Raw genomic sequence first — 56,716 nt, 5'->3', positions numbered from 1 at the left:
GAGTTGCAAAACCCCAAAGTCGAACTCTCGAGCGTGGACCCGGCGACGGGCCAAGGCCCCATCTTGAGCGCTCAGAGTCACGACAAAATCAAGCGCGTGGCCGAGATCACGGGCCTGGACTTTGGGCGCTTTACACGGTCCATGCTTTTGGCCCAAGGCGGCTTTGCGGCCTTTTTGAACGCCAGTACCAACGACCGCGCCGAATTGCTTGAAGAGCTGACGGGCACAGACATTTATGGCCGCATTTCGAGCCGCGTGTATGAGCAAGCGCGTCAAGCCAAGCAACAACTGGAGCAGCTTCAGGCCCGCGCCGACGGCGTGACCTTGCTGCCCGCCGACACGCGTGAGGCCATGCAGGCCGACTTGGACCAGTGGTCAGCGGCTTTGGCCAGCTTGCAAACGGCGTGGGACTCGGCCCAAGCCCAGCGCCAATGGCACCACGAACTGGCGCAAAGCAGCCAAGAGGTGCAGGCCGCACAAACCGCGCACAGCAGCGCTCACGCAGCGTGGCAAAACGCGGGGCCAGACCTGCTGCGCTTGGCCCAAAGCGAACCGGCCCAAGCGCTCCAAGGGCCACACACCGCGCGTGAACAAGCCCGCAAGGCCCTTGAACAGACCCAAACCCTGCTGGTGCAATTGCAAGCGCAACGTGACAGCGACTTCAAAGCGCAGCTGCACCAACAACACCGCGCCAAAACCTTGTCCGCCACCCTGGCTTCGGTGGCGCAAAAGCGCTTGACGGACCTGCAAGCCGAGCACCAGCGCCTTGTGGACAACTGCGCACAGCACCCCCAACACGCCCAACTCGGCGAGCAGCTGGGCAGTTGGCGTCAGCAGTTTGAACAACTGCACTCGCGCCACAGCCAAGCCCAAGCCCAGCAAAGCAAGCTCAAAGCCCTGCAAGCTGACGCCGACAAGTTGCGGCAAGACATCACACAGCAAACCGACCGGGTCCAGCAGGCAAGGCAGGCGCAAAACGCATCGGCCCAGGCGCAAGACGAGGCCCAAACGGCCCAGAACCAGCGTTTGCGTGGCTTGACGCTGTCGGTTCTGCGTGATCACTGGAAAAGCGCACATGCCCAAGAGGGTGCCGCCCGGCACATCGTGCAGCTGGCGCAACAAGGCCGCGAGATGACACTGCGGCAAACCGAGCTGGCACAGCAGCTGCACACCACAGCCGATGCCATCTTGTCGCAAGAAGCCCAGCGCCGCGTGTTGCTGGACCGTCACAGCGACCTGAAAGAACAAGTGGCGGACAAACGAACCTTGCTGACGCAAGAGCGCCTGATCCGAAGCCTGGACCAGCACCGCCAGGCCTTGCAAGCCGGTGACGCCTGCCCGCTTTGTGGGTCGGTGGAGCACCCGGCTGTCGCCGCCTACACAGCCTTGGACATCTCGGCCGCAGAAGCAGCCTTGCTGGAAAAGCAAACCGCGCTGGACCAGCTGGTGGCCCAGGGCCAAGCCCTGGCGACCCAGCTGGAGGGCGACAAAGCCCTTCATCAGAATCAGCTGCGCCAGCAACAAGACACAGCAAAGCACCTGGCGCAGTGGCAATCGGCTTGGGATGCAGCCCTGGCACAGACCCGCGCTGCGCCCCTGGCCAGCCCACCCCTGGACCCGAAGGCCTGGCAAGACCCCACCTCACTGGCGGCTCGGCAACAAAGCGCCGCCGCTCTTTTGGCGCAATCGGGTGCGGACCTGCAAGCCGCTGAAGCGGGTGAAGAAGGTCTGCAACGGGCCATGGCCCTGCACGCCCAAAACGTTCAAGCCCTGCAGGCGGCCGAGCACCAACTCAACTTGCGCCATCAAGCCGCAGACACTGCGCAAACCCACCAAAACCAGCTGCACGCCGACCTGGCCACCACACAAGCCGACATCCACCGGACCAGGGCACAGCTGCAAGCCGAGCTGAGCGCTGCCGGCCACACCATGCCCGCAGATCCTGCCCCATGGCTGAGCGAACGCAGTGCCGAATGGCAGCACTGGCAGGACACGCAACAACGCATCCAGCGGCTGCGCCCCAGCATCACCTGGCAACAAGCCCAAAGTGACATCGCACACGAGCAAGCCTTGGCCTGGGCGCAGCGCTGGGACGCACTGCACAGCCAGGCCGCAGGTTTTGGGGGGATGCTGACAGAAGACTTGGCATCGCCCCTGCCCGCCCTGCCCGAAGCGGCCTTGCCCGCTGCCTTGGCCGCGAGCACACAAGCCATTGCAGGGCTTGCTCAAGCCCTGGCCGAAACAGAAGGTCGCCAATCCCAGACACAAGCCACAAGGCACCAACAAAACCTGGCACTTGAAGCGGCCGCGCACAACTGGCAGACCGCCTTGCAAGCCAGCCCTTTTGCCGATCAGGCCGCATTCGAGGCCGCTCTGCTGCCCGACGCCCTGCGGCAAAGTCTGTTGGCCCAGAAAGACCAACTGAGCCAAGCACGGCAAAGCGCAGATGCTTTGTTGCAAGCGGCCTTGGCCAAGCAAGCCGAGCTGCAAGCCCAAACGCCCACCTTGCAAAGCGCACAAGAGGTCGAGGCTCAACTGAGCGCACTGCAGGCAGAACGCAACCGGCACAACGAAATGATCGGTGCCCACCGCGCACTGTTGGCCCAAGACCAACAACTGCGCAGCAGCCAAGAAGCTTTGTGGGCGCAAATCCAGCAACACACCAGCGATTCAGACCTGTGGCAACGCCTGGACGGGCTGATCGGCTCGGCCAAGGGCGACAAATTCCGCAAATTTGCCCAAGGCCTGACCCTGGACCACTTGCTGCAACTGGCCAATCAACATCTCGCTCGCCTGCACGGGCGCTACCTGCTGCGCCGCAAAAAACTGGGCGAACTGGAGCTGGACATCGTGGATGCGTGGCAAGGCGATGTGGCTCGTGACACGCGCACCCTGTCCGGTGGTGAGAGTTTTCTGGTCAGTCTGGCCCTTGCTTTGGCCCTGTCGGACCTGGTGAGCCACAAAACATCCATCGACTCGCTGTTCCTGGACGAAGGGTTTGGCACCCTGGATGGCGACACCCTGGAAATCGCCCTGAGCGCCTTGGACACCCTGAATGCCAGCGGCAAGATGATTGGCATCATCAGCCATGTGGAAGCCCTGAAAGAACGCATTCCAGCCCAGATCAGGGTGGAAAAAGGCGGCGGTGTGGGGCATTCGCGTTTGTCGCAAACCCTCACCACTTTCAGACCGAGCTGAAAACGATCTTCAGAAATTCCTTATTTAAAGGAATAAAAATCAGTTTTACTCTGATTTTTAAGAAGTGTTGTTGTGTTTAAAGTCCGAACACGGCTGACCCGTGCACACCGTGTGAACAGGTCCAAGCCCGACTTTGAAAGGTCCATGACATGCGCTCTTACACCCCCAACAGCCCACAAGCAGCGGCACGCGTCGTGGCCATGGCCTTGCTGGCTGACGGCCACCTGTCCATGACCGAACTGCACGCCGTGGACCCCCTCAAGGTCACACGATGTCTCGGCTTGGATGCCAGCCATTTCGCCGATGTGCTGGAAGGCTTTTGCCAAGACCTGCTGGTGTCACACCGTGGCCCCTGGACCGGCTCATCACAATTGGACGAACACATTCGCCTAGAACTCTTGCACGAAATCACCCACCCTGAAATCCAGCAACAAGTGATGAATATGTGCGCAGCCCTCATCCAATCAGACGGTCATGTGGCCGACAACGAAATGCTCATGCTCGATGCATTGGCTGGTGCATGGCCCCACCGGATGGCCACAAAGGACTTGCGCACAACAGCGCCCGCCAGCCTTGGCGTTCACTGAAAGGGCACCATGAAAATCGTGTTGTGGGTGGTTTTGGCAGCGCTGCTGGCCCTGTGGACCGGTTTTGCAGCCATGTCTGCGGGACTGGTCGCTTGGCTCTTGTCGTCAGTGGCTGAAGGGCAAATCAGCAGCGCTGCGCAGGCGCTGGGGCAGTGGCCCATCCCCGCCTGGCTCAGCCCTTGGGTGGACCGGGCTCTGGTGGCCGACATGCAGGCGACTTGGTTGGCTGCGGTGCAGGGGTTGAACACCATGATGCCCTCTGCCAGCAGTTTGACGGGCTGGATCGTGCCGCTGGTGTGGGTGTTGTGGGGCGTGGTCAGCCTGGCCCTGGTGGTCGCGGCCCTTGTGGCGCACTGGTTTTTGGCCCGCATGGCCCGAATGACCCGCTGACACGCGGGTTTTATGGATCCGGCCCTGTAAATTTTGAAGTGAAAGGCTTGTCTTGGGCACGGCGATCAGTTTGCGAGCCCCGTGCCTGGGTGAGGGTCTTTGTGTGGGAGCCCCGCCCTCGGGGCGATGGGTGGTGGTCTGCGTAGCTCTATCGCGGCGAGGGCGCCGCTCCCACAACAAAGCGTTCATGCAAACTTCATAGGTCCGGATTAATCATGACCATGCAAACTCACAATACATCCTGAACTTGCGTCAAAACATGCACCCAAGCCCTTCAGATCGGCGTCTTATTTGTTTGCAGCGCCAAAGGTTTGATCTTTTACGTATTTCCAAAGAATGCCCACTTGCCTCGAAAGTGACAGCTGTGCAGCCAGCACATGCATAGAGTGCAGCTCAGTTCAAACCATCGAAAGAGCCTCCATGTCGTCCGCCTCAAGCATCACACAAGCCCCTGCCAACGCCCAAGATGACCCTATTTGGCAAGCCAAGGTGCACTTGGCCGCCGCCTTGCGTTTGGCCGTGATGCACGACTTTGACGAGGGCATCGACAACCACTTCACCGTGGCGGTGCCGGGTCGTGAAGACCAGTACCTGATTTCACCGTTTGGCGTGCACTGGTCCGAGGCCCGCGCCAGCACCATGATGGTTTTCAACGAAGCGGGTGAAACCCTGGAGGGCGAAGGCGTGGTGGAGTTGTCAGCGCAATCCATCCACGCACCGGTGCACCGCCTCACGGGTGCCAAAGTCGTGCTGCACACCCACCAGCCTTGGGCCACGGCTTTGAACATGCTCAAAGCCAACCGCTTGTTGCCGGCCACCCAAACAGCCGCCTTCTTTGATGGTGCCATCGCCTACGATGACCATTACACCGGGCTGGCGGCAGACCTGTCTGAGGGCGAACGCTTGTCGCAGCTCATGAGCGGCGGCAAGACCGTGCTCTTCATGAAAAACCATGGCGTGATGACGATTGGCGACACCGTGGCACAAGCCTACCGCAGGCTCTACAAACTCGAAAAAGCCTGCCGCACCCAAGTGCTGGCCATGGGCACAGGCCAGCCCCTGAACGTGCTGACCGAATCGGTCATCCAGCGCATCAAAAACCCCAGCCCCCAAGACCGCCACCCCCGCAGCGAACGCGAGCGACTGTTTTTTGAAGCCATGATGCGGGTGATTGACCGGGTGAACCCGGGTTATGCCGATTGAGTCTGGCTGGGGCTTGTGAGATCCAACAAGCCCGTCAACCGCCAGTCAAGGTGCGCATGCGCTCACGCCACAAAGTGTACAAACCCGCGCCGACCACAAACAACGCGCCCCACCAGACATGCGGCCCAGGCCACTCCTGCCAAAACACCCACCCGAACAAGGCCGCCCACAGCAGCTCGCTGTAATGGAAAGGCGCGACCACACCGACCGGTGCCAGCCGAAAGGCCCGGAAGGTGCAACGCTGGCCCAGCAACACCAAAACGGCCATCAAAGCCATGATTGGCCACATGCCCGGCGCGACCTCGAGGGACACAAAGAACAAGCCCACCGCACCGGCCAGACCCATCGTCATGTTCTGCCAAACCAACATCGACAAATCGCTTTCGGTGGGGGAAAGCCAGCGCACACAGGTCATCGAAGCGGCATAAAAAAATGCCGCCACCAAGGCCAGCCCGGCCCCCCAACCCAGCTCGCCCTCCATCGCCTGCGGCCCAACAATCAGGCCCACGCCCACAAAGCCGGCCAACAACGCGCCCCAGCGGTGCACGCCTACACGCTCTTTGAGCAAAGGCACTGACAACAGGGTCATGAACAGTGGTGCGGCAAAACTGATGGCGATCACCGTCGCCAGCGGCAACAAACGCAGGCTTTCAAAAAAAGCCAGCATCGAACACACTGCCAACAAGCCGCGCAAGAGCTGCGCCCCAGGTCGGCGCGTGCGCAAAGCCGACCAGCCCCCACTGCGCAACACCCAGGGCACCAGCAAAACCAGCACCATCGCTGAACGCGCCGCAATCAACACCGGAATCGACAACTGGGACACCGCGTGTTTGGACAAAGCATCCATGACCGACAACAAGAGCACCCCCGCCACCATCCAGGCAATGCCTTTCAGCGGGTGGTCGGCCCGCATAGGTGCAGCAGATGGAGGATTCATGGGTTCAGATGGCTGGGGCTGCATAGTAGGCAAAACCGCGCCCTTTGATAGACATGGGCATGGCATTGGGCTCAATTTACAGCATCCGCTACGCTCAGGCAGTCACCTGCATAGACCGGATACACACAAGCGTAAAGGTTTCGGGAAAGGTTGGCACAACGCAGAGGCCAACGAACAACAAGCCCATGAATCTGCAGCAATGGCCCACGGTTCAGCGGGCATTCACGGTCAGGCTTTTGATCCGACCATCCTGTGCCATAGTGGCTTTGATGCCGTTGAAATTCACGGCATCTGTTGGCGGATGCTGGTCAACCATGATCGTGAAAGTTGTCTGTGGAAATAACGTTGCTGTGGGTGTTGTGTGTCGTTTTGATGGTGTTGGGCTTGGCCGGCACGGTGCTGCCTGTGCTGCCGGGCACCTTGCTGGTGTGGGCTGGCATCGTGCTGGGCGCATGGATTGACGACTTTGCCCGGATCAGCATGACCACACTGGCGGTGATCACCGTGCTGGCGGTGTTGGCCTGGGCCTTGGATTACGCAGCGGGATGGATGGGCGCACAAAGAGCGGGGGCCAGCAAACAGGCCCTGATTGGCGCAGCGGTGGGCACCGTGTTGGGTCTGTTTATGGGCGTCGTGGGCGTTCTGTTCTTACCCCTCGTAGGTGCTGCACTGGGAGAGTACTTGGCTCGCAAAGACCACGGCCGCGCGGCCAAAGTCGGCATGGCCACTTGGGTGGGCATCGTGGTGGGCTTGGTCGCCAAAGTGGTGATTTCTTTCATCATGGTGGGAATTTTTATCGCTGCTTTACTGATCTGATGCCCATGTCCATTTTTGAACGCTTGGCCGCCTGGATTCCCGGGCAGTGGGAAAAGGTCATCATCACCGCTGTGCTGATTGGCCTGGCCTTCTTGGTGTCGAACCTTTGGACACGCTACCTCGCTCGCATGGAGATCTCGGCAGAAAAGCGCCGCATGCAGCTGGTGTGGGTGCGCAACGTGATCTGGTTTGTGGCCATGCTCATCATCGTGTCGGTCTGGGCGTCCACCATTGCAGGCTTTGCGCTGTCGTTGGCTGCGGTGGCGGGGGCCATTCTGATTGTCAGCAAAGAGCTTGTGATGTGCATCCACGGCTACTTTTATGCCACCCTGGTGCAGCCTTACAAGATTGGCGACGTGATCGAATTCAACCAACTGCGCGGACGGGTGGTGGATATCGACATGTTTGCCACCACGCTGGTGGAGCTGGACAAGGCAGGCCAACGCACTGGCAAAGTGGCCGAGTTTCCCAATGGGTTGCTGCTGACCCACCCGTTGGTCAACGCGTCTCCCAACGGAGCCTTTGCGCTGCACGCCATCCGGATTCCGATGCCTGAACGCTTTTCTCATGATCTGGACGGCATCGAAGCGGCCGCCTTGGCCGCTGCCGATCACGCCACCGCTGCTTGGCAAGAAGAGGCCATGACCCACTTTCGCAAGGCATCAGAAGAAAATTTCATTGCCCTGCCCTCCGGTAAAACCAAGGTGTCGTGGGACTTTTCTGACCCCGAACACCTGGTGCTGGTGATTCGGGTGGCCTGCCCGATCGAACAGCGTGCCAAAGTGGAACAAGCGGTGTTTCGCGACACCTGGCGTGCGCTTTCACCTGAGCCACCCACTTTGTCGGCAAACCGTTGAGTCGGCCGCCAGTGCACCTGTTTCAGTCAGGGGAGTTGCCCCGCTCGGGCTGCACCGCCGTGACCGCTGTCAGCGCAAACGCCTGCTGGTGTGCGCAAAAGTCCCACCGTTCGATCAGGCAGATGGGGCCCGTGACGGGGGCTGCGGGTGTGGCGGTTGCCAGCGCAGTGGCAGCATCACCCCAGCGCAGAAGATTCACCGAATTGGGCACTCCTGGTCGCGTGCGCGTTGAGACAGCCGTGCCCGCCTGAACCACCCACAGTCGCCGCGCGAGTCCGTCTACGCGCAGGGTGAAAGGCAGGTGAATGTGGCCGCCCAGCACCAGATCTGCGCCGGCCTCTGCCCAAACCTGTGTGGCAGCCTCATGGCCACGCAGCAGGTTGGCTCGTTCGCCAGCCACGGGCACCGCTGCCGGTTGGTGGACCACCACCACACACAACTGCTGCGGCTTGGCGGCTGCCAGCAAGCTGACCACCCGCGCCATTTGAGATGCCGAGACCTCGCCGTGCTTGTGTCGCCCTGCGCGAGTGGTGTTGACGCCCACCACCAGACAGTCTGGCGATTGGTAAACGGGCTCCAGATCGGGCCCAAACGCGGCGGAAAAACGCCCATAAGGCTGGGTCATCCTTGTCCACAGGTCGAACAACGCAATGTCGTGGTTGTCTGGAATGACCACTGCCGGCGCAACCATTCGGTCCATGAAGGCTTTGGCCGCCTTGAACTGGGTGGGCCTGGCTCGCTGTGTGATGTCACCCGAAAGCACCACCACATCGGGTTGTTGCTGCGCTGCCAACGTTGCCAATGCCTCCAGCACCAGCGGCTGCTCGGTGCCGAAATGCGTGTCGGACAGGTGCAGCACGACGCTCATGCGCCCATCCCTGACCCGCTGTCCCTGTTTGCAGCGCCGCGCGCTTGAAGCAAGAACAGGGGCTTGTCGAGGACACGAATGTCGATGGGCCAGCGCATCCGCGCCACCTCGCCGTCAAGCGCGACCACCACCTCCTTGCGGGGGCTGGACAGTCTGGGTTTGACCACCATGCGATGGAACTCGAAACTTTCCACGCCGGCGGCTTCGCCCAGCTGCCCCATGGCACCGTGCAGCATCAGCCTCATCATGGCCAGCGTGCCGATAGGCCTCAACATCAGCGCGGCCATGCTGCCGTGGCCGGGGGTGCCGGCCAAGGTGTCTGCTGGCTCTGCACCCAGTTGCGCCAGCTGAAGCCGGTTGTTGCCGAGAAAAAGAGTCAAGGTTTGGACATCGCGCTGCGAGCCACCGATTTCGATGTGCAGACGCAGTCGTCGCTGGGCGCGCAGCAGCGTCACAAAAGCGGCCACAAACGCCACCCAGCGACTGCGGCCAAACCGAGCTTTGTAGGCCTCACGGTCTTGCAACAGTTCAGGGTAAAGCCCCAAACTGGCGTTAACGAGAAACAAGCGGTGGTTGATGGCAGCCACCTGCACGGGGATGGGCTGGGCGTTCAGCAGCATCTGTGCCGCAGCCTCCGGATCGGTGGGTATGCCGTGCGTTCGGGAAAAGTAGTTGAAGGTTCCATAGGGAATGACACCGATTGGGCAACCGGCTGCATGAGCGGCTTGGGCCACGGTGCTCAGGCTGCCATCACCGCCCACGGCGACCACCGCCGAGCCGCGCGAGACGGCCAACGCTGCGGCCTCGGTGGCGACTTGCTGCAGCTCGGATGGGCTGCACACCCTCAGCTCACCCCGGCGCCCATGGGCTGACAGGGCAGATTCAATCACGGCGCATTTGACTCGGATGTCATGGGCACCGGAGGATGAGTTGATGACAAACAGCAGGGCTGCGGCCGGGTCAAACCGCGGGCAAGTGACCTTGGGGGATAAGGCATTGACGCCTGACTCAACCCAACAAGCCGTCATGAGCCACGTTGCTCCAAGTCACCAAATACCGTAAGTTCGCTCTCGCGGCGGTCAGCCCCCCGGCGCGACACAGAGCACCCGCCTGCGGCCCACAAGCTGTCGCCCTTAAAGGCAACGCTGGATAAATGGGTTTGAAACCGTGAATGGGCTGAAAACTCAAGGCCAATGGCGCTGGAGTGTCGGGTGTCGGGCATGGGGGTGTGATCAAATAATTGGGTCTGAAGATTATCAACTTTGCCCATGCGTGTGTCGTCGAATGCCCTTGTTTCGACGAGATTGGGTTCCAGCCACCGTGTTTTGATTCACCATGTCCCGCTCACTTCCACCATCTGACAACTCACCCGAAAACACCCTGAGCAAACGGCGCAGCACCGTCCAAAGGATGGTCTCGGCTCAGCTGGCACGCATGGGCGGCACGCTGGCAGACACCCTTGGTGAGAACAACCGGCAGCGGCTGCTGTGGTTGGGGCTCATGGCCTTACCGCTTTTGTTCCCGGTCGCGTTGCCCGGCATGGGGTCGGCCGTTGGGGCTTTTTGCCTGCTGACAGCCGTTGGGCTTTGCAAAGGTCAATCTCTGCAATTGCCAGCTTGGCTTGCCAAGCGCGAGATGAATGGGCACATCCAGTCGATACTGGTCGCCACGGTCAACCGCATCATTCATGTGCTCGCTCGGGTCTGGCGACCTCGCTTGCTGCCCTTGAGCAACAAGCCGGCACGACTGTTCAACGCGTCAATGCTTTTTGTTGCAGGATTGTCGATGATGGTTCCAGTTCCCGTGATCAGCTTTGACAATGCTCTGCCCGCACTGGCCATCGTCTTGATCGCGTGGGGTCTGCGCCTTCGGGATGGTCTGATGTTGCTGGCGGGTTATCTGGCCACGGTTGTGGCGGTGGCTTCGGTGATGTTGCTGTTGTGGGGAGGTGCCCAAGTGTTCCAACATGTGCTCTCGCTGATTTGAGTCTTTGAAGTCCTCAGCAAGAACTTGTCAGCGGCCAACATCAAGACCATTTCTTTGCGTTGAATTGGGCACACCACAGCAGGTTCAACCGTACTTCAGCGCAGTCGCCTTGCCCCAAAACACGCGGTACATGAACACCGTGTAGCCGATGATGACCGGCAGCGTGATCGCCACACCGAAAAAAATCACATTCAGCGACGCGGTGCTGATGGCAGCTTCCCACACCGTCATGCGGCCGATCACGATGTCCGGAAAGATGCTGTAGGCCAAGCCGAAAAAGGCCAGCACAAAAATCAGCACGGTATTGGCGAACACCAACCAGCCGTAGCCCGCATTGACCAGATTTGGCCTTGTGAGCACCCAGCGCATGGCAAAAAAAGCCAGGGCGCACATGAGGGGAACCGGCAGCAAGGCAAACACCTGCGGCACACCGAACCATTTCTCAAGAACGCCCGCCTTCACCAAAGGCGTGGCCGCCGAGATGGCCAGCAAGGCAGCCGCCATGGGCCACAGCACAAGCCGCGCCCAGCGCACGGCTTTTTGCTGCAGATCGCCTTCGGTTTTCATGATCAACCAGCCCGAGCCCAGCAGCACATAAGCCGCGGGCAAGGTGATGGCGATGCCCAGGCTAAATGCCCAGCCCAAGGGGCCGCTGGCAAAGCCGGTGATGTAGCTGCCCAGCATCCAGCCCTGAGAAGCACTGGCCATGAGCGAGCCGGCAAAAAACGCGCGGTTCCAAAACGGCTTGTAGCGCAGCGGCGCTTTCACGCGGAAGTCAAACGCCACACCTCGCAAGATCAAGCCAATCAGCATCATCGCCACGGGCAGGTACAAGGCCTGCAGCACCAGACCATGGGCCATCGGAAAAGCGATCAACAACACACCCACGCCCAGCACCAGCCAGGTCTCATTGGCGTCCCAGAAGGGGCCGATGCTGGCGATCATGGTGTCCATTTCTGCGTCGCTCGCCTGCAAAAGCAGCAAGCCAACGCCCAGGTCGTAACCATCCAAAACCACATAAGCCAGCAGGGACAGCCCCATCACAGCCAGGAAAAACAATGGCAGAAATTCAGCCCAAGTCATGGTCGCCTTTCAGTTTCAGGTTCAGATACGCAAAGACGAGGTTCATCACACCCCCGCTTTGCCCAACAGGGCACCCGTCGGGGCATCTTGGCGGTGTTCCTTGGGGTGCTCAGCCATGTACTTCAACACGCCCACGTAAGTGACCAACAGCAGGCCATAAACCACCAGGTAAGCCGTTAAAGTGAGCGCAATGTAGGGCGGCGGCAAGGTGGTGGCGGCTTCGCTGGTGCGCATCAAGCCATGCACCAGGAAGGGCTGGCGACCGATCTCGGTCACGTACCAGCCCGCCAGCGTGGCGACCCAGCCAGAGAAAGCCATGCCCGAGAGCAACAACAGCAGGGGCTTGGGCAGTGTCACTTCTGGCTGCCGGCGCTGAAGCCACAAGCGCCAGGCGGTAAAACCCGCCACCAGCAGCATCAACGAGCCCACACCCACCATCACGCGAAAGGCATAAAACACCGGTGCCACGGGTGGGTGTGCCCCTTCAAATTCGCTGATGCCCTTGACTTCGCCGTCCAGCTCGTGGGTCAGGATCAAACTGGCCACTTTGGGGATCTTCACCGCGTAGTGGGTGGTGCGTGCTTCTTGGTCTGGAATGCCAAAGAGCGTCAGCGGTGCGCCACGCTCAGTTTCCCAAATGCCCTCCATGGCAGCAACTTTGGCCGGTTGGTGCTCCAGGGTGTTCAGGCCGTGCATGTCACCCACCAGGAACTGCAGCGGCATCACGCAAGCGGCGGTGAAAACGGCCGCACGCATGGCTTTGTGGGTGCCGCGTGTGGCGCTGCCTTTGAGCAGCTGCCAAGCGCACAGCCCAGCGATCAGGAACGACGCGGTCAGCGCCGAGGCGAGCAACTTGTGCGAGAAGCGGTAGGGAAACGAAGGGTTAAAGACCACCGCCAGCCAATCGGTGGGGATGAACTGGCCGTTGATGATTTCGAAACCCGCCGGGGTGTGCATCCAGGAGTTCAGGCTCAAGATCCAGAAGGCCGACATGGTGGTGCCGAACGCCACCAAAAATGTGGCGATCAGGTGCACCCGCTCACTCACCCGGCCACGGCCAAACAGCATGATGCCCAAGAAGCTGGCCTCCAGGAAAAACGCCGTCAGCACCTCGTAGCCCAGCAACGGCCCTGAAATATTGCCCGTGCGCTCCATGAATCCCGGCCAGTTGGTGCCGAACTGAAAGCTCATCACAATGCCCGAGACCACCCCCAGCGCAAAGGTGAGCGCGAACACCTTGGTCCAAAAATAGTAGGCCTCTTCCCACGCCTGGTCTTGGGTGCGGGCGAAACGCCATCGGAAGAACAGCAAGAACCAGCACAGCGCGATGGTGATGGTGGGGAACAGGATGTGAAAACTGATGTTCGCAGCAAACTGGATGCGCGAGAGGATGAGTGCGTCGATGTCCATGGTGGCTTTCTTTGGGTGTCAAGCGCTGTCGCGTGTCTGGCTAATGTCCGGTACTTTGTTACCGCGACCGGTCAGGCGGTCTTTGAATTCGAGCACCTTGGTCACCGTGGTGCCCATGCTCATGAGCTGCATGGCGGTCTCGGGTGCGAGCTTTTGCACGTCGTCAAACCAGGTCATGAGGCGGTCGATCAGGTCGTGCATTTCGCGCATGCGCTGCTGGGCATGGCGCTCTGCGTCGGTATGGGGTGTCTCCAACAAGGCGGTTCGCAGCATGCTCAAGGTGGGCTCGATTTCACGGCGGCGGCGCTCCTCGGCCAACACCCGAAAGATCTCCCAAACGTCAGCGGGTGCCTCAAAGTACTCGCGCCGGTCACCCGCTTGGTGGCGCAAACGCACCAAGCGCCAGGCCTGCAGCTCCTTGAGGCCCATGCTCACGTTAGAACGAGAGAACGCCAGCGCCTCGGCAATCTCATCGGCATTTAAAGCCTGCGGGGACACATAGAGCAGCGCGTAAATTTGGCCAACCGTGCGGTTGATGCCCCACTTGCTGCCCATTTCACCGAAATGGGCGATGAACTCGCGGTTGAGGGCAGGAATTTGGTCAGAGATAGGCATGTCGCGATTTTAGCCTCCCATTTTGAATTTTCAGAAATAACTGAAATATCAGGAATGAATTCAGGGTTATCCCGCATCCTGAGGCATTACCTGCACATAAAAAAGCCCCGGACCGTTTCCCGTCCGGGGCTTAGAAGAGGTCAGAGCCTGCCAGCGTCGCGGCCAGTTACTTTTTATCAATGTCAAGAACGCGTCAGCAACTCATCCAACGCATCCGCAATCTCTTGCCCGTTCTCAGCCAATGAACCCACGCACTCTCCCAGCTGATCGAGCGCCACTGAAACCATGTCCAACGGGTGCAGCACCAACACCGCCCCACGCACTTTGAAGCTCGGATTCATGCGCGTGCCAGCAATACCCGCAGGCAACGCACTGCGCTTGACCAAAGGCACGACCACCCGACGGCGATAACCATCCGACAAAGAAGACTGAACCACCACGACGTAAGGAATGGTCTCCCTCAATGGGCCTTTGTTTCGATGAAGGTCAAACTGAGCCATCAGAGTGTGGAGTGTTCATCCGCAAATGAGCCGACTTGCGCATGCAAAGCGTTCCAGCCTGCCACGGTTTGGTCTGCCTGTTGCTGGCGGCTTGAACGTGCCTGCTTTTGTTCCACCACATACGCTGTGAGCAAGGCTTCAGCCGTAGCAGACAAATTAGAGGTGTAGCCTTTGAGCTCGGCGATCAAGCCTTCACTCAAGGTGAGGTTGACTGGGCGTTTTCGGGATAGGGGCTTGGCGCTGCTGGTGCGTGGCATAGGTGCCTCCAATGAGAATATGCGCATATTATGCGCATTCATTTCAGAGCAGCTGCTATCCGGCCAAGTGCTGGACCAAGCCTTGATTGAGGCGCTCTGCAGCCAGGAAGGTGATGAGGCGGATGGGGATAGGGCTGAGGGGTGTTAGCTCGGGGCGCATTGAAGCAAGCCGTTAAGGCCTGATCGCTGGCTGCTCCCAACCTGGCACATTCACGACATAGCGCGTGGCCTTGCCCAAACCCTCGATGCGCAACAAGCCGTGCTGAGCCAAATCGGCCAAATCGCGTGCGGCTGTCGCTTTGGAGGTGCCAGTGATGTTGGCGTACTTGTCGGTGCTCATGCCGCCCAAAAATCCGCCGCCCGAGCCCACATGCCCGGCGTCGAGCAAACGCTCGAGCACCTTGCTTTGGCGCGGGTTGATGTGGCATTGCGCTGCGCGCAACCGAAAATGCGCTTTATCTGTCGCATCGCGCACCACAGCCTGACTGGCCACACAGGCACGGGTGAAAGCCTGCACAAACCACTGCACCCATGCTGTGACATCAATCCCTTGGGCATCCAGCGATACACCTCGCAAGCGCTGCGCGTGGTTGAGCGCATCGTAATAAGCCGAACACCCGTACCTGCGTGGGATTGGCCTCTGGGTCTTGCGCACACATGTCTTGCGCCAAAGCCATGTCTGCCAAAGCACGCCCTATGCGGCGATTGCCATCTTCAAAAGGGTGGATGGACTCAAACCACAAATGCACCAAGGCTGCGCGTGCAATACCGTTCAGCGTGACTGCTGGGTTGGCGAACCAAGCCAAAAAAAGATCCATCTCTGCACCAACGCTTGAAGAGGGTGGTGCCTCGTAATGCACCACTTCACGTCCCAAAGGCCCGCTGACAATTTGCATGGCATCGGCATGGTCACGCAAGCGGCCCACCGCAATACGGACAATGCCCGACGTGCCACCGGGAAACAAGGCCGACTGCCAGCGGCACAGCCTGTCCACATCCAGCGCTGCACTGTGGTTGGCCAAGGCGTCTTGCATCACCTGCACCAAACCTTCAACCGAACGGTCTGCGCCCGGCGCATCGGCCAGCGCAAGCCGGTGCGCCACCGACGACCGCAAAGACTCCAGGTTGAGCTGCTGCCCCTCAATACACCTCAAGTTATGAGGCGTATTTTTAAAAATGCAACTCAAAAATGGCTAGGACCCCGGCAACTCTTCAAACTTGGCCGCCATCGTGGGGTTGGCGCGTGTGAGCTTCTTGATCGTCAAGTCGTCGGCCTTGTCGTTGGCCAGGCGCAAATTGTTGGCTGACTTGTGCAGCGCTTCCTTGGTTTTTTCCAAGTCTTTGATGGCTTCGTCAATGCGCTTGACGGCTTCCTCAAAACCTTCAGAGGCCAGACGCCAATTGCGGCCAAACGCCGTCTTGAATTCGTCCAGCTGGGTTTCGAACTTGGTGATGTCCACGTTCTGGCAGCGCACCAAGGCCAGCTCGGACTTGTACTTCATCGCGTTCAAAGCGGCATTGCGCAACAACGTGATCAGGGGCACAAAGAACTGTGGCCGCACCACGTACATCTTGTGGTAACGGTGCGACACATCGACGATGCCGCTGTTGTACAACTCGCTCTCCGGCTCCATTCCTCAGATGCCCGACAGCACCGCATCCATCGCCGCCACCAGTGCGCTGGCCTGCGCGGCCACGTTGTCCACCGGGCTCCGAAGCAGTTTGGCGGGCAGTGGCGCAGTGTAATGCGCCAACGCGTTAAGGCGCTGCCCGTTCACATGGATGGTTGGGCACAGCACGGTGGGCACTTTGACCATGGTATCGGGCAGAGCGAGGGGCATGGTCAAGCGAGTGGCCAAGCCATCGAGCAAGTCGCTCTGGACCACCACGACATACGGAATACCCTCCGCCCCGCTGCGGCTTGGGTTGGGAAACACGTCGTACTGCGCCATGGGCCGCTTACCAAGGGCGAAGGTCAGCGCCCGGAATGCCGTGGGCTTCGACCCGGGCGTTCTGCGCAGCGATCCAGTCGCCAAAGTGGGCTTCAAACGCCTGTTTGCGCGAAGCCCGGCTGGCCCCGTCCTGCCCGGCCTTGAGCGCCTGGTACTGCTCGGCGGACAGAATGACCGAGTCGAGCTGACCGGCTTTCTCCACAAACACGGGCTCGCGCTTGGCCTGAGCGCAAAGGCTGCCAAAACGGTTCTTGGCTTCGGTGGCGGTGACACGCATGGTGGACTCCTGAATCGATTAGCCATTTTAGCCATTCATCAGCGTGCCAGTCACAAAAAAGCTCCGGACAGTTTCCCGTCCGGGGCTTTTGCTTCGTGCAGCGCTGAAGCCGATTATTTCTTGCTCGGCGGCAAGTCCGTGCAGCTGCCGTGCGCCACTTCCGCCGCCATGCCGATGCTTTCGCCCAGCGTGGGGTGTGGGTGGATGGTTTTGCCGATGTCCACAGCGTCTGCGCCCATCTCAATCGCCAGAGCGATCTCGCCAATCATGTCACCCGCGTGCGTGCCCACCATGCCGCCGCCCAAGATTTTGCCGTGACCGTGGGCCTCGGGTGAATCGTCAAACAGCAGTTTGGTCACGCCTTCGTCGCGGCCGTTGGAAATGGCGCGGCCTACGGCTTGCAACACGAAGTCGTGCACCTGCGGCGGGGGGGCTGTGCTGCCGGTTTCGACATTTTCGAACGTGACTTACTTTCCTCTCTGCGTACTCGACATACTCGCCAGCACCCAGCTACCCAGCATGACCACCACCGCCGTCGGTACCGCTTGCATGACCTGCGGCATGTAAACAAAGTTGTTAGGCAGGCAATACCAAATCCGCTGAACGGCAACGCACTGGCCTTGCAATCCCCTTTTTTAACACCATGTAGTCTTTCGGAGGCAATTTCCACCGCTGTCTTTCCTCATGGATCCAAAAAATTCCTATGCTATTTAACCCTCTTCAAATCGGCTCCGTTTCACTGGCCAACCGCATGCTCATGGCACCGCTGACACGTTCGCGTGCCAGTGCAGGGCATTTGCCCAATTCGCTCATGGCCGAGTACTACGCGCAGCGCGACAGCGCCGGGCTGATCATCACAGAGTGCACCATGATTGCCGAGAACACCTCGGCCTTTGTCAACGAACCCGGCATTTACAACGCCGAACAAATTGAAGCCTGGAAAGAGACCACTGCAGCTGTTCATGCCAAGGGCGGCAAAATCTTCATGCAAATCTGGCACGCCGGCCGCGCCGCACACCCGGCCAACAATGACGGGGCTCAGATTGTTTCGTCCAGCAACCTGCCGCTCCAGGGCGATGCCCACACCGCTCATGGCATGTTGCCCCAAGCCACACCCCACGCCTTGCTGGAAAGCGAAATTGCCACCATCGTGCAAGCCTTTGCGCAGGCCGCCAAAAACGCCATGGCTGCAGGTTTTGACGGCGTGGAAGTACACGGTGCCAACGGGTACTTGATTGACCAATTCCTGCGCGACAGCGCCAACCAACGCAGCGACAGCTACGGCGGCACCTTGGAACAACGCGCACGCTTCCTGTTTGAAGTGTTGACCGCCGTGTGTGCGGCCATCGGCAGCGACCGCGTGGGCCTGCGCCTGTCGCCCCTGAACAGCTACAACGACATGAAAGACAGCGACCCGCTGGCTTGGACAGCCTACCTGGCTGAGCAACTCAACCGCTTTGATTTGGCCTACTTGCACATCATGCGGGCAGACTTTTTTGGCCTGCAAAAAGCCGATGTGATGCCCCTTGCCCGCGCCCACTATAAAGGTGTGCTGATTGGCAACATGGGCTACACCCCAGCCGAGGCCGAGGCGGCCACCACCGAAGGCAAGCTTGACGCCGTCGCCTTTGGCAACGGCTTCCTCGCCAACCCCGACTTCCCTGCCCGTGTGAAAGCGGGTGCGGCCATGAACGTACCCGACCAAAGCACCTTCTACACCCCCGGTGCCAAGGGCTACACCGATTACCCAACGCTGTAATCAACTCAAAAAGGCAGTGGTGAATTCATCGCCTTTTTGGCTTGGCAGATCGATTGGCTGGGGAATCGACAAGCCCTATGTGCCTTGGGTTTGCGCGGATGAGCTGAATTTTTCTGTTCAGTGACGCAAGCCGAACAAGGCCGAACCGTTCTCCCAGGCTATTTTTTTGGCCACATCGGGCGGCAAACCCCCCAGCCAAACGCGATAGCCCCGCATGTTGTCTTCATATTGTTGCCAGCGTTGATTGATCCAGGTGTCTGACCCGATCAAAAAACGCCCGGGGTATTTGAGCATGAGCGCACGCCATTCCGGGCATAAGAAACCTCCGTCACAGGTCAAGCCCGGCCGGTAAGAAAGTTCCCCCATCAGGCCAGGGTACTTGGCCATCAAGGCCTCCACGCGCGTGACCGGTGGGCCACCAATGCCTGTGTGCGCCCAAATCAAACGCAACTTTTGACCTTTGGATGGCGTGTTGGCCATCAACAGGTCGATCGCGACATCGTCCACATGGGCCAGCACCACCAACTGCTTTTCTTCGGCCAACACCATCAGCTTTTGGGCCACACTGCCGTTGGCATTGGCACTGTCATAAAGATGAAATTCGCCAATGCCCCGATAAGGCCCCACCGGTGTTCCACGCGCGAGTTCTGCCAGCACCATGTCATAAATACTTTCGTCGCGGAACCAAGAGTCATAGTCAGCGCGGTTGCGGTACAGGCGAACGAATGGCACAACGGTCACTCCCTCTGAGGCAGCCTCGGCGCGCGCTTGGGCCAGCGAAAGGGTTCCATCATTGGGCCGCGAGTTGGCGACGATGGCCTTGACGCCACTTCGCTGCATCCGTGCAAACACATCGGGTACTGGATGCGGGCCGGTTTGGCCGTTCCAGGCTTCGGTGTTGTAGTGAAGGTGTGCGTCAAACAGCGGACCAGCGTAGTCGGCCGCATAGGCACTCAAATTCAACAGTGAGATGAGCCCCATCAACGTCGAGGCCAGCGTTTTTCGAAAAAGTAATGAGAACATGGCGGCAATGGTTCGTGGGCTGTAGGGACGCAGCACATTACACCTCATCGTGGTTGAAAATTCATTCGCTTGCAGCCAACAGGTGACGAGGGACTGCCCGGGCTAGGTTTTCCCGAGTAGCGGGCTAATTGATTTCTTCAGACAAAGCATGGGCTATTTTCATTCGGAGATTTCTTGATGACCCAAGCCCATGACCTCCGTCGCCGACAAATTGGCCTTGCTGCCCTATCGAGCGTTGCACTCAGCGCCTTTGGCACAGCGCAGGCCCAAAGAGTGAAGAGCTGCAGCTGTCCGGCCAAGCGGTGGACCAAGCCTTGATTGCTGCGCTGTGCAGCGAGGAAGGTGATGAAGCGGATGGGTGCGGGGTGTGACCTCGGGGCGCATTGAGCTGCGGCAAATTCACTCAAAATTGTTGTAATTGCATCAAGTAAATGATGTAATTGCGCCATGAAAACACAAGCCATCGCTGCCATCAGCACCCCTCGCAGCGCTGCACTCTCGGCGCTTTGGGCCATGCTGGACGCCCAAGACTTCGACGATTCGCGAACAGAATCCACACGTGTGATGGTGGGTGCGCGTCTGGCCAGCTTGTCCAGCGCAGGGGCCTGCAAGCTCCTCAAGCGCGGCATTTCCAGTCAAGCCATTGGGCCGCTGGGCGACTACCTGGGGCTGGGCAAAGGGGTGATTGCAGAGTACCTTGATCTGGACCGCAGCACCGCCAACCGCAAAGCCGCCAAAGGGCAACTGCTGCCCATCCATTCGGCTGAAAGCGTGTTGCGTCTGCTGGAACTTGGGCAAATGGCCGCCGACACCTTTGAGACAGAAGACGAAGCCTCGGCTTGGTTGCGTCGCCCACACCCCATGCTGGAGGGTGACAGCCCGCTGGAGTTGGCCAAAACCAGCTTCGGTGCACAACGCGTCAAAGACATTTTGATTGCAATCCGTTATGGCGGTGTCGTTTGACCACCGTCTGGCGGATTGGATTTTGCGAAAACCCCGCACTGCCCTCCTCTGCCATTCTTGCCACGCTGGGTTTCGGATCGACCTTGGGCCATGGCCGCTGGCATGCCATAGGCGCACACCAAGTGGTCTATGCGGCATCTACCCGTGCCTTGTGTCAATTGGAAAAGCGCGTCCACTGCAACGGGGCCAACCCTAAAAATCAAGCCTTGATGCAATTGGAGTTGCCCGATGACTGCTTGCTGATGGCAGCTTCTAACTGGGGATTGCCAACCGACTGGCAAAGCAACGAAGCCGCCACACAGGCCCTGGGCTTGTCCTGGCTGGCGTCCACATCCAGCCTCGGCTTGTGGGTGCCCTCTTTTGTAGAACCATCCGAGTTGAATTTGCTGATCAATCCTGCACACCCAGACTACCGCAGAATATTGATCAAAATTGAGCGCCACCCTTTCCGGTTTGACCCTCGGCTGTTTTAAACAAGCCTGCCGATAACCCATGGCGTCCAAGCCCCAGGGGTGACGTACTGAAAAACCATATGCGGTAATGCCCCGTCTCATCAACGCGAAATTTGCGGCGACTAAACGAAATAATCACCGGATGCCCATGGGCTGATACCCGCCGCATTTACACAAAATATAGGACACTCTCAGGCGAGAGTGAATGATGGACGCCCAAGCCGTCATGCCCAATAAAAAAGCCGCCAACCATTTCAGGTTGGCGGCTTCTTTGTTTAAACAGCGAAGCTTTTACTTCTTGCTAGGCGGCAAGTCCGTACAGCTACCGTGCGCCACCTCTGCCGCCATGCCGATGCTTTCGCCCAGCGTGGGGTGGGGGTGGATAGTCTTGCCGATGTCCACAGCGTCTGCGCCCATCTCAATGGCCAAAGCGATTTCACCAATCATGTCGCCCGCGTGCGTGCCCACCATGCCGCCGCCCAAGATCTTGCCGTGGCCGTGGGCCTCGGGTGAATCGTCGAACAGCAGTTTGGTCACGCCTTCGTCGCGGCCGTTGGCAATGGCGCGGCCCGAGGCGGTCCAAGGGAACAAGCCCTTTTTCACCTTGATGCCTTGCGCTTTGGCTTGGTCTTCGGTCAAGCCCACCCATGCCACTTCGGGGTCGGTGTAGGCCACGCTCGGGATGACGCGTGCGTTGAACGCAGCGGCTGCCAACTCTTTGTTGCCTTGCAGTTCGCCCGCAATCACTTCGGCCGCCACGTGTGCTTCGTGTACCGCTTTGTGCGCCAACATGGGCTGGCCCACGATGTCGCCAATGGCGAAGATGTGCGGCACGTTGGTGCGCATTTGAATGTCGACGTTGATGAAGCCACGGTCGGTCACAGACACGCCCGCTTTTTCAGCGGCGAGTTTTTTGCCATTGGGCGTGCGGCCCACAGCTTGCAACACGAGGTCGTACACCTGCGGCGCGGGGGCTGTGCCGCCCTCTTCTGCCGGTGCAAACGTGACTTCAATGCCTTCGGGCAAAGCGCGTGCAGACACGGTCTTGGTCTTGAGCATGATGTTGTCAAAGCGCTTGGCGTTCATCTTTTGCCAGACTTTGACCAAGTCACGGTCAGCACCTTGCATGAGGCCGTCCATCATTTCCACCACATCGAGGCGTGCGCCCAACGTGCTGTAAACCGTGCCCATTTCCAGGCCGATGATGCCGCCGCCCAAAATGAGCATGCGCTTGGGGACTTCTTTGAGTTCCAAAGCGCCCGTGCTGTCGACCACGCGTGGGTCATTCGGCATGAAAGGCAAACGCACAGCTTGCGAACCTGCGGCGATGATGGCGCGTTTGAAGGCGATCACTTTTTTGCTGCCGGTTTGCTCTTGCGCGGTGCCGCTGGTCTCAGACACTTCAAGGTGGTTGGCACCCACGAATTGGCCCAAACCGCGCACTGTCGTGACCTTGCGCATCTTGGCCATGGCCGCCAAGCCACCGGTGAGTTTGCCAATGACTTTTTCTTTGTGACCGCGAAGCTTGTCGATGTTGACCACCGGCTTGCCAAAGTCCACGCCCAAGTCGGCCATGTGGCTGACTTCGTCCATGACGGCTGCGACGTGCAGCAGCGCTTTGGAGGGGATGCAACCCACGTTCAAACACACGCCGCCCAAGGTGGCGTAGCGCTCAACGATGACCACGTTCAAGCCGAGGTCGGCCGCGCGGAACGCAGCCGAGTAGCCGCCAGGGCCACCGCCCAACACGAGCACATCGCACTCGATGTCAGCGGAGCCGCCGAAGGATGAGGCTGTGGGTGCAGGGGCTGCGACAACAGGTGCTGGAGCAGGTGCAGCCGCTGGAGCAGCAGTGGCGGTAGCCGGGGCAGCCGCAGCGCCCTCGCCTTCCAGCACCAACACCACCGAGCCTTGCTTGACTTTGTCGCCGAGCTTGACCTTGAGTTCCTTGACCACGCCGCCGTGGCTGCAAGGAATTTCCATGGAGGCTTTGTCGCTCTCCACGGTGATCAGGCTTTGGTCAGATTTGACGGTGTCGCCCACCTTGACCATCAACTCGATCACGGTGACTTCGTCGAAGTCACCAATGTCAGGGACTTGAATATCAATCAGTGCCATGGTCTGTCCTTAGAGCAACACGCGACGGAAGTCGCTGAGGATTTGACCCAGGAACGCGTTGAAGCGTGCCGCTGCGGCGCCGTCGATGACGCGGTGGTCCCATGTCAAAGACAGGGGCAGCATCAGGCGGGGCACAAACTGCTTGCCGTCCCACACGGGTTCCATGGTGCTCTTGCACACACCCAAGATGGCCACTTCGGGCGCGTTGATGATGGGCGTGAAGTACTTGCCACCGATGCCGCCGAGGCTGGAGATGGTGAAAGTTGCGCCGCTCATTTCGGCGGGGCTGAGTTTGCCATCTCTCGCCTTCTTGGCCAACTCGCCCATTTCTTGGCTGATTTGCAGCACGCCTTTTTTGTCGCAATCGCGAATGACGGGCACCATCAAACCATTGGGCGTGTCAGCGGCAAAGCCAATGTGCCAGTAGTTTTTGTAAACCAGCGCATCGCCGTCGAGCGAGCTGTTGAACTCTGGGTATTTCTTGAGCGCGGCCACACAAGCCTTGATCAAGAAGGCCAGCATCGTGACTTTGACGCCCGACTTTTCATTCTCTTTGTTGGTCGAGACGCGGAAGGCTTCGAGGTCCGTGATGTCGGCATCGTCGTGGTTGGTGACGGCCGGGATCATGATGGCGTTGCGCAGCAGGTTGGCACCGCTGATCTTCTTGATGCGACCCATCTCTTTGCGCTCGATGGGGCCGAACTTGGCAAAGTCCACCTTGGGCCAAGGGATCAGGCCCAAAGCTGCGCCGTCACCGCCCGAGGCTGCAGGGGCTTTGGCCGCTTGCGCCTTGGTTTGGGCAGCGCCCGACATGACGGCCTGGGTGAAGGCTTGCACATCGGCCTCGGTGATCCGGCCTTTGAGGCCCGAGCCTTTGACTTCTGCGAGCGGCACACCCAGCTCGCGAGCGAACTTGCGCACCGATGGTGACGCGTGGGGCAAGCCCAGCGTGGTGCCGCCGGGGGCGTGGGCAGGCGCTGCCACCGCAGCCACTGCCGCAGCCACGGGTGTTGGCGCAGCCGCCGGAGCCGATGCCACGGCCACAGGTGCTGCCACGGCTGCAGCAACAGAAGCTGCCACGGGCGCTACCGCAGCGACCGTGCCCGTCAACACAGCCAGCAGGTCGCCAATGTTGACCTTGTCGCCCACTTTGACTTTGATCTCTTGGAGCACGCCTGCGTGCGATGACGGGATTTCCATCGAGGCCTTGTCGGATTCGACGGTGATCAGCGACTGCTCGACCTTGATGTTGTCGCCGGGCTTGACCATGACTTCGATCACGACCACGTCTTTGAAGTCGCCAATGTCAGGCACATGCACTTCAACCGGGCCGGATGCTGCAGCGACTGGCGCAGCAGCCACCGGAGCGGTGGCGGGCGCGGGTGCAACCACGGCAGCAGCAGGCGCGGCAGACGCAGCAGCTGGGGCTGCAGCTGCACCAGCGGCTTCCACCACCAACACGATGGAGCCTTGCTTGACCTTGTCGCCCAGCGCCACGCGCATTTCTTTCACAACGCCTGCAGTGCTCGACGGGATCTCCATCGAGGCCTTGTCAGACTCCACGGTGATCAGCGACTGCTCGGCTTTGACGGTGTCGCCCACTTTGACCATCAACTCAATGACGGTCACTTCATCGAAATCCCCGATGTCCGGGACTTGAACTTCTACCAATGCCATGTTCGTCTCCAGTTTTTATGCGTACAAGGGGTTGATCTTGTCGGTTTTGATGCCGTATTTTTGGATGGCTTCGGCCACTTGCGCGACCGGCACTTTGCCCTCTTCGCTCAGCGCCTTGAGCGCGGCGACCACGATGTAGTGGCGGTTGACCTCGAAGTGCTCGCGCAGCTTGCTGCGGAAATCGGAGCGGCCAAAACCGTCGGTGCCCAGCACTTTGTAGGTGCGATCCTTTGGAATGAAAGGACGGATCTGCTCGGCATAGGCCTTCATGTAGTCGGTCGATGCGACCACGGGGCCGCTGTGTGCCGCCAGTTGTTGGCCCACAAAGGACACACGCGGTGTTTCAAGCGGGTGCAGCATATTGTGGCGCTCGGCGTCTTGGCCGTCGCGGGTCAGTTCGTTGAAGCTTGGGCAGCTCCACACGTCGGCCTGAATGCCCCAGTCGGTGGCCAGCAGGGTTTGCGCGGCAATCGATTCCCGCAAGATGGTTCCCGAACCCAGCAGTTGCACGCGCTTTTCTCCGGCGGCACCCGGCTTGCACAAATACATGCCCTTGATGATCTGCTCTTCGGTGCCGGGTGTGAGGCCGGGCATGGCGTAGTTTTCGTTCAGCAACGTCAGGTAATAAAAGACGTTGTCTTGCTTCTCGACCATGCGCTTGAGGCCATGGTGCAGGATGACACCGACTTCGTGGGCGAAGGTGGGGTCATAAGACACGCAGTTGGGGATGGTGTTGGCCATGATGTGGCTGTGACCGTCTTCGTGCTGCAAGCCTTCGCCGTTGAGCGTGGTGCGGCCCGATGTGCCGCCCAGCAAAAAGCCGCGCGCTTGCATGTCGCCCGCTGCCCAGGCCAGGTCGCCAATGCGCTGGAAGCCGAACATCGAGTAATAAACATAGAACGGCACCATGATGCGGTTGCTGGTGGAGTAGCTGGTGGCAGCTGCAATCCAGCTCGACATACCGCCAGCTTCGTTGATGCCTTCTTGCAGGATCTGACCGGCCTTGTCTTCCTTGTAGTACATGACCTGGTCTTTGTCGACCGGGGTGTACTGCTGGCCTGCAGGGTTGTAAATGCCAATTTGGCGGAACAGGCCTTCCATGCCGAAAGTGCGGGCCTCGTCCACCAAAATCGGCACCACGCGTGGGCCCAGGGCTTGGTCGCGCAGCAGTTGCGTCAAGAAGCGCACATAGGCTTGGGTGGTGGAGATTTCACGGCCTTCGGCGGTGGGCTCCATCACGGCCTTGAAAGTTTCCAAAGAAGGCACGGTGAAGTTTTCTTCGGCCTTGGTGCGGCGGTGTGGCAAGTAGCCGCCCAACGCTTGGCGACGCTCGTGCAGGTAACGCATTTCAGGCGTGTCGTCGGCCGGTTTGTAAAACGGGATCTTGGACAACTCGCTGTCCGGGATCGGGATGTTGAAGCGGTCACGCATGTACTTGATGTCGTCGTCCGTCAACTTCTTGGTCTGGTGCACGGTGTTCTTGCCCTCGCCCGCTTTGCCCATGCCAAAACCTTTGACGGTCTTGATGAGCAGCACGGTGGGCTGGCCCTTGGTGTTCACGGCCTCGTGGTAAGCGGCATAGACCTTTTGCGGGTCGTGGCCACCGCGCTTGAGGTTCCAGATGTCGTTGTCCGACAGGTGGGCCACCATTTCCAGCGTGCGCGGGTCGCGGCCAAAGAAATGCTTGCGCACATAAGCGCCATCATTGGCTTTGAAAGCTTGGTAGTCGCCGTCCAGCGTGTCCATCATCAGTTTGCGCAGGGCGCCGTCCTTGTCGCGGGCCAGCAGGCTGTCCCACTCGCTGCCCCACAGCAGCTTGATGACATTCCAACCCGAGCCGCGGAATTCGCCTTCGAGTTCTTGCACGATCTTGCCGTTGCCACGCACCGGGCCGTCCAAACGCTGCAAGTTGCAGTTGACGACAAAAATCAGGTTGTCCAGGTTCTCACGAGCGGCCAGGCCAATCGCGCCCAAGGATTCGACCTCGTCCATCTCGCCGTCGCCGCAGAACACCCAGACCTTGCGGTTTTCTGTGTTGGCAATGCCACGGGCGTGCAAATACTTCAAAAATCGGGCTTGGTAGATGGCCATCAAAGGCCCCAAACCCATCGACACGGTGGGGAACTGCCAGAACTCGGGCATGAGTTTGGGGTGTGGGTAGCTCGACAGGCCATTGCCGTCCACTTCCTGGCGGAAGTTGAGCAACTGCTCTTCGGTCAGGCGGCCTTCGAGGTAGGCGCGGGCATACACACCGGGCGACACATGACCCTGAATGTAGAGGCAGTCACCGCCGTGGTTTTCGCTCTCGGCGTGCCAGAAATGGTTAAAACCCGCGCCGAACATGTGCGCCAGCGAGGCGAAGGAGCCGATGTGCCCGCCCAGATCGCCGCCGTCAGCGGGGTTGTGGCGGTTGGCCTTGACGACCATGGCCATGGCGTTCCAGCGCATGTAGGCACGCAGGCGCTCTTCGATTTCGATGTTGCCGGGGCAACGGGCTTCTTGGGTGGGCTCGATGGTGTTGACATAGCCGGTGTTGGCCGAGAACGGCATGTCAATGCTGTGCTGTCGGGCTTCTTCGAGCAACTCTTCGAGCAAAAAGTGGGCACGCTCAGGGCCTGCTTTTTCGATCACGGCGGACAGAGCGTCCATCCATTCGCGGGTTTCCTGGGCGTCGAGGTCTGCGCCCGGTTGTTGTGGTGTGGCCGCTGTCATGCTTGTCTCCTGTGGGTGTTATCGGCAAATGATGGCTGAATTTTCACATAAATTTCTGAATTTTTCAAATAGTGCACATTGATTTTGTATAGTGAAATTAAATGCCAATGCCTGGTCAATTTTGAAATCCTTTCAAAGCCAAAGTCAGGCCCCTGTCCCCTAAACTCCACATCATGGAATTGAACAAAGCAGCGTTGGTGGTCACGAAAGTTGGGCCTTGGGCCTGGTGGCGATCATGGTGGAAAAGCCAATCACCCAACCGGCAGGACCGATTTGCCAACTTGGCACCCGTGGCGGCGGTGGTGTTGTTTTTGGCCGCCATCGCCAGTGCGTTTTGGTACTTGCGTGTGGAAGAGATCGAGCGCGAGCAAGAGGCCATCAAACGCGATGTGGAGTACGCCCAGCAGCGGCTGCGCTTGCGTCTGCTGGAGCGGCAAGAGCAGGTCATGCGTTTGGCGCGTGACGTCTCGAACAAGGAAATACGCACCGACCAGTTTTTGTCGCGGGCCGAAGCACTGGTGTTGCAATACCCCGAGTTTTTGTCGCTGACCTGGATCGATGACCGCAGGCGCATCATGGCCAACCAAAGTGTCTCCAGCATCGCACCCAGTCAACACATGCGGGCCGGAACGGTGCTCAAAATTGGTGAGACTGAAAGTCACTTCAGCTTGGCACGCGATTTGATGCAGCCCATTTACGGACAGCTGGACACCGAAACCGACAAAGACGCCCAGATTCCGGTATTGCAGTTGCACACCCCATTGAGCAACGACCAAGGGCGATTCAACGGGGTGATCCTGGCCGAATACACCATGGAAGGCTTGCTGCGTTACGGCATTCCCACCGAGGTGCTGGCCAAATATGCCGTCGCCTTGCAAGACGGCAAAGGCCGCTTGCTGGCCGGTCAAACCATACCGGGGCGCATCGCTTTGTGGAGTGCCTTGCCGGGCAGTGAAAAACCCAACAACGACTATGAAGTGCCGGTTTCCCCCGTGGGCAACGACTTGATTTTGCGGGCTCAGGCCTGGCGCACATCACAAGGCCTGGTGGGCAGTGGCCTGTTTTGGTTGGTCAGTGTGCTCAGCGTGATGACCGCCTGGATGTTGATCGGCAACTGGCGACACACCCGACGCCGTTTGCAGGCCCAAAAAGCCTTGGTTGCTGAAACCAATTTCCGCCGCGCCATGGAAAACTCCATGCTCACCGGCATGCGTGCCCTCGACTTGCGCGGCCGCATCACCTATGTCAACCCCGCGTTCTGCCAAATGACGGGCTGGAGCGATTCGGACTTGGTGGGGGCCGTCGCGCCCTTCCCTTACTGGCCCGAACAAGACAGGGAATTGCTGACCAAACGCCTGGAAGAAGAAATCAGCGGCCAGCACTCTGCAGGGGGATTCCAGGTGCGCGTCAAACGCAAAGATGGGCACTTGTTTGATGCACGCATGTATGTCTCACCCCTGATTGATGCCAGTGGCAAGCAAACCGGCTGGATGACCTCGATGACCGACATCACCGAGCCCAACCGCATTCGGGAACAACTGGCCAGCTCGCACGAACGCTTCACCATCGTGCTGGAAGCGCTTGACGCATCGGTCTCTGTGGCCCCGCTGGGCAGTTCCGAACTGCTCTTTGCCAACAAACTTTACCGTTTGTGGTTTGGCCAAAACACCGATGGCCATTTGCGGCTGGTCCAACAGGCCGGCTCCAGCGAGGAGGTCGATCGCGCTGACGATGTGGATGAAATGGCCGGGCTGCCCACGGAGAGTTTGACGATTGCCAAATCAGAAAACGCCGAAATTTTTGTCTCTGAACTGGGCAAATGGCTGGAAGTGCGCTCTCGCTACATCAACTGGGCCGACGGACGACTGGCCCAAATGGTGATTGCCAGCGACATCACGCCGCGCCGCCAAGCCGAAGAGCAAGCAGCACAACAAGCAGAACGCGCCCAAACCGCCAGCCGCCTGATCACCATGGGCGAGATGGCGTCGAGCGTGGCCCACGAGCTCAACCAACCCCTGACCGCCATCAGCAACTATTGCAGCGGCATGATTTCGCGCATCAAAAACAAGCAAGTCAAAGAGGAAGACATGGTGTGGGCGCTGGAGAAAACAGCCCACCAGGCCCAGCGTGCCGGACAAATCATTTTGCGCATCCGCAGTTTCGTCAAACGCAGCGAGCCCAACCGCGTCCTCTCGGATGTCTCGGCCATGGTCAACGAGTCGCTGGAATTGGCTGAAATCGAACTGCGCAGACGCCACGTTCGCCTGTCGCACTATGTGGCTGCACGGTTGCCACAACTTTTGGTAGACCCTATTTTGATTGAGCAGGTGCTGATCAACCTCATGAAAAATGCGGCCGAATCGATTGACAACGCCAACCGTCCTGCCGGACAGCGTCATGTGGAATTGCGCATCGTGCCCAAACAGGTCGACAACCTGTCTGTCGTGGAGTTCTCGGTCACCGACACCGGGCAAGGCTTGCCCGCCGAGGACACCGAACGGGTCTACGAGGCGTTTTTCTCCACCAAGGTCGAAGGCATGGGCATTGGCCTGAATTTGTGCCGAAGCATCATCGAATCCCACCAGGGCCGGATCACTTCCGAGAACCTCTACAATTCGGGCGAGGTCACAGGATGTCGATTCTCCTTTTGGATACCGGTCTGAACCCATTGACCACACTACAACCCACCGGGGTAAATGAATGAGTTTGATACCAAAAAAAGGCACTGTTTACGTCGTGGACGATGACGAAGCGGTGCGCGATTCCTTGCAATGGTTGCTCGAAGGCAAGGACTACCGGGTGCGTTGTTTTGACAGCGCAGAATCTTTCATCAGCCGATACGACCCCCGAGAAGTGGCTTGCTTGATCGCCGACATCCGCATGGGCGGCATGACAGGCCTGGAACTGCAAGACCGTTTGATTGAGCGCCGCTCGCCCCTGCCCATCGTGTTCATCACAGGCCATGGCGACGTGCCCATGGCGGTGAACACCATGAAAAAAGGGGCCATGGATTTCATCCAAAAACCCTTCAAGGAAGAGGAGCTGCTGAGCCTGGTTGAGCGCATGCTCGACGAAGCCCGTGACTCTTTTGCCGATTACCAGCAAGCGGCCAGCCGCGACGCGCTCCTGTCTAAGCTGACAGGCCGCGAAGCGCAGGTGCTTGAACGCATCGTTGCCGGTCGCCTGAACAAACAGATCGCCGACGACCTGGGCATCAGCATCAAAACGGTGGAGGCCCACCGCGCCAACATCATGGAAAAGCTCAATGCCAACACCGTGGCCGACCTGCTCAAGATCGCGCTGGGGCAAAACGCACCCAAGGCCTGATCGCCCTGCCCGCCAATCTACGCCCGCAAGCAACGCCCGCACCCGCCGGGCGTTTTGCATTTTTTCTCTGACTTTTTTGAACTTTCAAACATGACCGCCCACCTCATCGACGGCAACGCCCTGTCCAAACAACTGCGCACCGAAGTCGCTGCCCGCGCCCAAGCCCTCAAAGCCCAAGGTGTGACACCCGGCTTGGCCGTGGTGCTGGTGGGTGACAACCCGGCCAGCCAGGTCTATGTGCGCAACAAGGTCAAAGCCTGCGAAGACAGCGGCTTGCATTCGGTGCTCGAAAAGTACGAAGCCACCCTGACCGAGGCCGATTTGCTGGCCCGCGTAGAAGCGCTCAACAAAGACCCGTCCATCCACGGCATCTTGGTGCAGCTGCCCCTGCCCCCGCACATCGACGCACAAAAAGTGATTGAAGCCATCAGCCCCGCCAAAGATGTCGATGGCTTTCACATCGCCAGCGCCGGGGCCTTGATGACCGGCATGCCCGGTTTTTGGCCCTGCACACCCTACGGCTGCATGAAGATGCTCGAGAGCATTGGCTACGACCTGCGCGGCAAACATGCCGTGGTCATTGGCCGCAGCAACATTGTGGGCAAGCCCATGGCGCTGATGCTTTTGCAAAAAGATGCCACGGTGACGGTGGCGCACTCGCGCACCCAAAACCTCAAAGCCCTGACCCTGCAAGCCGACGTGATCGTGGCCGCCGTGGGCAAGCGCAATGTGCTCACGGCCGACATGGTCAAGCCTGGCGCGGTGGTTCTGGACGTGGGCATGAACCGCAACGACGAAGGCAAGCTGTGCGGCGATGTGGACTTTGAAGGCGTGAAACAAGTCGCCAGCCACATCACCCCCGTGCCCGGGGGCGTCGGCCCCATGACCATCACCATGCTGCTGGTCAATACCCTTGAAGCGGCCGAACGCGCCTCCAAGTGATACAAAGTACCCACTGAACTGCTATTTGGAAGCCCCATGACCAACCCCTTGCTCGACACCTCTGGCCTGCCCTTGTTTGACCGCATTGCTCCCGAGCATGTGGCCCCAGCGCTGGACGAATTGCTGGCCGCCGCCGAAAAAGCCTTGGACACCGTCACCGCCGCCGACTTTCCCTCCGACTGGAAAGCCATCGCTCAGACCCTTGACGTGAGCACCGAGCGGCTGGGCATGGCCTGGGGTGCGGTCAGTCACCTCAACAGCGTGGCCGACACGCCCGAACTGCGTGCCGCCTACAACGCCGCCCTGCCCCGCGTGACAAAGTTCTGGACGCGCCTGGGCAGCGACGAGCGCCTGTACGCCAAATACAAAGCCATTGACGCGGCCAACCTCAACACCGAGCAAACCCAAGCCCGCCAAAACGCCCTGCGCGGTTTTGTCTTGGGCGGCGCCGAGTTGCAAGGCTCGGCCAAAGAACGCTACGCCGCCATCCAGGAACGGCTGGCCGAAATCACGCAAAAGTTCAGCGAAAACACGCTGGATGCGACCGACAAATTTGCCCTGTACGTGAGCGAAGACCAGCTCAAAGGTGTGCCTGCCGATGTGGTGCAAGCCACCCGTGATGCTGCACAAAAGGACGGCCAAGAAGGCCACCGCCTGAGCCTGAAAATGCCGGTGTATTTGCCGGTGATGCAGTTCGCCGACAGCGGCGCACTGCGCGAGCAGCTCTACAAAGCCTATGTCACCCGCGCTTCGGACCAAGCCCCCGACGACGCCAAGCACTTCGACAACACCCCCTTGATGCAGGAAATCTTGGCACTGCGCCAGGAAGAAGCCCGCCTCTTGGGTTTTGACAACTACGCCCAAGTGTCGGTCGTGCCCAAGATGGCCGAGTCCCCCGAAAAAGTCACCACCTTCTTGCGCGACCTGGCGGCCAAAGCCCGCCCCTTTGCCGAAAAAGACCTGGCCGACCTGCGTGAATTTGCCACCAGCGCCCTGGGCATCACCGGCCCACTCAACGCATGGGACGTGCCCTACCTCAGCGAAAAGCTCAAAGAAGCCCGCTACAGCTTCAGCGAACAAGAGGTCAAGCAGTACTTCACCGCGCCCAAAGTGTTGGCCGGGCTGTTCAAGATCATCGAGACGCTGTTCGAAGTCAGCATCCGTGTCGACCAAGCGCCCGTCTGGCACCCGGCCGTCGGCTTTTACCGCATCGAGCGCGAAGGCCAATTGGTCGGTCAGTTCTACCTGGACCCCCCAGCCCGCGCGGGCAAGCGCGGCGGCGCGTGGATGGACGACGTGCGCGGCCGCTGGCAGCGCCCCGACACCGGCGTGCTGCAAACGCCTGTGGCGCACCTGGTGTGCAACTTCGCCGAAGGTGTGAACGGTCAGCCCGCCTTGCTCACGCACGACGACGTGATCACCCTCTTCCACGAATTTGGCCACGGCCTGCACCACATGCTGACGCAAGTGAACGAGCGTGATGTTTCGGGCATCAGCGGTGTGGAATGGGACGCGGTTGAGCTGCCCAGCCAGTTCATGGAAAACTTCTGCTGGGAATGGTCGGTGCTGCGCCACATGACCGCCCATGTGGAAACGGGCGAGCCCCTGCCGCGTGCGCTGTTCGACAAGATGCTGGCCGCCAAAAACTTCCAAAGTGGCCTGCAAACCTTGCGCCAAATCGAGTTTTCATTGTTCGACATGCTGGTGCACTCCGAACACGACCCGGCGCAAGACTTCATGCCGCTTCTCGCACAAGTGCGCGACGAAGTGGCCGTGATGCGCCCGCCCGCCTTCAACCGCATGGCCCACACCTTCAGCCACATCTTTGCAGGCGGTTATGCGGCAGGTTATTACAGCTACAAATGGGCCGAAGTGCTGAGCGCAGACGCCTACGCAGCGTTTGAAGAAACCGCTGCCGATGACGGCACACCCAGCGTGGAAACCGGCCGCTTGTACCGCCAAGCCATTTTGGAAGCGGGCGGCAGCCGCCCAGCGCTGGAATCGTTCAAGGCCTTCCGGGGCCGCGAACCCAGCCTGGACGCTTTGCTGCGTCACCAAGGCATGGTCAGCGCTTGAACAAGCCGAATCACGGCCGATGGAATTCGGCAGGCCCTGGTCTGGATTTTTTTGACTGGGGCTTGTTTTTTCGGAAGTTGCCTCGGGCGATGGGCGGTGAACTGAAGATTTGATCGTCCCAAGCTTGCCCCCGTCACGAACAAACTCCAAGCATCAACGGGATGAAACCCAATTCAAAAACACGAATCTTCAAGCGCGGTCCCCATGGTTCGACATTCGGATTTCAAGCCCTGAGTGCCAAAGCCACCACGTCACCAATCAATTTGTGACGCGCTTGCGAGTTCGCTGGCAAGGCTGGCATGGCTTTGAGGACATAGTTGTAGTTGATGGTGACCAAGAGTTGGGCGGCAGCAAAAGCGCCTGCATCTGATGCCGCACCGGCCAAATTGAATTGTTTTTGTGCTTGCCGCATCAGATCCACACAATCGAGAAATATTTTTTTAGTCTGAGGGTCAATCCGCAGGTTTTCCTGAAAATCCTCGTGCATTGCACGGTTGACAGAAAATTCAAGCGTCTGAATATTCTCCAAGGTCTTGGACATGTGCATGCAGGCGTCTTCAATGCATGCAAATTTGGGCATGTAAGCCGCGATGGCCACCATTTGCTCAGATGCCAGATTGCAATAAGAAGACCACAACACAAAGAGGGCTTGCTTTTTTGAACCAAAACGTTTTAAGAAAGCCCCACGCGTCAATTGCGCATGGTCTGCAATTTCATCAATACTCAACTGACCCAATGATTTCTCTTTGAGCAGATCATTCAAAGCGTCAAGAAAGCGTTTTTCTGTCGCGATGGCTCGTGGTTGAAGTGGTTTTTTATACATAGAAAATACACATATTTTCAACAAAAAAATAAAACTTTGGAATTCAAGCCTTCTGATCAAAACCTACTTTAGATCATACCTTTTATTTGATGAAATCTCAATATAGCCATATATTATTAAATACAGCAATACATAGTTTACAAAAATACAAAAAAAATCCAATATAATTTAATTAATAAGTATCCGTAAATATAATAAATAATCCATTTTATCAAATAAACATGTAAATATTGAAATCAATTTCCGTCAAAAGTGTCTACCAGTCACCTTTTTTTATGTCATCATGTTAACATTTAAAATTAGAATGAGACATATGATGATACAAGAAAGCAGCACATTAAATAGTTCTATTAAAATAGTACCAGAATTTCATTTGATACTTTTAAACTCAATTTCAGTCCAATCACCTGAGTGCGCACCAGTCTCCATGGACGTGCAGGTTTCTTTGCATCCGGAAGACAACAAGCCACTGAATGAGGTTGACAGCGCCGTAACAGTCCCTTCTAGCAACGACCCGGGATCAGTCAAGAAAATTTGCTTTCACCCGTTCGGCACTGAAAAATAATCGACTTGACAAAGGATGAACTTGAATCTGATCATATTGCGGGTTCCTGATGATCGGATCAGCTGTTTTATTTTAAAAACATGACCATGACTTCCACCACCAATCATATTCGGGGCGAACAACTTCGCCAATTGCGCGAATCTCAGGGCATCACTGTTTCTAACTTGGCGCAACATGTTCATTTGTCAACAGCCCAAGTCTTGCAGCTCGAATATGGTGATGTGCTGCCGGGCAAGCGGTCCATGTTTTACTCCCCTGCCATTGAGGAAATTGCAGCCATCAAAGTGGCCAAAGCTCTTGGCGCCGACCCGCAGGCGCTGTGGACCAACACGCCCATTGTTCAAATGAACATGGACACGGCCCAATCGCTGGAATCGCCTGTTCAAGAAAGTGTGGAATCCCGCACAAACCATGAAAACTCCGTCAGAAAATCAACTTCTGTTGCAGCAAGACCTCGTTTGCCTGTTCAAAAAAATGGCAAAAATATCCTGATCCCTGCGATCGGTTCAGCATTTGTTTTGTCAAGCTGCTTTGCAATTTTTTATACACAAACTGATTTTTCAATCAAGGCATTGGCCAACGACCTCCTATCGCTGGCCACGAGCAAAACAGAACCACAGGTGCCACCAGCGCAGCTTGAACAGGCACCAATGTCTGAGCCGTCCACCACGTCACCTGCGCCAATCAAAGCCATGCCAGAGCCCGATCAACCGGTGACTGCAAGGGTGCAGGCCCTTGGTTTTGGTGGTTGTGATGCGCAAAAACCCGCCATCACTTTATCGACTGATCAGCCCCAAAAAGCGGGCCTCAGTGTGTACATCGAGGCATTGGAAGAAGTGAGCTTGTGTGTGGAAGACAGTGCAGGCGTTCAACACGCAGCAAGCCTCAAAGCCAACGAAAACAAAACATTTCGCGGCACCCCACCTTGGTCGGTGCACGCAAGTGATCCGGCAAAGATCCAGTTATTTTTTCAGGGCCGAAAATTCCACTGGCCAGAGGTCAAAGATGCTTTTGTCATTCTGAAAGAAACAGCCGGTACTTTTTGAATTGGCCATGGCCACCCGCTTGTGGGCTTAACACATGAATTTGTAACTTTTGCCAAGTAAAAAGCCACCCTCAGCTCTCGCAGGGGTGGCTTTTTTTCAACCCCCTGAAGGGAGCTATTGCGTCAAATATCAGTCGATTGCATTGGTCTCTTCAAGAGACCGGACAACTATCGCGACAGTGGGGGAGTTTGAACTGGCCATGAGCGGTCAAAGAAGCAGTACCAAGGCCAACAGCAATGTGATGGCCCATGATCTTTATTTCACGCGAGAAAGCAACTTTGGATCAATCACCAGATTCCGTACACCGTGAGCATGGTCTTCGGCAAAAGCATTGGCTTTACACCACTGTCCGACAGAAGCAACATTGACTTTCAGCACTTTGGGTCTGACGCTCCAAGAGACTTGCAAAGGTGAGCCTTTTTCGTTGTAAGCGGGACCCGTGGTTGAACCCGCATAGCGGATAGGCACGCCCGTCTTGCTGGGCATATGCAATGGTTGGTGATAGCCATTGACCTGCCCCACCTCGGTTAGACGTTGAAAATCAGCCGCTTTTTGGTCGTTCACCAAGACAAAAACCTGCGCCTCAACGCGAAGTTGCGGGTTCGCCACAGCCTCGTTCAAACAAGCCCCTAAAGTCGCGCCAGGCTTCACCTGTGCCGTGCTGAACACATAGTGCAACTCGATCGTATCGCCGCTTTGCAATCCGCCGTGTTTGCCAACGCAGACTTCCTCTTCCAGCGGCTTGGCTTCCCGAGCGTTCAACTTTCCTGAATAACGGTATCCCGTGCCGTAGCCATGACCATCACCATGACCTGCAAACTTTGTGAACTCTCCGCCCTTGTGTTCAGCATTTTCATGGAAATGGATATTGCAAAGGTTCATCTGACTGAAAGCCGGGGCTGGCAAGAAGACGCCCGTATTCTGACCTTTGACCTGTGCCAAGTCACGAGGGGACTGAGGACCATAGCCTTTGCCATTGGTGTTGTTGCTTAAAGCCGCATTCTGTGCATCGATCGTTGCAGCATCGGCTTTGTGAACACCTTCAGTGCTTTTACCCGCAACGTCGGCGGCATTCGATACACCGGCCAAGCTCAGAGTGAGGGCAAGGCTGGAAAGCAAGTAGTTTTTCATGAATTTACGCTTTTTGATGATTTCATAATTATCCCACTCCACAGAACATCGCAAAAATGTAATCCACCAAATCTTCATGAAAAAAAGCCACCCAAGGCTCTCACCTCAGATGGCTTTACAACCCCACCAGGCACCCATTGAAGGGCACCCAAGGTTAATGGCAGGAGCTGATCAGTGGAACTGCTCTTCTTCGGTCGAACCGGTCAGGGCTTTCACAGATGACGAACCGCCTTGGATCACGGTGGTCACGTCGTCGAAGTAGCCTGCGCCCACTTCTTGCTGGTGCGACACGAAGGTGTAACCCTTGTCGCGTGCAGCGAACTCAGGCTCTTGCACCATGTTGACGTAGTGCTTCATGCCTTCGCCGTTGGCATAGGCGTTGGCGAACTGGAATGTGTTGTACCAGTTGATGTGGATACCAGCCAAGGTGATGAACTGGTACTTGTAGCCCAGTGCCGACAGGTCTTCCTGGAAAGAAGCGATCTGGCTGTCGTTGAGGTTCTTCTTCCAGTTGAAAGAAGGTGAGCAGTTGTACGACAACAACTTGCCTGGGCAAGCAGCGTGCACAGCTTGGGCGAATTCACGGGCAAAGCCAATGTCTGGCACGCCAGTTTCGCACCACACCAAGTCAGCATAAGGTGCGTAAGCCACGCCGCGGCTGATGGCTTGCTCCAGACCGTTTTTGACGCGGTAGAAACCTTCTTGTGTGCGCTCGCCGGTCAAGAAGGGCTTGTCGTTGGCGTCGTGGTCAGACGTGATCAAGTTAGCCGCTTCAGCATCGGTACGGGCCAACACGATGGTGGAGGTGCCCATGACGTCAGCAGCGAAACGTGCAGAGATCAATTTTTCGCAAGCTTCTTGTGTGGGGACCAACACTTTGCCGCCCATGTGACCGCATTTCTTGACGGCAGCCAATTGGTCTTCGAAGTGCACACCAGCCGCGCCGGAGGCGATCATGTTCTTCATCAGTTCGAAGGCGTTCAACACACCGCCGAAACCGGCTTCAGCGTCGGCCACGATGGGCAAGAAGTAGTCGATGAATTCTTTGTCGCCGGGGTTGATGCCACGGCCCCACTGGATTTCGTCGGCGCGCTTGAAGGTGTTGTTGATGCGGCGAACCATGGTGGGCACCGAGTCGTAGGCATACAACGACTGGTCGGGGTACATGGTTTCAGAGGTGTTGCCGTCAGCGGCGACTTGCCAGCCCGACAGGTACACGGCTTCGAGGCCTGCTTTGGCTTGTTGCATGGCTTGACCAGCGCTGATGGCACCGAAAGCGTTGACGTAGCCTTTTTTGGAGCCGCCGTTGACTTTTTCCCACAGCTTTTCAGCACCGCGCTTGGCCAGGGTGTGCTCGATGGGCATGCTGCCGCGCAGACGCACGACGTCGGCAGCGGAATAACCGCGCTTGACGCCCTTCCAACGGGGGTTGGTCGCCCAGTCTTTTTCGAGGGCGGCGATTTGCTGTTCACGGCTCAATTGTTCGGTGAGGTTGGCTGGCATGGAAAGGACTCCTGAAGTCAAGTTGAAATCGGGCGATGTGGGCAGCGAATTCTGCTTCGTCGTTGCCTGAATCTTAACTCTTATAGAAGACCTTTGAAGCATCTTATGTCTTATAGAAGACATATTTTTATTTGTTATATTTCAACAACTTACATCACTTATTTCTCTATGCAAAAAATATTTTAACAATACAAAAAATTTTTGCTTCAATCCGATGGATAAAATTTCACAATAAGAAATTTAACAATCGGATTGTGAAAATAATGTATGAACGCGCAAGGGGTCAATGCCCCCAAAAGCCGATTCGAAAGTGAGTCTTGCTGAGTGTTTTGGGCTGTTCGAGCTTGCGTCAAGTTGTCAAGATCAAGAAAAGCCCAACTTCAGGTGAAATCAGCAACAACCCCTATAGAAAAATTGATTTTTACCATTGGAAACCATGTCTTTCTCCAGTAGCATCCGGGAAGCTGTAAACAAATCGTTTCTCAGCGGCGAACTTATTTCCGATCAAAGGAACTTCATCATGGCAACTGCAAAAAAAACCCCGGCCACAAAAGCTGCACCCGCAAAAAAAGCAGCACCGGCCCCCAAAGCTGCACCCGCTGCAAAAGCTGCTGCACCTGCTAAAAAAGCAGCGGCCAAGGCCCCTGCTGCTAAAACCGCACCTGCCACCAAGGCTGCACCTGCTGCAAAGCGCACGCCCAACGCCGCCTTCATGAAGGCTTTGACCCCGAGTGCTGCTTTGGCAGCTGTGGTGGGATCAACCCCTCTGCCACGCACCGAAGTGGTCAGCAAAATGTGGGTCTACATCAAAAAGCACAACCTGCAAGATGCAACCAACCGCCGCGCCATCAACGCAGACGACAAGCTCAAGGCCGTCTTTGGCAAGGCCCAAGTCACCATGTTCGAAATGGCAGGCTTGATTGGCAAGCACTTGAAGTAATTCAAGGGCAGCACAAAAAAACCCGCCCAGGCGGGTTTTTTTTGGCTTTGAAACACGGGACTGCCCTTGGCAGACCCACAGAGGCAGCTTAGGCTGGCTGCTGTTTGGCCAGCGCCGTTTGTGTGATGGCACTCAAGGTGCCACGGGTGGTAATCACCTCGGGGTCGAGAATGATTTCAATCAGCGTCCCTTGGGGGCAACTCATGGCGGCCAAGAAAGCGGGCTCGAACTCGTCGGTCTGGTGGATGCGCACGCCCACATAGCCATAGGCCTGGGCCAAAGCAGCAAAGTCGGGGTTGTGCAGTTGTGAGCCGGTGACGTGCTCGGGGTATTCGCGCTCTTGGTGCATGCGAATGGTGCCGTACATGCCGTTGTTCAACAAAACGATGATGCTTTTGCCACCATGCTGCACGGCCGTGGCCAATTCCTGGCCGTTCATGAGAAAGTCACCATCTCCCGCGATGGTGAATGCCAAACGTCCGGTCAACAAATTGGCCGCGATGCCTGCTGGCACGCCATAGCCCATGGCCCCGACTGTGGGTGCCAGTTGCGTTTTGTGCCCTTTGACGAGTCCATGGTGCTTGTAAAAACGATGCATCCAACTGGCGAAATTGCCAGCGCCATTGGTCAGCACCGCATCGGCAGGCAGGTGTTTTTGCAGCGTGGCCACAATGGCGGGCATGTCAATGTCGCCCGGCAAAGTTTGGGGTTGCAAGTTGTCCAGGTAACCATCGTGGGCCAAACGGGTCCACTCAGACCAAGCCACATCGTTGGGTGCGGTCAAAACTTCCAAGCCACGGGCGGCAGCGTTCATGGTGGAGTGAATCGCCAAATCGGCTTGGTAGACGCGGTTAAGCTCTTCGGCGCTGGCGTGGATGTGCACCAGTTTTTGATGTGTTTTGGGGGCTTTGAGCAAGGTGTAGCCCCCAGTGGTCATTTCACCCAGGCGCGGCCCAATCGCGATGATCAAATCGGCGTCGCGCACCCGGGCGGCCAGTGCGGGGGCAATGCCAATGCCCACGTCACCCGCGTATTGCGCGTGGTGGTTGTCAAAGGTATCTTGGAATCGAAAGGCGTTGGTGACGGGCAGTTGCCAGTTTTCAGTAAAGCGTTGCAGGGCTTGCGCGGCTTGAGGTGTCCACCCTCCGCCACCCGCAATGACCAAGGGCCGACTCGAAGCCAGCAACATGTCGCGCAGTGTGCGCAAAGCGCCTGGATCGCACCACGATTGCACGGGTTCAACACGCCCCAGGGCTTCGGACTTGACGGCTTGGGTCAACATGTCTTCGGGCAACACCAGCACAACGGGGCCTGGGCGGCCGTTCATGGCGGTGGCAAATGCACGGGCCACGTATTCGGGCAAACGCTCGGGGTCATCGACCCGCTCTACCCGCTTGGCCATGCCTTTGGTGGAGGGGCCGAAAAAGTGGGTGTAGTCCATTTCCTGGAACGCTTCGCGGTCACGCGTGTCGCTGGCCACATCCCCCACAAAGAGCACCATGGGTGTGGAGTCTTGAAACGCTGTGTGCACCCCGATCGAGGCATTGGTCGCACCTGGCCCCCGGGTGACAAAACAGATGCCAGGGCGTCCGGTGAGCTTGCCTTGGGCTTCGGCCATGAAGGCGGCTCCGCCTTCTTGGCGGCAAATGACAAATTTGATCTGCTCTCGGTGCAGGTGAAAGCCGTCCAGCACGGCGAGGTAACTTTCACCCGGAACACCGAATGCATGGGTAACGCCTTGGGCCAGAAGGCATTCAACAAGCAGGTGGCCAGCAATTTTGGTTTTCATGGGGGTCATTGTGCCCAATGCCCAGATGACACGGTGTCACACCTGTAATCGTTCAATGCGGCACAGATCGCTGACCCACACCCAGTGCCACCCCTGCGCTGATGAACAAGACCAACGCCGCCCCCAACAAGGTGGCGGTGTACCAGCCTTGGTCCATGAAGAGTCCAAAAACCAGCGGGGACAACGCAAAGCCCACATCGAGACCGGAATAGACCAAACCATAAACACGGCCCGTGGCCTCCTTGGGCGTGCCTTTTTTGATCATCAAGTCCCGGCTAGGCCCGCCGATGCCCACGGCAAAACCGGTCAAGGCCAACAACCACAAGGTGGCTTGCGGCCCCAGCCATCCACTGGCACAAAGGGCCATCAGCAAAGCCGCTGCGACCATGCACAGGGCCACCACGCGGTCGGTGACCTGCGCAAATCGCGCGGCCAGAAAGCCGCCAATCAAAATGCCTACGGCCCCCAACAACATGTAGGCCGTCAAGGTCATAGAGGCCTGCTCCAAACTGATGCCGTGCAAGGCGTTGAGGATAGGAACGGCAAAGTTTTGCACCACGGCCAAGGTCACTGTGGACAGCAGGAAAAACAAAAAACACCACCAAACCACGGGCATGCGCAAAATGGCCAAGGCACTCCCCTGGCCAGATCCACGCTCTCGCATCGACGGGCTGGATGCGACCGGTGCAGGGATGGTGACCAGATGTTGGCGATGGATGAGAAGCAGAACCAAGATCAAGGCATACAACACTGACGCGGCCAAAAAGGCGTGACGCCACCCCCACCATGCTGCGCACACACTGAAAAACACAGGTGCCAAGGCCCAGCCCAAATTGCCCGATACACCATGCACACTGAAGGCATAGCCCAATCGGGGTGTGGATACCCGTTGGTTCAAGATGGTGAAATTGACCGGATGAAACGGTGCATTGCCCAAACCGGCCAAGACGGCCACCACCATGAGCCCGGCGTAGCTTTGCGCCGCATAAGCCTGCAAGCAAGCCAAGATGTAAAGGGCCATGGAGGTCAACAACACCGGTCTTGCGCCCCACCGGTCGACCACAAAACCGGCCCCAGCCTGACCCAGGCCCGATATGACAAAAAACAAAGAGCTCAGCATGCCCAGCTCGGCATAGCGCCAGCCGAATTCCTGCACAAAAACAGGAAACATCAACGGCAAAAGCAGGTGGGAAAAATGAGAGCTGGCATGGGCCACACCCACCAAGCCCATCACACGGGCATCCTCACGCCAGGGGCGCTGAGACTCATCACGGAGCACAACCGATTGCATAAAGGACCATCCAGGTGCAACAAGCGCAAAGATCAGGACACTCTGAAGTGCGCTCGCTGCGTGTGGGCAGTTTAACGAATCGCTTGAACGGTCTTCGCGTCCGTGAAACTTGGGGCCGCATGACAGCGCCCCAAGTCAGGCCATCAGGCTTCGGTAGACCACTCCAGCACTTTGAAATCGAACAATCCAGGATGCCGCACCGGGTCCACCGAGACCTCGATCGTGCACTTGGGCGGGAAACGCCCCTCAAGCAGCAATTTGGAGAGTGGATTTTCCAAGCGCTGCTGAATGGCCCTTTTCAAAGGTCGTGCCCCAAAGACCGGGTCAAAACCGACCTTGGCCAGTTCAGACAGCGCGGCTGCACTGACCTTCAAGGTCAGATCCATGCGGGCCAGGCGAGTTTGCAAGACTTGCAACTGAATCTGGGCGATGGCAGCGATGTGTTGGGCATCCAGACCATGAAAGACCACGGTTTCGTCGATGCGGTTGAGAAACTCGGGTCTAAAATGGGCCTTAAGTTCGTCCCACACCGCGTCCTTGATGTCTTCGACCGGCTGGCCCACCATGGACTGAATGAGGTGTGAACCCAAGTTGGAGGTCATCACAATCACGGTGTTTTTGAAGTCCACCGTGCGGCCTTGGCCATCGGTCAGGCGACCATCGTCGAGCACTTGCAGCAAGACGTTGAACACATCCGGGTGGGCTTTTTCGACCTCGTCGAGCAGCAGAACGCTGTAAGGCTTGCGACGCACGGCCTCGGTCAGGTATCCGCCCTCCTCGTAACCCACATAACCTGGAGGCGCACCGATCAACCGGGCGACCGAGTGCTTTTCCATGAATTCGCTCATGTCCATGCGAATCAGGTGGTCTTCGCTGTCAAACAAAAAGCCAGCCAATGCTTTGCACAACTCTGTTTTGCCCACGCCCGTCGGGCCCAGGAAAAGAAAGGAGCCCGTGGGGCGATTCGGGTCGGACAAACCCGAACGAGAGCGGCGAATGGCATTGGCCACGGCGGCAATGGCTTCGTCTTGACCGACCACGCGTTGGTGCAGTTTGTCTTCCATTTGAAGCAGTTTTTCTCGTTCACCTTGCATCATTTTGGACACCGGAATGCCCGTGGCACGGGAGACAACTTCGGCGATTTCTTCAGCCCCCACTTGCGTGCGCAACAAACGGTGGCTGGGTTTTTCACCGGGGGCGGCTTCTTTGGCTTGCACTTCTTTCAGGGTTTTTTCCAGAGCAGGCAACTTGCCATATTGCAACTCGGCCACTTTGTTGAAATCACCTTGACGGGTCAACTCTTCAATTTGCTGCTTGATGTGGTCGATTTCTTCACGCACCTGTTGCCCACCTTGGGCCTGCGATTTTTCAGCACGCCAGATTTCTTCCAAATCGGCCGATTCCTTTTTCAGTTTGACAATTTCTTCTTCAATCAGGGCAAAGCGTTTTTGCGAAGCCTCATCGTTTTCCCGGCGCACGGCCTCCCGCTCAATTTGCAACTGGATCAAACGGCGGTCGAGCTTGTCCATGACTTCGGGTTTGGAGTCGATCTCGATCTTGATTTTGGCTGCTGCCTCGTCGATCAAGTCGATGGCCTTGTCGGGCAAAAACCGGTCGGTGATGTAGCGGTGGCTCAGCTCGGCCGCCGCCACAATGGCCGGGTCGGTGATGTCCACGCCGTGGTGAATTTCGTACTTTTCTTGCAAACCACGCAAGATGGCAATGGTGGCCTCCACCGTGGGTTCGTTGACCAGAATTTTTTGAAAACGACGCTCCAGGGCCGCGTCTTTTTCGATGTATTTGCGGTATTCGTCCAAGGTGGTTGCGCCCACACAATGGAGTTCACCCCGGGCCAGTGCGGGCTTGAGCATGTTGCCCGCGTCCATGGCGCCTTCGGCTTTGCCTGCGCCCACCATGGTGTGCAACTCGTCGATGAACACGATGGTTTGGCCTTCGTCTTTGGCCAGTTCGCTGAGCACGGTTTTCAGGCGCTCCTCAAACTCGCCTCGAAACTTGGCACCGGCAAGCAAAGCAGCCATGTCCAGCGACAGCACGCGTTTGCCCTTGAGCGAGTCAGGCACTTCCCCAGCCACAATGCGCTGGGCCAAACCTTCCACAATGGCCGTTTTGCCAACGCCGGGTTCACCAATCAAAACCGGGTTATTTTTGGTTCGCCGCTGCAGGACCTGAATGGCACGGCGGATTTCATCGTCACGGCCGATCACCGGATCGAGCTTGCCCATGCGAGCACGCTCAGTCAGGTCGATGCAGTATTTTTTGAGGGCCTCGCGCTGGCCTTCGGCGTCGGCACTGCCCACGGTTTGCCCACCACGAACAGCCGCGATAGCGCTTTCCAGATTTTTACGGTTGAGCCCGTGCTCTTTGGCCAAGCGACCGGCCTCAGATTTGCTTTCTGTCAAAGCCAACAAAAACAGCTCACCCGCAATGAACGCATCACCGCGCTTGATGGATTCTTTTTCTGCCGCTTGCAGAAGTTTGACCAGATCGGGGCCAACCTGCACTTGGTCTTGCCCCGTCACCTGAGGCAGGCGTGCAATGGCCGCATCCACCGACTGCAGCAAAGCGGGCACCTGAACGCCTGCTCGCAACAAAATGGCTTTGGGGCCGTCTTCTTGTTTGAGCATGGTGGACAAGACGTGCACCGCTTCGATGTAGGCATGGTCTTTTCCCAAGGCCAGCGACTGGGCGTCGGACAGGGCCTCTTGAAATTTGGTCGTGAGTTTGTCAGTTCGCATGTGTGGTTCTCCAATGCCATTCAGCTTGTGCTGAAAGTTACATTTTCAAGACCGACTGGGCACCGCACTTTGTCTAGAATCAAAAGTATGAACATTCATCAACTTTCCGTTCTCCACGACGAGCGACAAGACCGTCTGTTGTTGCGACTGAACACCCAGGACAGTCAGGAATTCAGGTTTTGGCTGACCCGCCGCATGACCCAAAGGTTCATGCCTGCGATTGAACAATCCGCCGCTCGACTCGAGGCAGCGCAGCCGGGTGTCGCCGCGCCTGACAGCGCATCACAACAACTTTTGAGCGAACTCAAGCGGGATGCTTTTTTACAAAAAGCCGATTTTTCAACCCCGTTTGAGACCCAGGCCACACAATTGCCTTTGGGCAGTGAGCCCATGCTGATCACCGACGCGCACTTGAGCATTTTGGCCAAAGGTGGAATGGAAATCAGCTTCGAAGACAAAACCGACCCGCAGCAAGTGCGTTCGTGTCAGTTACGCCTTCAGGTGAGCTTGGTGCACGGCATGGTTCACCTGATTCAGCAGGCGGCCGACAAAGCCCAATGGGGGTTGACGGCCGTGGTCAAACCCACTGAGGCAGCGCCATTGCTGGCACCCTCACCACCTCGCTACAGCCATTGAGCGCCGACCCTCAGGCATTGCTTGCGGCGATGCCCCAGCGGGCCAAAGCCGCATCGTCTGACACCCGGGCATCGACCCACTGTGCGCCCTGAGGTGTTTGCTCTTTTTTCCAGAATGGCGCTTGGGTTTTGAGGTAATCCATCAAAAACTCACAGGCCTTGAAACTCTCACCACGGTGCGCCGAGGTCACGGCCACCAACACAATTTGGTCTGCGGGCAACAAACGACCCACGCGGTGCACGATGCGGGCGGCGTAAAAATCAAAGCGCTGGTGGGCTTGCTCGATCATGGCCTCGATCGATTTTTCGGTCATGCCGGGGTAATGCTCAAGTTCCATGGCCTGCACCTCGTCGGCGGGCTGCCCGGTGAGTGCACGGGTGTCGCGCACGGTGCCCACAAAACTGCACACAGCGCCTACACGCAAGTCTTGTGCACGCAGGGTGATGATTTCTTGCGACAGATCGAAGTCTTCGGTCTGAATGGTCACTTGGGACGTCAGCATGTGATCAGCCCCCCGTCACGGGTGGAAAAAACGCCACTTCGCAATCAGCCGTCAGTGGTGTAGCGTCACTGGCCATGATTTGGTTGACGGCCACCCGCACCGGCAAACCCAGGGCCAAGCATTGAGCATACACGCCACCCCTTTCAATGAGCGTTTGGCGCAAGCTCGCCACATCGGCAGCCGAAGTCTCTAGGGTTTCGCTGCCCACACCGATGGTTTCACGCAGTGAGGCGAAATAACGCAGCTGAATTTTCATGACAGCCATTCTGAAAAGGACCAAAAATTGAGCAAGTCACCATGGGCAATGGTGTGACCCGCCGGGTTATCGACCACGCCATCGCCCCAGACAACCGAGGTCAAAACGCCGGAGCTTTGGTTCGGAAACAAATCGAGTCCACCTTGTGCATTGCGGCGAACGCGCAAAAATTCACGCCGCTTGTCAGCCTTGAGCAAATCAAAGTGGGCCGGCAAGCGGTACGGCACGGGCGGCGCTGACGCCGATCCTTGCAGCGCCAAAATCAAGGGTTTCACCAAGAGCAAAAAGGTGATGAAGCTTGACACCGGGTTGCCAGGCAAGCCTACAAAATGTGCCGCACCCGAGGCCGTCTCACGCCGAACATGGCCGTAGGCAAAAGGCTTGCCCGGCTTCATGGCAATTTGCCAAAGCGCCAACTCGCCGAGTGATTGAACCGCCGGTTTGACGTGGTCTTCCTCACCCACCGATACGCCACCGCTGGTGACAATCAAGTCGTGGTGGTCAGCGGCTGTTTTCAGTGCGGCGACAGTGGCCTCGCGGCGATCCGGGACGATGCCCAAATCGCTCACCTCGCAGCCCAATCGGTGCAACAAAGCCCGCAGGAAAAAACGGTTCGAGTTGTAGATGGACCCGGGCGGCATGTCGGCAGGGGCCACATCACCGGGCATGACCAACTCGTCACCGGTCGAAAACAAAGCCACTTTGGGCCGGGCAACAACCTGCAGATGGGACAGGCCCAAACTGGCGGCCAATCCCAATTGCGCGGGCCCCAGTTTTTGGCCACGCTGCAGCACAGTCTCGCCTGCACGAACATCTTCGCCACTGCGGCGCACCCATTGCCCCGCCTCGGCGGTGGTCAAAAAACGCACCCGTGTGGCGTCTTGTCCCGGCACGGCTTCGGTTTGCTCTTGCATCACAATCGCATCCGCCCCAGGTGGCACAGGTGCGCCTGTGAAAATACGCGCGGCTTGACCCGGCAGCAAGGCCTCACCAAAGTGGCCTGCGGCAATGCGCTGCGTCACAGTCAACTCGCTGCCCAGGTGCTGCACATCCGCACTGCGCACGGCATAACCGTCCATGGATGAATTGTCAAAAGCGGGCACTTGCAAGGCGGACACAAGGTCTTGGGCCAGGATGCGTCCGTCGGCGTCCAGCGTGGCCACAGACTCCACTGTGGTCAAGGGTTGGATGTGCGCCAACAAGGCTTGCAAGGCGTCGTCAAGCGACATCAACGGGGCGCGTGGGGCAGTGCTCATGAAAGTCAGTCGCAGTGTTGTGTGATGTAAGCCTTGATCAAGTCGACATCCGCCGCCATGACCTGAACACGTTTGGGCAAGGCTTCGATGCCTTCAAACTGCGCTGGGCGCTCAGGCTGGCGGCCCAAGGCTTCGACGATGGTGGCGGCAAACTTGATGGGCAAGGCGGTTTCCAGCACGATCATGGGCACCTGCGAATCCAGATGCTCCTTGGCCACTTTCACGCCGTCGGCGGTGTGGGTGTCGATCATCACGCCATAGGTGGCAAACACCTGTTGAATGGTCTTCAAGCGGTCGCCATGGGTGCTGCGTCCGCTGTCAAAACCGTAGGTGGCGGCGGCTTGGGCAAAGCGTGGGTCGCCCGACAAATCAAAGAAACCATGGCGGGACAAACCTTCGCCAAAAATGGCTTTGGTTTGGGCACCATCGCGCTCCAACAAATCGAACACAAAGCGTTCGAAGTTGCTAGCCTTGGAAATGTCCATGGAGGGGCTGGAGGTTTCATGCGTGTCGGCCGTGCCACGCACGCGGTAAATGCCGGTGCGGAAAAACTCGTCGAGCACATCATTTTCGTTGGTGGCCACGACCAAGCGGTCAATCGGCAAGCCCATCATGCGGGCTACATGACCGGCGCAGACGTTGCCAAAATTACCGCTGGGCACCGTGAAGCTGACCTTCTGGTCATTGCTTTGGGTGGCCTGGAAGTAACCGGCAAAGTAATACACCACTTGGGCCAGCAAGCGTGCCCAATTGATGGAGTTGACGGTACCGATTTTGTATTGGCGCTTGAAATCCAGATCGTTGGAGACGGCTTTGACGATGTCCTGGCAGTCGTCGAACACGCCGTCGATGGCGATGTTGTGGATGTTCTCGTCGAGCAGGCTGAACATCTGCGCTTGCTGGAACGGACTCATGCGGCCATTGGGGCTGGTCATGAACACACGCACACCGGCCTTGCCACGCATGGCGTATTCGGCCGCGCTGCCGGTGTCGCCGGATGTCGCGCCCAAAATATTCAGCTCTTCGCCCCGACGGGCCAGTTCGTACTCGAACAAGTTGCCCAGCAACTGCATGGCCATGTCCTTGAAGGCCAAGGTGGGGCCATTGGACAAGGCTTCCAAATACAACTCTGGCTGGGGCGAACCTGCGGCCTGCAAGGGCTTGAGCGGAACGATCTGCGGGGTGCCAAACACCGCTTCGGTGTAGGTTTTCTCGCACAGCGCTTTCAGGTCGGCGGCAGGAATGTCGTCGATGTAGAGCGACAGCACTTCAAACGCCAGAGCTGCATAGCCACGGCTTTGCCAGACCTGACGCAACGCCTGGAGCTTGTCGGCATCCAGCTGGGGGTAGCTTTCAGGCAGGTACAAGCCGCCGTCCGGTGCCAGCCCTTCGAGCAGGATTTCACAAAATTGTTTGCGGTCGGCGTGGCCGCGGGTCGACAGGTAACGCATCAGTTCAACTCTTCCTTGCGAATGCGCACGATGGGCGCCATGACGGTGGGCAAGGCCTGCATTTGGGCCAGCACATCATTCAAGGTGCCTTCGCGGGTGTCGTGGGTCAGGATGATCACGTCGGTCTGGTTTTCACCTGCTTGGCTGACCTGATCGGCCTCGCGCTGCAAGACGGCGTCGATGCTGATACCCGCTTCGGCCAGCAAACCGGTCAGCTTGGCCAGCACGCCCGCTTGGTCGGCCACGCGCAAACGCAGGTAATAACTGGTCACGACTTCGGACATGGGCAAAACACTCAAATCGCTCATCGCCCCCGGCTGGAAAGCCAGGTGCGGCACGCGGTTGAGGGGGTCGGCGGTGTGCAAACGGGTGATGTCCACCAAGTCGGCAATCACCGCGCTGGCGGTGGGCTCGGAGCCTGCGCCTTTGCCGTAATACAAGGTGGTGCCCACGGCGTCACCCTGCACCATGACGGCGTTCATAGCACCTTCAACATTGGCGATCAGCCGTTGTGTAGGCACCAGGCTGGGGTGCACGCGCAACTCAATGCCTTGCGCGGTGCGTTTGGTGATGCCCAAGAGCTTGATTCGGTAGCCCAATTGCTCGGCGTATTTGATGTCGGCCGCGCCCAGCTTGGTGATGCCTTCGACATAGGCTTTGTCAAACTGCACCGGAATGCCAAACGCGATCGCACTCATCAGAGTCACTTTGTGCGCGGCGTCCACGCCCTCGATGTCAAAGGTCGGATCAGCTTCGGCATAACCCAGGCGCTGGGCTTCCTTGAGCACCACGCCAAAGTCCAAGCCCTTGTCGCGCATCTCGGAGAGGATGAAGTTGGTCGTGCCGTTGATGATGCCGGCCACCCACTGGATGCTGTTGGCGGTCAAGCCCTCGCGCAGCGCTTTGATGATCGGGATGCCGCCTGCCACGGCGGCTTCAAACGCCACCATCACGCCTTTGGCCTGGGCCGCCGCAAAAATCTCGGTGCCGTGCACGGCCAGCAAGGCCTTGTTGGCCGTGACCACATGTTTGCCTGCGGCAATGGCTTCCATGACCAGGGCTTTGGCAATGCCGTAGCCGCCAATCAGCTCGATCACGATGTCGATCTCGGGGTTGGCAATCACGGCACGGGCATCGGCCACCACCTGAACGCCCTCACCCACCAGGGCCTGAGCACGCGCCACATCCAGATCGGCCACCATGGCGATTTCAATGCCACGGCCGGCACGGCGCTGAATTTCTTGCTGGTTGCGCTGGAGCACGTTGAAGGTGCCACTGCCAACAGTCCCAATGCCCAAGAGGCCCACTTTGATCGGTTTCATTCACTTCTCTTTAACGTTGCGCCCAGCCAAGCCAGGCATTTCTTGAAAAAATCAGGCCACCAATTTGTCGGTGCCAAAACGCTTGCGAGCGCTTTCGAGGAACCGCGCCACGCGGCCAATGGCTTCGCGCAGGTCGTCTTCATGCGGCAAAAATACGATCCGGAAATGGTCGGCATCGGGCCAGTTGAAGCCCGTGCCCTGAACCAGCATGACCTTGGTTTCTTCCAGCAGTTGCAAGAAAAAGTCCTGGTCGTCCTGCACCGGATAGATTTTCGGATCGAGTTTGGGGAACATGTACAAAGCCGCACGGGGCTTGACACAGCTGACGCCAGGTATGGCGGTGATCAGTTGGTGCGCCAGGTCACGTTGCTTGCGCAGACGACCGCCCTCGCCTACCAGTTCATTGATGCTCTGATGTCCACCCAAGGCTGTCTGGATGGCCCACTGGCCCGGTACGTTGGCGCACAAACGCATGTTGGAGAGCATGTTCAGGCCCTCGATGTAATCACGGGCTCTTTTCTTGTCACCCGAAATCACCATCCAGCCCGCCCGGTAACCGCACGAGCGGTAACTTTTGGACAAGGAGTTGAAGGTCAGGGTCAGAACGTCTTGCGACAAACTGCCCAAAGGCGTGTGCTTGACGCCATCGTACAAAACCTTGTCGTACACCTCGTCAGCAAAAATCACCAGGCCGTATTCACGGGCGATGGCCACAATGCCCAACAGCAATTCGTCGGCATACAAAGCCCCCGTGGGGTTGTTGGGGTTGATGACCACAATGCCCTTGGTCCGCGGTGTGACTTTGGCACGGATGTCGGCCAAATCGGGCATCCAGCCATTGGCTTCATCGCAGCGGTAATGCACGGGCGTGCCGCCCGACAAACTGGCCGCGGCCGTCCACAAAGGGTAATCGGGTGAGGGCAAGAGCAACTCGTCGCCATCGTCGAGCAAGCCGTTGGTGGCCATCACGATCAATTCGCTGGCCCCGTTGCCCAAGTAAATGTCGTCCAGCGTGACGCCCAAAATGCCTTGCTTTTGGGTCTCGTGCATCACGGCCTTGCGAGCCGCAAAAATGCCTTTGCTGTCCGAGTAACCTGCCGAGTTGGGCAAGTTGCGGATCATGTCCTGCTGAATCTCTTCGGGCGCATCAAAACCAAAAACCGCCAGGTTGCCGATGTTCAGTTTGATGATCTTGTGGCCGTCTTCTTCCATTTGACGGGCTCGGTCCATGATGGGACCGCGAATGTCATAACAAACGTTGGCGAGCTTGGCTGATTTCTGAATGGGCTTCAAAGTGCCTCCAAAAGGACTTGCAATAGGGAGAAAACCTATAATTTGACCACATTTCAAGACCACTTCGACCCAAAACGTCCTGAGCAGCATCTCCATTGTTCGAGGCAACTGGCTCTGCACCTCACCAACAACCGCATGAAACTTCAACCGGACAAATCCAACAGCCTCACCATCAACGCCTACGGTCCCGGGTGGTTGGAGGTCAATGGTCAAAAATTCACCCATTCTCTTCAGGTCAGCAGTCTTCCGGGCGCAAGCCCTGAAGCTTGGCCGGTCGCACGCTTCGAGGACCTCAAGGCGCAGAATTTTGAATGGCTGACCCAAAGCGGTGCCGAATTGGTGATCTTTGGCAGTGGTCATCGCCTGCGCTTCCCGCAACCTGCATGGCTGGCATCCCTCATGAAACAAGGCATTGGCCTAGAGACCATGGACACAGCAGCGGCTTGCCGCACCTACAACATCTTGGCCAGTGAAGGTCGAAAAGTGGTGGCGCTTCTTTTATTGGAGCGCTAAAGCATCCATTTCCAATAGCCCACTGATCCCCGGGTGGACTGGCCAAGATGGATAAGCGTTCAGAGTAAAATAGCGGGTTGTCGAGGCCACAGGCCTTTAGCGAAGCTGACACCAACCCAGGTGCACATCGCTCAACCAGTCAAGCGAGATCAAAGTTTTATGGCGATCGTTCTGAACAAACTCCTCCCCGAATTTGAAGCCAACGCCACCTCCGGCTTGAAAGTTTCGAACATCTCTCACATCGGTCAAACCGTTGTTTTGTTTTTCTACCCCAAAGACAATACCCCAGGATGCACCACAGAAGCCATGCAATTTCGCGACAAATACAAGGATTTTGTCAAAGCGGGTGCCTTGGTTTTGGGTGTTTCCCGAGACAACATGAAGTCGCATGACGACTTCAAATCCAAGCTGGAATTGCCGTTTGAGTTGATCGCAGACACCGAAGAAAAAATGTGCCACATGTTTGGTGTTGTCAAAAACAAAATCATGTACGGCAAAAAAGTCAAAGGCATTGAGCGCAGCACCTTCTTGATCGGGCCAGATGGCACCTTGAAACAAGAGTGGCGCGGCCTCAAAGTCCCGGGCCATGTTGAAGAAGTTTTGCAAGCGGTCAAAGACTTGAAAAAAGCCGCTGTGGTCGCTTGAACCCTTCTTGATTGAGTGACACAAGGCTCGTGCATAATGAATTCATGACGCTGGAATTCAGCCCCTTGTGACCCGATTGAAAAGCCGCCCGGATTTCCTGGCGGCTTTTTATTTTGTTGTCTGTTCTTTTCCCGACGAGGTCAATGCACATGCCACTGCCACCCGCCCCCAAACAACGCGCCAGCCGCTTGACCCATGCCGCCTTCACTTCGGTCGCCTCCGACGATGACAGCCCAGGCACAGCCTTGATTCAAATCGAGACCCAAGCGCCATTGGCTGCTATGCCAGAAGTTGCTTCAAGTATCCCGGCACCTGCAGCAACCAAAAAGATTGCGGCCAGCGCCCCTTTGGTCACTGAGACAAAACGAAGCACCCGCGCTCGCAAGTCCAGTGCGGTGGCCGCCCCGTCGGATCCAGCGCCTCAGCTCGCCACGGCAGCTGCACCCACGGCCAAGACACCGCCTGCTCAGGCGGCTGCACCCCGCGCTAAACGCAAGACAGGTCCAAGCAAATTGTTTGTGCTGGACACCAACGTGCTGATGCATGACCCCATGAGTCTGTTCCGTTTTGAAGAACACGATGTTTTCCTGCCCATGATCGTGCTGGAAGAGCTGGATGGGCACAAAAAAGGCATGACCGAAGTCGCTCGCAATGCGCGGCAAGCCAGCCGCTCGCTGGATGCCTTGGCATCAGGTCAAGGAGAAGACTTGAGCAAAGGCTCGGCCTTGAATGCCACGGGCCACACAGATGCCACGGGTCAGTTGTTTTTCCAAACCCAAGCCCTCGACTTGAGCCTGCCTCTGGCCTTACCCCAAGGCAAGGCCGATAACCAAATTTTGGGCGTGGTCAAAGCGCTGGGGCAACTCCATGCACCGCGTGAAGTCGTGTTGGTGTCCAAAGACATCAACATGCGCGTGAAAGCGCGAGCCTTGGGCCTGCAAGCCGAGGACTACCAAAACGACAAGACTTTGGAAGACGGCGATTTGCTTTACCCGGGTTCGCTGGCTTTACCAGCTGATTTTTGGGTTAAAAATGGCAAAACAGTGGAAAGCTGGCAACAAGGCACACACACCTATTACCGAATTACAGGGCCTATTGTGCCCAACCTGTTCATCAACCAATTCGTCTATTTCGAAGCGCCCGGTGAGCCCAGCCTCTATGCTCGGGTTTCAGAAATACGGGGCAAAACTGCGGTTTTGCGTACATTAAAAGACTTTGGTCATCAAAAAAATGCCATTTGGGGCGTGACCGCTCGCAACCGCGAACAAAATTTCGCTGTCAACTTGCTCACCGATCCGGACATTGATTTTGTGACCCTGGCGGGCACGGCTGGAACGGGCAAAACATTGATGGCACTGGCCGCTGGCCTGACCCAAGTGTTAGATGACCGCCGATACACCGAAATCATCATGACCCGAGCCACTGTGAGTGTGGGTGAAGACATTGGATTTTTGCCAGGCACTGAGGAAGAAAAAATGGGGCCGTGGATGGGTGCACTTGACGACAACTTGGAGTTTTTGGCCAAAGGTGATGGTGGCAATTCAGGCGAATGGGGACGTGCGGCCACCAACGAGCTCATCAAAAGCCGCATCAAGATCAAAAGCATGAACTTCATGCGCGGACGCACTTTCATGAACAAGTACGTGATCATTGATGAGGCTCAAAACCTCACACCCAAGCAAATGAAAACCCTGATCACCCGTGCTGGCCCTGGAACCAAAATCATTTGCATGGGCAACTTGGCCCAAATCGACACACCTTATTTGACGGAAGGCTCCTCGGGCTTAACCTATGCGGTCGACCGCTTCAAGGGTTGGGCCCATGGGGGACACATCACCTTGGCACGAGGCGAACGTTCTCGCTTGGCCGACTTTGCCAGTGACGCGCTTTAAGCACTCTCGGGCATGGACTTGCTCGGGTCTCAGTAATCGTCACTCAGACCCGAGGCCAGGCTTTCAAAGCGTGTCAGGTTCTTCAGGAAGGTCAATCGGACCGTGCCTGTGGGGCCATTTCGCTGCTTGCCAATGATGATTTCAGCCACCCCAGGGTCTTTGGAGTCTTTGTTGTAATAATCGTCACGGTAGATGAACATGATGATGTCGGCATCCTGCTCGATGGCGCCTGACTCACGCAAATCGCTCATCATGGGTCGTTTGTCGGTGCGCTGTTCCACGCTTCGGTTGAGCTGTGACAACGCAATCACTGGGCATTGCAATTCCTTGGCCAACATTTTCAGGCCCCGAGAAATTTCGCCCAATTCTGTGGCGCGGTTGTCGCCGCCCGAACCACCTGAACCGCTCATGAGTTGCAAGTAGTCCACCACGATCAATCCGAGCTTGCCGCATTGACGCGACAGACGACGGGCATTGGCACGCAACTCAGAAGGCGTCAAACCGGGTGTTTCGTCAATGTGCAAAGACACAGTGCGCAATTTTTCGATGGCTTCAGTCAAACGAGGCCATTCATCGTCGGTCAGCTTGCCTGTGCGCAAATGGCCTTGGTCAATGCGCCCAATCGAGCCCACCACACGCACGGCCAATTGAGACGCCCCCATTTCCATTGAGAAAACCGCCACGGGCAAACCTTCGTTCAAGGCCACATGTTCAGCGATGTTGATGGCAAAAGCCGTTTTACCCATGGATGGACGTGCGGCCAAAACCACCATGTCTCCTGCCTGCAAACCCGAAGTCATGCGGTCTAAATCGTAAAACCCAGTGGGGACACCCGTGACTTCATTCGGGTTGTTGGCCATCTCCTGCACCCGGTCGAGCAACTCCACCACCAGCGTGTCCATCGACTGGAAGCCCTGCTTCATGCGAGAGCCTTCTTCACCGATGTTGAAGATTTTTTGCTCGGCTTCGTCGAGTATGCGATCAATCGCTTTGCCTTGCGGGTTGAACGCGTTGGTGGCAATTTCGTCACTGGCTGTCACCAGTTTTCGCAAAATAGACCGCTCACGAACGATCTCGGCATAACGACGAATATTGCTGGCGCTGGGCACGTATTGGGCCAG

General features: G+C 57.7%; 51 protein-coding genes and 1 pseudogene (2 of these 52 cut by a window edge). 21 read left to right on the top strand and 31 right to left on the bottom strand.

Going from position 1 to position 56,716, the window contains the following annotated elements:
- The 4 genes from B9Z48_RS07185 to B9Z48_RS07170 form a co-directional block, all read left to right on the top strand.
- On the top strand, positions 1-3,198 hold the 3' portion of the coding sequence (locus tag B9Z48_RS07185) for an AAA family ATPase (RefSeq protein ID WP_108377621.1). 321 nt of this gene lie to the left of the window's left edge; the window shows 3,198 of its 3,519 coding nt (coding positions 322-3,519); its start codon lies beyond the left edge, outside the window; it ends in the stop codon at positions 3,196-3,198.
- Positions 3,199-3,347: 149 nt separating this feature from the next.
- On the top strand, positions 3,348-3,785 hold the full coding sequence (locus tag B9Z48_RS07180; RefSeq protein WP_108377620.1) for a hypothetical protein: 438 nt from the start codon (positions 3,348-3,350) through the stop codon (positions 3,783-3,785).
- A gap of 9 nt (positions 3,786-3,794) precedes the next feature.
- Positions 3,795-4,175, top strand: a complete 381-nt coding sequence (locus B9Z48_RS07175) for a hypothetical protein (protein ID WP_108377619.1) — start codon at positions 3,795-3,797, stop codon at positions 4,173-4,175.
- A gap of 420 nt (positions 4,176-4,595) precedes the next feature.
- Entirely contained in the window at positions 4,596-5,378 is a 783-nt protein-coding gene (locus tag B9Z48_RS07170) for a class II aldolase/adducin family protein (protein ID WP_108377618.1), read from the top strand.
- Positions 5,379-5,412: 34 nt separating this feature from the next.
- Here B9Z48_RS07170 and B9Z48_RS07165 read toward each other — a convergent pair whose 3' ends face one another.
- Positions 5,413-6,315, bottom strand: a complete 903-nt coding sequence (locus B9Z48_RS07165; RefSeq protein ID WP_158273225.1) for a DMT family transporter — start codon at positions 6,313-6,315, stop codon at positions 5,413-5,415.
- Here B9Z48_RS07165 and B9Z48_RS21535 point away from each other — a divergent pair.
- The 3 genes from B9Z48_RS21535 to B9Z48_RS07155 are packed head-to-tail and all read left to right on the top strand — an operon-like array spanning position 6,314 to position 7,988.
- Complete coding sequence (locus B9Z48_RS21535) at positions 6,314-6,658, top strand: hypothetical protein (RefSeq protein ID WP_158273224.1); 345 nt, start codon at positions 6,314-6,316, stop codon at positions 6,656-6,658. The genes B9Z48_RS07165 and B9Z48_RS21535 overlap by 2 nt on opposite strands.
- On the top strand, positions 6,649-7,131 hold the full coding sequence (locus B9Z48_RS07160; RefSeq protein WP_108377659.1) for a DUF456 domain-containing protein: 483 nt from the start codon (positions 6,649-6,651) through the stop codon (positions 7,129-7,131). Before B9Z48_RS21535 ends, B9Z48_RS07160 begins: the two co-directional genes overlap by 10 nt.
- A gap of 5 nt (positions 7,132-7,136) precedes the next feature.
- Complete coding sequence (locus B9Z48_RS07155; RefSeq protein ID WP_199233471.1) at positions 7,137-7,988, top strand: mechanosensitive ion channel family protein; 852 nt, start codon at positions 7,137-7,139, stop codon at positions 7,986-7,988.
- A 22-nt stretch (positions 7,989-8,010) separates the two neighbouring features.
- On the opposite strand, the gene B9Z48_RS07150 is transcribed toward B9Z48_RS07155, so the two are convergent.
- Both B9Z48_RS07150 and B9Z48_RS07145 read right to left on the bottom strand, forming a co-directional pair.
- Positions 8,011-8,856, bottom strand: coding sequence for a metallophosphoesterase (locus tag B9Z48_RS07150; RefSeq protein WP_108377615.1), 846 nt, complete (start codon positions 8,854-8,856; stop codon positions 8,011-8,013).
- Positions 8,853-9,884: a diacylglycerol kinase family protein gene (locus B9Z48_RS07145; protein WP_108377614.1), complete on the bottom strand. Its 1,032-nt coding sequence runs from the start codon at positions 9,882-9,884 to the stop codon at positions 8,853-8,855. The genes B9Z48_RS07150 and B9Z48_RS07145 overlap by 4 nt, the downstream gene beginning before the upstream one ends.
- Positions 9,885-10,191: 307 nt before the next feature.
- On the opposite strand from B9Z48_RS07145, the gene B9Z48_RS07140 reads away from it, so the two are divergent.
- Entirely contained in the window at positions 10,192-10,842 is a 651-nt protein-coding gene (locus tag B9Z48_RS07140) for an exopolysaccharide biosynthesis protein (protein WP_199233470.1), read from the top strand.
- An 84-nt stretch (positions 10,843-10,926) separates the two neighbouring features.
- On the opposite strand, the gene B9Z48_RS07135 is transcribed toward B9Z48_RS07140, so the two are convergent.
- From B9Z48_RS07135 to B9Z48_RS07090, 11 genes and pseudogenes are all read right to left on the bottom strand, one after another.
- Positions 10,927-11,925 (bottom strand): cytochrome d ubiquinol oxidase subunit II, encoded by a 999-nt coding sequence (locus tag B9Z48_RS07135; protein ID WP_108377613.1) that lies wholly within the window; start codon positions 11,923-11,925, stop codon positions 10,927-10,929.
- A 45-nt stretch (positions 11,926-11,970) separates the two neighbouring features.
- Positions 11,971-13,329 (bottom strand): cytochrome ubiquinol oxidase subunit I, encoded by a 1,359-nt coding sequence (locus B9Z48_RS07130; protein WP_199233473.1) that lies wholly within the window; start codon positions 13,327-13,329, stop codon positions 11,971-11,973.
- Positions 13,330-13,353: 24 nt separating this feature from the next.
- Entirely contained in the window at positions 13,354-13,950 is a 597-nt protein-coding gene (locus B9Z48_RS07125; RefSeq protein ID WP_108377611.1) for a GbsR/MarR family transcriptional regulator, read from the bottom strand.
- 182 nt (positions 13,951-14,132) lie between these two features.
- Entirely contained in the window at positions 14,133-14,450 is a 318-nt protein-coding gene (locus tag B9Z48_RS07120; protein WP_108377610.1) for a CcdB family protein, read from the bottom strand.
- Positions 14,450-14,707: a type II toxin-antitoxin system CcdA family antitoxin gene (locus tag B9Z48_RS07115; RefSeq protein WP_108377609.1), complete on the bottom strand. Its 258-nt coding sequence runs from the start codon at positions 14,705-14,707 to the stop codon at positions 14,450-14,452. Before B9Z48_RS07115 ends, B9Z48_RS07120 begins: the two co-directional genes overlap by 1 nt.
- 172 nt (positions 14,708-14,879) lie before the next feature.
- Entirely contained in the window at positions 14,880-15,224 is a 345-nt protein-coding gene (locus tag B9Z48_RS21790) for a hypothetical protein (protein ID WP_233261041.1), read from the bottom strand.
- 25 nt (positions 15,225-15,249) lie between these two features.
- Positions 15,250-15,861, bottom strand: a complete 612-nt coding sequence (locus B9Z48_RS21785) for a Fic family protein (protein ID WP_233261040.1) — start codon at positions 15,859-15,861, stop codon at positions 15,250-15,252.
- 39 nt (positions 15,862-15,900) lie between these two features.
- A pseudogene (locus B9Z48_RS07105) lies at positions 15,901-16,341 on the bottom strand (DUF2130 domain-containing protein); the annotation flags it as partial.
- A 3-nt stretch (positions 16,342-16,344) separates the two neighbouring features.
- Positions 16,345-16,659: a CcdB family protein gene (locus B9Z48_RS07100; RefSeq protein WP_108377608.1), complete on the bottom strand. Its 315-nt coding sequence runs from the start codon at positions 16,657-16,659 to the stop codon at positions 16,345-16,347.
- 7 nt (positions 16,660-16,666) lie between these two features.
- Positions 16,667-16,936, bottom strand: a complete 270-nt coding sequence (locus B9Z48_RS07095) for a type II toxin-antitoxin system Phd/YefM family antitoxin (protein ID WP_108377607.1) — start codon at positions 16,934-16,936, stop codon at positions 16,667-16,669.
- Between the two features lie 113 nt (positions 16,937-17,049).
- Entirely contained in the window at positions 17,050-17,355 is a 306-nt protein-coding gene (locus B9Z48_RS07090; RefSeq protein WP_255419476.1) for a hypothetical protein, read from the bottom strand.
- Between the two features lie 284 nt (positions 17,356-17,639).
- On the opposite strand from B9Z48_RS07090, the gene B9Z48_RS07085 reads away from it, so the two are divergent.
- Complete coding sequence (locus B9Z48_RS07085) at positions 17,640-18,695, top strand: alkene reductase (RefSeq protein ID WP_108377606.1); 1,056 nt, start codon at positions 17,640-17,642, stop codon at positions 18,693-18,695.
- A gap of 117 nt (positions 18,696-18,812) precedes the next feature.
- On the opposite strand, the gene B9Z48_RS07080 is transcribed toward B9Z48_RS07085, so the two are convergent.
- The gene (locus B9Z48_RS07080) at positions 18,813-19,676 is read right to left on the bottom strand and encodes an amidohydrolase (protein ID WP_108377657.1); all 864 of its coding nucleotides are present in this window, start codon (positions 19,674-19,676) and stop codon (positions 18,813-18,815) included.
- Between the two features lie 489 nt (positions 19,677-20,165).
- On the opposite strand from B9Z48_RS07080, the gene B9Z48_RS07075 reads away from it, so the two are divergent.
- Both B9Z48_RS07075 and B9Z48_RS07070 read left to right on the top strand, forming a co-directional pair.
- Positions 20,166-20,681, top strand: a complete 516-nt coding sequence (locus B9Z48_RS07075) for an antitoxin Xre/MbcA/ParS toxin-binding domain-containing protein (RefSeq protein WP_108377605.1) — start codon at positions 20,166-20,168, stop codon at positions 20,679-20,681.
- Positions 20,678-21,154, top strand: coding sequence for an RES family NAD+ phosphorylase (locus tag B9Z48_RS07070; RefSeq protein WP_108377604.1), 477 nt, complete (start codon positions 20,678-20,680; stop codon positions 21,152-21,154). The genes B9Z48_RS07075 and B9Z48_RS07070 overlap by 4 nt, the downstream gene beginning before the upstream one ends.
- A gap of 270 nt (positions 21,155-21,424) precedes the next feature.
- On the opposite strand, the gene lpdA is transcribed toward B9Z48_RS07070, so the two are convergent.
- From lpdA to aceE, 3 genes are read right to left on the bottom strand one after another with little or no spacing between them, the layout of a single operon-like run.
- Positions 21,425-23,251 (bottom strand): dihydrolipoyl dehydrogenase, encoded by a 1,827-nt coding sequence (lpdA, locus tag B9Z48_RS07065; RefSeq protein ID WP_108377603.1) that lies wholly within the window; start codon positions 23,249-23,251, stop codon positions 21,425-21,427.
- 9 nt (positions 23,252-23,260) lie between these two features.
- Positions 23,261-24,928, bottom strand: coding sequence for a dihydrolipoyllysine-residue acetyltransferase (gene aceF / locus B9Z48_RS07060; protein ID WP_108377602.1), 1,668 nt, complete (start codon positions 24,926-24,928; stop codon positions 23,261-23,263).
- A gap of 15 nt (positions 24,929-24,943) precedes the next feature.
- A complete protein-coding gene (aceE, locus tag B9Z48_RS07055) occupies positions 24,944-27,640 on the bottom strand; it encodes a pyruvate dehydrogenase (acetyl-transferring), homodimeric type (RefSeq protein ID WP_108377601.1) in 2,697 nt (898 codons plus the stop codon).
- 173 nt (positions 27,641-27,813) lie between these two features.
- Between aceE and B9Z48_RS07050 the strand changes: the two genes are divergently transcribed.
- From B9Z48_RS07050 to B9Z48_RS07035, 4 genes are all read left to right on the top strand, one after another.
- Positions 27,814-30,303 carry a PAS domain-containing sensor histidine kinase gene (locus B9Z48_RS07050; protein WP_089958043.1) on the top strand — a complete coding sequence of 830 codons (2,490 nt, stop codon included), beginning with the start codon at positions 27,814-27,816 and terminating at the stop codon, positions 30,301-30,303.
- A 37-nt stretch (positions 30,304-30,340) separates the two neighbouring features.
- Positions 30,341-30,967, top strand: a complete 627-nt coding sequence (locus B9Z48_RS07045) for a response regulator transcription factor (RefSeq protein WP_089958046.1) — start codon at positions 30,341-30,343, stop codon at positions 30,965-30,967.
- A gap of 90 nt (positions 30,968-31,057) precedes the next feature.
- Positions 31,058-31,909 carry a bifunctional methylenetetrahydrofolate dehydrogenase/methenyltetrahydrofolate cyclohydrolase FolD gene (gene folD / locus B9Z48_RS07040; RefSeq protein WP_108377600.1) on the top strand — a complete coding sequence of 284 codons (852 nt, stop codon included), beginning with the start codon at positions 31,058-31,060 and terminating at the stop codon, positions 31,907-31,909.
- Positions 31,910-31,945: 36 nt separating this feature from the next.
- Positions 31,946-33,985: a M3 family metallopeptidase gene (locus B9Z48_RS07035; RefSeq protein ID WP_108377599.1), complete on the top strand. Its 2,040-nt coding sequence runs from the start codon at positions 31,946-31,948 to the stop codon at positions 33,983-33,985.
- A 223-nt stretch (positions 33,986-34,208) separates the two neighbouring features.
- Here the strand turns inward: B9Z48_RS07035 and B9Z48_RS07030 are convergent, their stop codons facing one another.
- Positions 34,209-34,808: a TetR/AcrR family transcriptional regulator gene (locus tag B9Z48_RS07030; protein ID WP_108377598.1), complete on the bottom strand. Its 600-nt coding sequence runs from the start codon at positions 34,806-34,808 to the stop codon at positions 34,209-34,211.
- A gap of 651 nt (positions 34,809-35,459) precedes the next feature.
- Between B9Z48_RS07030 and B9Z48_RS07025 the strand changes: the two genes are divergently transcribed.
- Positions 35,460-36,419 (top strand): helix-turn-helix domain-containing protein, encoded by a 960-nt coding sequence (locus tag B9Z48_RS07025; RefSeq protein ID WP_146186246.1) that lies wholly within the window; start codon positions 35,460-35,462, stop codon positions 36,417-36,419.
- 255 nt (positions 36,420-36,674) lie between these two features.
- Here the strand turns inward: B9Z48_RS07025 and B9Z48_RS07020 are convergent, their stop codons facing one another.
- Positions 36,675-37,628 carry a delta-class carbonic anhydrase gene (locus tag B9Z48_RS07020; RefSeq protein ID WP_228769248.1) on the bottom strand — a complete coding sequence of 318 codons (954 nt, stop codon included), beginning with the start codon at positions 37,626-37,628 and terminating at the stop codon, positions 36,675-36,677.
- Positions 37,629-37,721: 93 nt separating this feature from the next.
- Positions 37,722-39,053 (bottom strand): isocitrate lyase, encoded by a 1,332-nt coding sequence (gene aceA, locus B9Z48_RS07015; protein ID WP_108377597.1) that lies wholly within the window; start codon positions 39,051-39,053, stop codon positions 37,722-37,724.
- A 520-nt stretch (positions 39,054-39,573) separates the two neighbouring features.
- Here aceA and B9Z48_RS07010 point away from each other — a divergent pair.
- On the top strand, positions 39,574-39,993 hold the full coding sequence (locus B9Z48_RS07010) for an SWIB/MDM2 domain-containing protein (RefSeq protein ID WP_089958121.1): 420 nt from the start codon (positions 39,574-39,576) through the stop codon (positions 39,991-39,993).
- An 88-nt stretch (positions 39,994-40,081) separates the two neighbouring features.
- Here B9Z48_RS07010 and B9Z48_RS07005 read toward each other — a convergent pair whose 3' ends face one another.
- The 3 genes from B9Z48_RS07005 to clpB all read right to left on the bottom strand — a co-directional run bounded on the left by B9Z48_RS07005 (position 40,082) and on the right by clpB (position 45,829).
- Positions 40,082-41,782, bottom strand: coding sequence for a thiamine pyrophosphate-binding protein (locus B9Z48_RS07005; RefSeq protein WP_089958126.1), 1,701 nt, complete (start codon positions 41,780-41,782; stop codon positions 40,082-40,084).
- A 52-nt stretch (positions 41,783-41,834) separates the two neighbouring features.
- Complete coding sequence (locus tag B9Z48_RS07000) at positions 41,835-43,073, bottom strand: MFS transporter (RefSeq protein WP_233261039.1); 1,239 nt, start codon at positions 43,071-43,073, stop codon at positions 41,835-41,837.
- 143 nt (positions 43,074-43,216) lie between these two features.
- Complete coding sequence (gene clpB / locus B9Z48_RS06995; protein ID WP_108377596.1) at positions 43,217-45,829, bottom strand: ATP-dependent chaperone ClpB; 2,613 nt, start codon at positions 45,827-45,829, stop codon at positions 43,217-43,219.
- Positions 45,830-45,916: 87 nt separating this feature from the next.
- On the opposite strand from clpB, the gene B9Z48_RS06990 reads away from it, so the two are divergent.
- On the top strand, positions 45,917-46,465 hold the full coding sequence (locus B9Z48_RS06990) for a hypothetical protein (RefSeq protein ID WP_089958135.1): 549 nt from the start codon (positions 45,917-45,919) through the stop codon (positions 46,463-46,465).
- A 10-nt stretch (positions 46,466-46,475) separates the two neighbouring features.
- On the opposite strand, the gene B9Z48_RS06985 is transcribed toward B9Z48_RS06990, so the two are convergent.
- The 6 genes from B9Z48_RS06985 to B9Z48_RS06960 are packed head-to-tail and all read right to left on the bottom strand — an operon-like array spanning position 46,476 to position 52,545.
- Positions 46,476-46,967, bottom strand: coding sequence for a molybdenum cofactor biosynthesis protein MoaE (locus B9Z48_RS06985; RefSeq protein WP_089958139.1), 492 nt, complete (start codon positions 46,965-46,967; stop codon positions 46,476-46,478).
- 4 nt (positions 46,968-46,971) lie between these two features.
- Entirely contained in the window at positions 46,972-47,223 is a 252-nt protein-coding gene (moaD, locus tag B9Z48_RS06980; RefSeq protein ID WP_089958143.1) for a molybdopterin converting factor subunit 1, read from the bottom strand.
- A complete protein-coding gene (gene glp, locus B9Z48_RS06975; protein WP_108377595.1) occupies positions 47,220-48,479 on the bottom strand; it encodes a gephyrin-like molybdotransferase Glp in 1,260 nt (419 codons plus the stop codon). The genes moaD and glp overlap by 4 nt, the downstream gene beginning before the upstream one ends.
- A gap of 5 nt (positions 48,480-48,484) precedes the next feature.
- On the bottom strand, positions 48,485-49,930 hold the full coding sequence (gene thrC, locus B9Z48_RS06970) for a threonine synthase (protein ID WP_089958151.1): 1,446 nt from the start codon (positions 49,928-49,930) through the stop codon (positions 48,485-48,487).
- Positions 49,930-51,252, bottom strand: coding sequence for a homoserine dehydrogenase (locus tag B9Z48_RS06965; protein WP_089958154.1), 1,323 nt, complete (start codon positions 51,250-51,252; stop codon positions 49,930-49,932). The genes thrC and B9Z48_RS06965 overlap by 1 nt, the downstream gene beginning before the upstream one ends.
- 51 nt (positions 51,253-51,303) lie before the next feature.
- Positions 51,304-52,545 carry a pyridoxal phosphate-dependent aminotransferase gene (locus B9Z48_RS06960; protein ID WP_108377594.1) on the bottom strand — a complete coding sequence of 414 codons (1,242 nt, stop codon included), beginning with the start codon at positions 52,543-52,545 and terminating at the stop codon, positions 51,304-51,306.
- A 135-nt stretch (positions 52,546-52,680) separates the two neighbouring features.
- Between B9Z48_RS06960 and B9Z48_RS06955 the strand changes: the two genes are divergently transcribed.
- The 3 genes from B9Z48_RS06955 (at position 52,681) to B9Z48_RS06945 (ending at position 55,595) form a co-directional block, all read left to right on the top strand.
- Positions 52,681-53,058, top strand: coding sequence for an Mth938-like domain-containing protein (locus tag B9Z48_RS06955; RefSeq protein ID WP_108377593.1), 378 nt, complete (start codon positions 52,681-52,683; stop codon positions 53,056-53,058).
- Between the two features lie 159 nt (positions 53,059-53,217).
- On the top strand, positions 53,218-53,703 hold the full coding sequence (locus tag B9Z48_RS06950) for a peroxiredoxin (RefSeq protein ID WP_089958165.1): 486 nt from the start codon (positions 53,218-53,220) through the stop codon (positions 53,701-53,703).
- Positions 53,704-53,852: 149 nt separating this feature from the next.
- Positions 53,853-55,595, top strand: a complete 1,743-nt coding sequence (locus B9Z48_RS06945; protein ID WP_108377655.1) for a PhoH family protein — start codon at positions 53,853-53,855, stop codon at positions 55,593-55,595.
- Between the two features lie 29 nt (positions 55,596-55,624).
- Here B9Z48_RS06945 and dnaB read toward each other — a convergent pair whose 3' ends face one another.
- On the bottom strand, positions 55,625-56,716 hold the 3' portion of the coding sequence (gene dnaB, locus B9Z48_RS06940) for a replicative DNA helicase (RefSeq protein WP_089958169.1). The gene runs 327 nt beyond the window's last position; the window shows 1,092 of its 1,419 coding nt (coding positions 328-1,419); its start codon lies beyond the right edge, outside the window; its stop codon occupies positions 55,625-55,627.

Source organism: Limnohabitans sp. WS1 (assembly GCF_003063265.1).
Taxonomy (GTDB): domain Bacteria; phylum Pseudomonadota; class Gammaproteobacteria; order Burkholderiales; family Burkholderiaceae_C; genus Limnohabitans_A.
The sequence above is the reverse complement of the archived record's forward strand: the minus strand, read 5'-3'. Positions and strand labels throughout refer to the sequence as shown.

What these genes read in the sequence shown, in the direction of transcription:
- B9Z48_RS07100 (WP_108377608.1), bottom strand. Translation starts at nt 16,659, where the DNA reads ATGGCGCAGTACGACGTGTTTCCCAACCCAAGCCGCAGCGGGGCGGAG.
- B9Z48_RS07125 (WP_108377611.1), bottom strand. Translation starts at nt 13,950, where the DNA reads ATGCCTATCTCTGACCAAATTCCTGCCCTCAACCGCGAGTTCATCGCC.
- B9Z48_RS07135 (WP_108377613.1), bottom strand. Translation starts at nt 11,925, where the DNA reads ATGACTTGGGCTGAATTTCTGCCATTGTTTTTCCTGGCTGTGATGGGG.
- B9Z48_RS07050 (WP_089958043.1), top strand. Translation starts at nt 27,814, where the DNA reads ATGGAATTGAACAAAGCAGCGTTGGTGGTCACGAAAGTTGGGCCTTGG.
- B9Z48_RS07005 (WP_089958126.1), bottom strand. Translation starts at nt 41,782, where the DNA reads ATGAAAACCAAAATTGCTGGCCACCTGCTTGTTGAATGCCTTCTGGCC.
- aceF (WP_108377602.1), bottom strand. Translation starts at nt 24,928, where the DNA reads ATGGCATTGGTAGAAGTTCAAGTCCCGGACATCGGGGATTTCGATGAA.
- glp (WP_108377595.1), bottom strand. Translation starts at nt 48,479, where the DNA reads ATGAGCACTGCCCCACGCGCCCCGTTGATGTCGCTTGACGACGCCTTG.
- B9Z48_RS07165 (WP_158273225.1), bottom strand. Translation starts at nt 6,315, where the DNA reads ATGAATCCTCCATCTGCTGCACCTATGCGGGCCGACCACCCGCTGAAA.
- B9Z48_RS07020 (WP_228769248.1), bottom strand. Translation starts at nt 37,628, where the DNA reads ATGAAGATTTGGTGGATTACATTTTTGCGATGTTCTGTGGAGTGGGAT.
- B9Z48_RS07030 (WP_108377598.1), bottom strand. Translation starts at nt 34,808, where the DNA reads ATGTATAAAAAACCACTTCAACCACGAGCCATCGCGACAGAAAAACGC.
- moaD (WP_089958143.1), bottom strand. Translation starts at nt 47,223, where the DNA reads ATGAAAATTCAGCTGCGTTATTTCGCCTCACTGCGTGAAACCATCGGT.
- B9Z48_RS07175 (WP_108377619.1), top strand. Translation starts at nt 3,795, where the DNA reads ATGAAAATCGTGTTGTGGGTGGTTTTGGCAGCGCTGCTGGCCCTGTGG.
- B9Z48_RS07145 (WP_108377614.1), bottom strand. Translation starts at nt 9,884, where the DNA reads ATGACGGCTTGTTGGGTTGAGTCAGGCGTCAATGCCTTATCCCCCAAG.
- B9Z48_RS07150 (WP_108377615.1), bottom strand. Translation starts at nt 8,856, where the DNA reads ATGAGCGTCGTGCTGCACCTGTCCGACACGCATTTCGGCACCGAGCAG.
- B9Z48_RS07075 (WP_108377605.1), top strand. Translation starts at nt 20,166, where the DNA reads ATGAAAACACAAGCCATCGCTGCCATCAGCACCCCTCGCAGCGCTGCA.
- B9Z48_RS07180 (WP_108377620.1), top strand. Translation starts at nt 3,348, where the DNA reads ATGCGCTCTTACACCCCCAACAGCCCACAAGCAGCGGCACGCGTCGTG.
- lpdA (WP_108377603.1), bottom strand. Translation starts at nt 23,251, where the DNA reads ATGGCACTGATTGATATTCAAGTCCCTGACATTGGTGACTTCGACGAA.
- B9Z48_RS07085 (WP_108377606.1), top strand. Translation starts at nt 17,640, where the DNA reads ATGCTATTTAACCCTCTTCAAATCGGCTCCGTTTCACTGGCCAACCGC.
- B9Z48_RS07035 (WP_108377599.1), top strand. Translation starts at nt 31,946, where the DNA reads ATGACCAACCCCTTGCTCGACACCTCTGGCCTGCCCTTGTTTGACCGC.
- B9Z48_RS06950 (WP_089958165.1), top strand. Translation starts at nt 53,218, where the DNA reads ATGGCGATCGTTCTGAACAAACTCCTCCCCGAATTTGAAGCCAACGCC.
- B9Z48_RS06955 (WP_108377593.1), top strand. Translation starts at nt 52,681, where the DNA reads ATGAAACTTCAACCGGACAAATCCAACAGCCTCACCATCAACGCCTAC.
- B9Z48_RS07045 (WP_089958046.1), top strand. Translation starts at nt 30,341, where the DNA reads ATGAGTTTGATACCAAAAAAAGGCACTGTTTACGTCGTGGACGATGAC.
- aceE (WP_108377601.1), bottom strand. Translation starts at nt 27,640, where the DNA reads ATGACAGCGGCCACACCACAACAACCGGGCGCAGACCTCGACGCCCAG.
- B9Z48_RS07025 (WP_146186246.1), top strand. Translation starts at nt 35,460, where the DNA reads ATGACTTCCACCACCAATCATATTCGGGGCGAACAACTTCGCCAATTG.
- B9Z48_RS06990 (WP_089958135.1), top strand. Translation starts at nt 45,917, where the DNA reads ATGAACATTCATCAACTTTCCGTTCTCCACGACGAGCGACAAGACCGT.
- B9Z48_RS07170 (WP_108377618.1), top strand. Translation starts at nt 4,596, where the DNA reads ATGTCGTCCGCCTCAAGCATCACACAAGCCCCTGCCAACGCCCAAGAT.
- B9Z48_RS06945 (WP_108377655.1), top strand. Translation starts at nt 53,853, where the DNA reads ATGCCACTGCCACCCGCCCCCAAACAACGCGCCAGCCGCTTGACCCAT.
- B9Z48_RS07155 (WP_199233471.1), top strand. Translation starts at nt 7,137, where the DNA reads ATGTCCATTTTTGAACGCTTGGCCGCCTGGATTCCCGGGCAGTGGGAA.
- B9Z48_RS21535 (WP_158273224.1), top strand. Translation starts at nt 6,314, where the DNA reads ATGGGTTCAGATGGCTGGGGCTGCATAGTAGGCAAAACCGCGCCCTTT.
- B9Z48_RS07010 (WP_089958121.1), top strand. Translation starts at nt 39,574, where the DNA reads ATGGCAACTGCAAAAAAAACCCCGGCCACAAAAGCTGCACCCGCAAAA.
- B9Z48_RS07115 (WP_108377609.1), bottom strand. Translation starts at nt 14,707, where the DNA reads ATGCCACGCACCAGCAGCGCCAAGCCCCTATCCCGAAAACGCCCAGTC.
- thrC (WP_089958151.1), bottom strand. Translation starts at nt 49,930, where the DNA reads ATGCGTTACCTGTCGACCCGCGGCCACGCCGACCGCAAACAATTTTGT.
- B9Z48_RS06965 (WP_089958154.1), bottom strand. Translation starts at nt 51,252, where the DNA reads ATGAAACCGATCAAAGTGGGCCTCTTGGGCATTGGGACTGTTGGCAGT.
- B9Z48_RS06985 (WP_089958139.1), bottom strand. Translation starts at nt 46,967, where the DNA reads ATGCTGACGTCCCAAGTGACCATTCAGACCGAAGACTTCGATCTGTCG.
- B9Z48_RS07000 (WP_233261039.1), bottom strand. Translation starts at nt 43,073, where the DNA reads ATGCAATCGGTTGTGCTCCGTGATGAGTCTCAGCGCCCCTGGCGTGAG.
- aceA (WP_108377597.1), bottom strand. Translation starts at nt 39,053, where the DNA reads ATGCCAGCCAACCTCACCGAACAATTGAGCCGTGAACAGCAAATCGCC.
- B9Z48_RS07095 (WP_108377607.1), bottom strand. Translation starts at nt 16,936, where the DNA reads ATGCGTGTCACCGCCACCGAAGCCAAGAACCGTTTTGGCAGCCTTTGC.
- clpB (WP_108377596.1), bottom strand. Translation starts at nt 45,829, where the DNA reads ATGCGAACTGACAAACTCACGACCAAATTTCAAGAGGCCCTGTCCGAC.
- B9Z48_RS07140 (WP_199233470.1), top strand. Translation starts at nt 10,192, where the DNA reads ATGTCCCGCTCACTTCCACCATCTGACAACTCACCCGAAAACACCCTG.
- folD (WP_108377600.1), top strand. Translation starts at nt 31,058, where the DNA reads ATGACCGCCCACCTCATCGACGGCAACGCCCTGTCCAAACAACTGCGC.
- B9Z48_RS07120 (WP_108377610.1), bottom strand. Translation starts at nt 14,450, where the DNA reads ATGGCTCAGTTTGACCTTCATCGAAACAAAGGCCCATTGAGGGAGACC.
- B9Z48_RS07080 (WP_108377657.1), bottom strand. Translation starts at nt 19,676, where the DNA reads ATGGGGCTCATCTCACTGTTGAATTTGAGTGCCTATGCGGCCGACTAC.